The 56,043-nt window shown below is 64.0% G+C and carries 58 protein-coding genes (2 of these 58 running past the window's edge); 33 read left to right on the forward strand and 25 right to left on the reverse strand.

The genetic code is table 11. The annotated features are described in order from the left end of the window. From nuoN to ACM9ME_RS01220, 7 genes are all read left to right on the forward strand, one after another. On the forward strand, positions 1-1,137 hold the 3' portion of the coding sequence (gene nuoN, locus ACM9ME_RS01190) for an NADH-quinone oxidoreductase subunit NuoN (protein WP_415641576.1). 312 nt of this gene lie to the left of the window's left edge; only the last 1,137 of its 1,449 coding nucleotides appear in the window; its start codon lies beyond the left edge, outside the window; it ends in the stop codon at positions 1,135-1,137. After that, positions 1,092-1,835, forward strand: coding sequence for a biotin--[acetyl-CoA-carboxylase] ligase (locus ACM9ME_RS01195; protein WP_415641577.1), 744 nt, complete (start codon positions 1,092-1,094; stop codon positions 1,833-1,835). The genes nuoN and ACM9ME_RS01195 overlap by 46 nt, the downstream gene beginning before the upstream one ends. 3 nt (positions 1,836-1,838) lie before the next feature. Continuing rightward, the gene (locus ACM9ME_RS01200) at positions 1,839-2,624 is read left to right on the forward strand and encodes a type III pantothenate kinase (protein WP_415641578.1); all 786 of its coding nucleotides are present in this window, start codon (positions 1,839-1,841) and stop codon (positions 2,622-2,624) included. A 105-nt stretch (positions 2,625-2,729) separates the two neighbouring features. Continuing rightward, positions 2,730-4,364: a ribonuclease J gene (locus tag ACM9ME_RS01205; RefSeq protein WP_415641579.1), complete on the forward strand. Its 1,635-nt coding sequence runs from the start codon at positions 2,730-2,732 to the stop codon at positions 4,362-4,364. Positions 4,365-4,374: 10 nt separating this feature from the next. Then, a complete protein-coding gene (locus ACM9ME_RS01210) occupies positions 4,375-4,638 on the forward strand; it encodes a DUF1467 family protein (RefSeq protein WP_415641580.1) in 264 nt (87 codons plus the stop codon). Beyond that, complete coding sequence (locus tag ACM9ME_RS01215) at positions 4,635-5,837, forward strand: acetyl-CoA C-acetyltransferase (RefSeq protein WP_415641581.1); 1,203 nt, start codon at positions 4,635-4,637, stop codon at positions 5,835-5,837. The genes ACM9ME_RS01210 and ACM9ME_RS01215 overlap by 4 nt, the downstream gene beginning before the upstream one ends. 90 nt (positions 5,838-5,927) lie before the next feature. Then, a complete protein-coding gene (locus ACM9ME_RS01220) occupies positions 5,928-6,095 on the forward strand; it encodes a hypothetical protein (RefSeq protein WP_415641582.1) in 168 nt (55 codons plus the stop codon). Here ACM9ME_RS01220 and ACM9ME_RS01225 read toward each other — a convergent pair. After that, positions 6,077-7,369 carry an MFS transporter gene (locus ACM9ME_RS01225; protein WP_415641754.1) on the reverse strand — a complete coding sequence of 431 codons (1,293 nt, stop codon included), beginning with the start codon at positions 7,367-7,369 and terminating at the stop codon, positions 6,077-6,079. The two genes, ACM9ME_RS01220 and ACM9ME_RS01225, sit on opposite strands and share 19 nt — an antisense overlap. 79 nt (positions 7,370-7,448) lie before the next feature. Here ACM9ME_RS01225 and pgsA point away from each other — a divergent pair, with 79 nt between their 5' ends. Beyond that, a complete protein-coding gene (pgsA, locus tag ACM9ME_RS01230) occupies positions 7,449-8,009 on the forward strand; it encodes a CDP-diacylglycerol--glycerol-3-phosphate 3-phosphatidyltransferase (RefSeq protein ID WP_415641583.1) in 561 nt (186 codons plus the stop codon). Here pgsA and ACM9ME_RS01235 read toward each other — a convergent pair. Next, a complete protein-coding gene (locus tag ACM9ME_RS01235; protein ID WP_415641584.1) occupies positions 8,006-8,788 on the reverse strand; it encodes a sulfite exporter TauE/SafE family protein in 783 nt (260 codons plus the stop codon). The genes pgsA and ACM9ME_RS01235 overlap by 4 nt on opposite strands. Before the next feature lie 44 nt (positions 8,789-8,832). On the opposite strand from ACM9ME_RS01235, the gene epsC reads away from it, so the two are divergent. Then, the gene (gene epsC / locus ACM9ME_RS01240) at positions 8,833-9,498 is read left to right on the forward strand and encodes a serine O-acetyltransferase EpsC (protein ID WP_415641585.1); all 666 of its coding nucleotides are present in this window, start codon (positions 8,833-8,835) and stop codon (positions 9,496-9,498) included. Continuing rightward, positions 9,498-9,833 (forward strand): DUF2794 domain-containing protein, encoded by a 336-nt coding sequence (locus tag ACM9ME_RS01245; protein WP_415641586.1) that lies wholly within the window; start codon positions 9,498-9,500, stop codon positions 9,831-9,833. Before epsC ends, ACM9ME_RS01245 begins: the two co-directional genes overlap by 1 nt. Here the strand turns inward: ACM9ME_RS01245 and ACM9ME_RS01250 are convergent. Continuing rightward, a complete protein-coding gene (locus ACM9ME_RS01250; RefSeq protein ID WP_415641587.1) occupies positions 9,830-10,912 on the reverse strand; it encodes a hypothetical protein in 1,083 nt (360 codons plus the stop codon). The two genes, ACM9ME_RS01245 and ACM9ME_RS01250, sit on opposite strands and share 4 nt — an antisense overlap. A gap of 155 nt (positions 10,913-11,067) precedes the next feature. Between ACM9ME_RS01250 and ACM9ME_RS01255 the strand changes: the two genes are divergently transcribed. Together ACM9ME_RS01255 and ACM9ME_RS01260 are read left to right on the forward strand one after the other, a co-directional pair. After that, the gene (locus ACM9ME_RS01255) at positions 11,068-12,738 is read left to right on the forward strand and encodes a sensor histidine kinase (RefSeq protein WP_415641588.1); all 1,671 of its coding nucleotides are present in this window, start codon (positions 11,068-11,070) and stop codon (positions 12,736-12,738) included. Continuing rightward, a complete protein-coding gene (locus tag ACM9ME_RS01260; protein ID WP_415641589.1) occupies positions 12,735-13,367 on the forward strand; it encodes a response regulator in 633 nt (210 codons plus the stop codon). The genes ACM9ME_RS01255 and ACM9ME_RS01260 overlap by 4 nt, the downstream gene beginning before the upstream one ends. Here ACM9ME_RS01260 and ACM9ME_RS01265 read toward each other — a convergent pair whose 3' ends face one another. From ACM9ME_RS01265 to ACM9ME_RS01290, 6 genes are all read right to left on the reverse strand, one after another. Beyond that, positions 13,368-14,297, reverse strand: a complete 930-nt coding sequence (locus ACM9ME_RS01265; protein WP_415641590.1) for an SDR family NAD(P)-dependent oxidoreductase — start codon at positions 14,295-14,297, stop codon at positions 13,368-13,370. Positions 14,298-14,370: 73 nt separating this feature from the next. Further along, complete coding sequence (locus tag ACM9ME_RS01270; RefSeq protein WP_415641591.1) at positions 14,371-14,745, reverse strand: hypothetical protein; 375 nt, start codon at positions 14,743-14,745, stop codon at positions 14,371-14,373. A 105-nt stretch (positions 14,746-14,850) separates the two neighbouring features. Then, the gene (gene phoB / locus ACM9ME_RS01275; protein WP_415641592.1) at positions 14,851-15,549 is read right to left on the reverse strand and encodes a phosphate regulon transcriptional regulator PhoB; all 699 of its coding nucleotides are present in this window, start codon (positions 15,547-15,549) and stop codon (positions 14,851-14,853) included. Continuing rightward, entirely contained in the window at positions 15,546-16,241 is a 696-nt protein-coding gene (phoU, locus tag ACM9ME_RS01280) for a phosphate signaling complex protein PhoU (RefSeq protein WP_415641593.1), read from the reverse strand. Before phoU ends, phoB begins: the two co-directional genes overlap by 4 nt. Positions 16,242-16,287: 46 nt before the next feature. Then, complete coding sequence (locus tag ACM9ME_RS01285) at positions 16,288-17,271, reverse strand: ATP-binding protein (RefSeq protein WP_415641594.1); 984 nt, start codon at positions 17,269-17,271, stop codon at positions 16,288-16,290. Then, a complete protein-coding gene (locus ACM9ME_RS01290) occupies positions 17,268-17,939 on the reverse strand; it encodes an HAD-IA family hydrolase (RefSeq protein ID WP_415641595.1) in 672 nt (223 codons plus the stop codon). The genes ACM9ME_RS01285 and ACM9ME_RS01290 overlap by 4 nt, the downstream gene beginning before the upstream one ends. 45 nt (positions 17,940-17,984) lie before the next feature. On the opposite strand from ACM9ME_RS01290, the gene glmU reads away from it, so the two are divergent. The 5 genes from glmU (at position 17,985) to ACM9ME_RS01315 (ending at position 22,981) form a co-directional block, all read left to right on the forward strand. Further along, positions 17,985-19,322, forward strand: coding sequence for a bifunctional UDP-N-acetylglucosamine diphosphorylase/glucosamine-1-phosphate N-acetyltransferase GlmU (gene glmU / locus ACM9ME_RS01295; RefSeq protein ID WP_415641596.1), 1,338 nt, complete (start codon positions 17,985-17,987; stop codon positions 19,320-19,322). 30 nt (positions 19,323-19,352) lie between these two features. Beyond that, positions 19,353-19,622 (forward strand): ribbon-helix-helix protein, CopG family, encoded by a 270-nt coding sequence (locus ACM9ME_RS01300; RefSeq protein WP_415641597.1) that lies wholly within the window; start codon positions 19,353-19,355, stop codon positions 19,620-19,622. Continuing rightward, entirely contained in the window at positions 19,589-19,954 is a 366-nt protein-coding gene (locus ACM9ME_RS01305; RefSeq protein WP_415641598.1) for a type II toxin-antitoxin system VapC family toxin, read from the forward strand. Before ACM9ME_RS01300 ends, ACM9ME_RS01305 begins: the two co-directional genes overlap by 34 nt. Before the next feature lie 15 nt (positions 19,955-19,969). Next, positions 19,970-21,793: a glutamine--fructose-6-phosphate transaminase (isomerizing) gene (gene glmS / locus ACM9ME_RS01310; protein WP_415641599.1), complete on the forward strand. Its 1,824-nt coding sequence runs from the start codon at positions 19,970-19,972 to the stop codon at positions 21,791-21,793. Positions 21,794-22,039: 246 nt separating this feature from the next. After that, positions 22,040-22,981, forward strand: coding sequence for a hypothetical protein (locus ACM9ME_RS01315; RefSeq protein ID WP_415641600.1), 942 nt, complete (start codon positions 22,040-22,042; stop codon positions 22,979-22,981). On the opposite strand, the gene ACM9ME_RS01320 is transcribed toward ACM9ME_RS01315, so the two are convergent. The 6 genes from ACM9ME_RS01320 to ACM9ME_RS01345 form a co-directional block, all read right to left on the reverse strand. Next, positions 22,914-24,266 carry a TnsD family Tn7-like transposition protein gene (locus tag ACM9ME_RS01320; RefSeq protein WP_415641755.1) on the reverse strand — a complete coding sequence of 451 codons (1,353 nt, stop codon included), beginning with the start codon at positions 24,264-24,266 and terminating at the stop codon, positions 22,914-22,916. The two genes, ACM9ME_RS01315 and ACM9ME_RS01320, sit on opposite strands and share 68 nt — an antisense overlap. Positions 24,267-24,274: 8 nt before the next feature. Beyond that, positions 24,275-26,119, reverse strand: a complete 1,845-nt coding sequence (locus ACM9ME_RS01325) for an ATP-binding protein (protein WP_415641601.1) — start codon at positions 26,117-26,119, stop codon at positions 24,275-24,277. Position 26,120: 1 nt separating this feature from the next. Further along, positions 26,121-28,349, reverse strand: coding sequence for a hypothetical protein (locus ACM9ME_RS01330; protein WP_415641602.1), 2,229 nt, complete (start codon positions 28,347-28,349; stop codon positions 26,121-26,123). A 3-nt stretch (positions 28,350-28,352) separates the two neighbouring features. Continuing rightward, positions 28,353-29,153, reverse strand: a complete 801-nt coding sequence (locus ACM9ME_RS01335) for a TnsA endonuclease N-terminal domain-containing protein (RefSeq protein WP_415641603.1) — start codon at positions 29,151-29,153, stop codon at positions 28,353-28,355. Position 29,154: 1 nt separating this feature from the next. Beyond that, the gene (locus ACM9ME_RS01340) at positions 29,155-29,478 is read right to left on the reverse strand and encodes a hypothetical protein (protein ID WP_415641604.1); all 324 of its coding nucleotides are present in this window, start codon (positions 29,476-29,478) and stop codon (positions 29,155-29,157) included. Positions 29,479-29,850: 372 nt separating this feature from the next. Continuing rightward, positions 29,851-30,207, reverse strand: a complete 357-nt coding sequence (locus ACM9ME_RS01345) for a hypothetical protein (protein WP_415641605.1) — start codon at positions 30,205-30,207, stop codon at positions 29,851-29,853. 331 nt (positions 30,208-30,538) lie between these two features. Here ACM9ME_RS01345 and ACM9ME_RS01350 point away from each other — a divergent pair, with 331 nt between their 5' ends. The 3 genes from ACM9ME_RS01350 (at position 30,539) to ACM9ME_RS01360 (ending at position 32,100) form a co-directional block, all read left to right on the forward strand. Beyond that, a complete protein-coding gene (locus ACM9ME_RS01350) occupies positions 30,539-30,841 on the forward strand; it encodes a DUF6471 domain-containing protein (protein ID WP_415641606.1) in 303 nt (100 codons plus the stop codon). A gap of 202 nt (positions 30,842-31,043) precedes the next feature. Continuing rightward, entirely contained in the window at positions 31,044-31,532 is a 489-nt protein-coding gene (locus ACM9ME_RS01355; protein ID WP_415641607.1) for a hypothetical protein, read from the forward strand. A gap of 4 nt (positions 31,533-31,536) precedes the next feature. Then, positions 31,537-32,100, forward strand: coding sequence for an RES family NAD+ phosphorylase (locus ACM9ME_RS01360; RefSeq protein WP_415641608.1), 564 nt, complete (start codon positions 31,537-31,539; stop codon positions 32,098-32,100). A 273-nt stretch (positions 32,101-32,373) separates the two neighbouring features. On the opposite strand, the gene ACM9ME_RS01365 is transcribed toward ACM9ME_RS01360, so the two are convergent. Together ACM9ME_RS01365 and ACM9ME_RS01370 are read right to left on the reverse strand one after the other, a co-directional pair. Next, positions 32,374-32,526: a hypothetical protein gene (locus tag ACM9ME_RS01365; protein ID WP_415641609.1), complete on the reverse strand. Its 153-nt coding sequence runs from the start codon at positions 32,524-32,526 to the stop codon at positions 32,374-32,376. A gap of 35 nt (positions 32,527-32,561) precedes the next feature. Beyond that, positions 32,562-33,458, reverse strand: a complete 897-nt coding sequence (locus ACM9ME_RS01370; protein WP_415641610.1) for an ROK family protein — start codon at positions 33,456-33,458, stop codon at positions 32,562-32,564. Between the two features lie 139 nt (positions 33,459-33,597). Here ACM9ME_RS01370 and ACM9ME_RS01375 point away from each other — a divergent pair, with 139 nt between their 5' ends. The 5 genes from ACM9ME_RS01375 to phaR all read left to right on the forward strand — a co-directional run bounded on the left by ACM9ME_RS01375 (position 33,598) and on the right by phaR (position 39,012). Further along, complete coding sequence (locus ACM9ME_RS01375) at positions 33,598-34,623, forward strand: TniQ family protein (protein ID WP_415641611.1); 1,026 nt, start codon at positions 33,598-33,600, stop codon at positions 34,621-34,623. 135 nt (positions 34,624-34,758) lie between these two features. After that, a complete protein-coding gene (locus ACM9ME_RS01380) occupies positions 34,759-35,613 on the forward strand; it encodes an oxygenase MpaB family protein (RefSeq protein WP_415641612.1) in 855 nt (284 codons plus the stop codon). A 51-nt stretch (positions 35,614-35,664) separates the two neighbouring features. Beyond that, entirely contained in the window at positions 35,665-37,248 is a 1,584-nt protein-coding gene (locus tag ACM9ME_RS01385) for an MFS transporter (protein ID WP_415641613.1), read from the forward strand. Positions 37,249-37,294: 46 nt separating this feature from the next. Next, positions 37,295-38,320: an alanine racemase gene (locus ACM9ME_RS01390; RefSeq protein WP_415641614.1), complete on the forward strand. Its 1,026-nt coding sequence runs from the start codon at positions 37,295-37,297 to the stop codon at positions 38,318-38,320. Positions 38,321-38,451: 131 nt separating this feature from the next. Next, entirely contained in the window at positions 38,452-39,012 is a 561-nt protein-coding gene (gene phaR / locus ACM9ME_RS01395) for a polyhydroxyalkanoate synthesis repressor PhaR (protein WP_415641615.1), read from the forward strand. On the opposite strand, the gene ACM9ME_RS01400 is transcribed toward phaR, so the two are convergent. Genes ACM9ME_RS01400 through ACM9ME_RS01415 form a run of 4 tightly spaced genes read right to left on the reverse strand, consistent with a single transcriptional unit; the run spans position 39,013 to position 43,243 of the window. Continuing rightward, positions 39,013-39,831 (reverse strand): class I SAM-dependent methyltransferase, encoded by an 819-nt coding sequence (locus ACM9ME_RS01400; RefSeq protein WP_415641616.1) that lies wholly within the window; start codon positions 39,829-39,831, stop codon positions 39,013-39,015. A gap of 46 nt (positions 39,832-39,877) precedes the next feature. After that, positions 39,878-41,374 (reverse strand): CpaF family protein, encoded by a 1,497-nt coding sequence (locus tag ACM9ME_RS01405; RefSeq protein WP_415641617.1) that lies wholly within the window; start codon positions 41,372-41,374, stop codon positions 39,878-39,880. Positions 41,375-41,431: 57 nt separating this feature from the next. Then, positions 41,432-42,457: a bifunctional DNA-binding transcriptional regulator/O6-methylguanine-DNA methyltransferase Ada gene (ada, locus tag ACM9ME_RS01410; protein ID WP_415641618.1), complete on the reverse strand. Its 1,026-nt coding sequence runs from the start codon at positions 42,455-42,457 to the stop codon at positions 41,432-41,434. A gap of 57 nt (positions 42,458-42,514) precedes the next feature. Next, positions 42,515-43,243 carry a dienelactone hydrolase family protein gene (locus ACM9ME_RS01415; RefSeq protein WP_415641619.1) on the reverse strand — a complete coding sequence of 243 codons (729 nt, stop codon included), beginning with the start codon at positions 43,241-43,243 and terminating at the stop codon, positions 42,515-42,517. A gap of 164 nt (positions 43,244-43,407) precedes the next feature. Between ACM9ME_RS01415 and ACM9ME_RS01420 the strand changes: the two genes are divergently transcribed. Genes ACM9ME_RS01420 through ACM9ME_RS01445 form a run of 6 tightly spaced genes read left to right on the forward strand, consistent with a single transcriptional unit; the run spans position 43,408 to position 49,218 of the window. After that, positions 43,408-43,962: a F0F1 ATP synthase subunit delta gene (locus tag ACM9ME_RS01420; protein ID WP_415641620.1), complete on the forward strand. Its 555-nt coding sequence runs from the start codon at positions 43,408-43,410 to the stop codon at positions 43,960-43,962. 11 nt (positions 43,963-43,973) lie between these two features. Next, positions 43,974-45,503 (forward strand): F0F1 ATP synthase subunit alpha, encoded by a 1,530-nt coding sequence (gene atpA, locus ACM9ME_RS01425; RefSeq protein WP_415641621.1) that lies wholly within the window; start codon positions 43,974-43,976, stop codon positions 45,501-45,503. A gap of 6 nt (positions 45,504-45,509) precedes the next feature. Further along, a complete protein-coding gene (locus ACM9ME_RS01430; protein WP_415641622.1) occupies positions 45,510-46,400 on the forward strand; it encodes a F0F1 ATP synthase subunit gamma in 891 nt (296 codons plus the stop codon). Positions 46,401-46,418: 18 nt separating this feature from the next. Then, positions 46,419-47,882: a F0F1 ATP synthase subunit beta gene (gene atpD / locus ACM9ME_RS01435; protein ID WP_415641623.1), complete on the forward strand. Its 1,464-nt coding sequence runs from the start codon at positions 46,419-46,421 to the stop codon at positions 47,880-47,882. A gap of 3 nt (positions 47,883-47,885) precedes the next feature. Continuing rightward, a complete protein-coding gene (locus ACM9ME_RS01440) occupies positions 47,886-48,143 on the forward strand; it encodes an ATP synthase F1 subunit epsilon (protein WP_415641624.1) in 258 nt (85 codons plus the stop codon). Between the two features lie 13 nt (positions 48,144-48,156). Continuing rightward, positions 48,157-49,218, forward strand: coding sequence for a glycosyltransferase (locus ACM9ME_RS01445; RefSeq protein ID WP_415641756.1), 1,062 nt, complete (start codon positions 48,157-48,159; stop codon positions 49,216-49,218). Between the two features lie 7 nt (positions 49,219-49,225). On the opposite strand, the gene ACM9ME_RS01450 is transcribed toward ACM9ME_RS01445, so the two are convergent. Continuing rightward, the gene (locus ACM9ME_RS01450; RefSeq protein WP_415641625.1) at positions 49,226-51,394 is read right to left on the reverse strand and encodes a primosomal protein N'; all 2,169 of its coding nucleotides are present in this window, start codon (positions 51,392-51,394) and stop codon (positions 49,226-49,228) included. A 47-nt stretch (positions 51,395-51,441) separates the two neighbouring features. Between ACM9ME_RS01450 and ACM9ME_RS01455 the strand changes: the two genes are divergently transcribed. Continuing rightward, positions 51,442-53,994 (forward strand): TonB-dependent receptor, encoded by a 2,553-nt coding sequence (locus ACM9ME_RS01455; RefSeq protein ID WP_415641626.1) that lies wholly within the window; start codon positions 51,442-51,444, stop codon positions 53,992-53,994. On the opposite strand, the gene ACM9ME_RS01460 is transcribed toward ACM9ME_RS01455, so the two are convergent. Beyond that, the gene (locus ACM9ME_RS01460) at positions 53,991-54,650 is read right to left on the reverse strand and encodes a DUF2490 domain-containing protein (protein WP_415641627.1); all 660 of its coding nucleotides are present in this window, start codon (positions 54,648-54,650) and stop codon (positions 53,991-53,993) included. The genes ACM9ME_RS01455 and ACM9ME_RS01460 overlap by 4 nt on opposite strands. Positions 54,651-54,731: 81 nt before the next feature. Here ACM9ME_RS01460 and ACM9ME_RS01465 point away from each other — a divergent pair, with 81 nt between their 5' ends. Further along, entirely contained in the window at positions 54,732-55,586 is an 855-nt protein-coding gene (locus tag ACM9ME_RS01465; protein WP_415641628.1) for a tyrosine-type recombinase/integrase, read from the forward strand. Here ACM9ME_RS01465 and ACM9ME_RS01470 read toward each other — a convergent pair. Together ACM9ME_RS01470 and gshB are read right to left on the reverse strand one after the other, a co-directional pair. Then, the gene (locus ACM9ME_RS01470; RefSeq protein ID WP_415641629.1) at positions 55,583-55,963 is read right to left on the reverse strand and encodes a hypothetical protein; all 381 of its coding nucleotides are present in this window, start codon (positions 55,961-55,963) and stop codon (positions 55,583-55,585) included. The two genes, ACM9ME_RS01465 and ACM9ME_RS01470, sit on opposite strands and share 4 nt — an antisense overlap. Positions 55,964-56,000: 37 nt before the next feature. Beyond that, positions 56,001-56,043 carry the 3' end of a glutathione synthase gene (gshB, locus tag ACM9ME_RS01475; RefSeq protein ID WP_415641630.1) on the reverse strand. It continues 908 nt past the right edge of the window, so 43 of the gene's 951 nt are visible here — the last part of the coding sequence; the start codon falls outside the window, past its right edge; the stop codon is at positions 56,001-56,003.

Here is a 56,043-nt window from a genome sequence, read left to right on the forward strand (position 1 = left end):
ACGCTGCGCCCCGAATATCCGGTGCTGATCCTGCTTTCGACGGCGGGCGCGGGAATGATGATTTCGGCGACCGACTTGCTCACGCTTTATGTCGGGCTGGAGTTGCAGTCGCTCGCGTCGTACGTCCTCGCAAGCTTTATGCGGCGGGATACGCGCTCGGCGGAAGCGGGGCTCAAATATTTCGTGCTGGGCGCGTTGGCGAGCGGCATTCTGCTTTATGGCATTTCGCTGACGTATGGCTTCACCGGCACCACGGCCTACACCGGCATCGCCAAGGTTTTTGCCGCGGGCCTGACGACCGGGCAGGTGTTCGGACTGGTATTCGTTTTCGCCGGCATCGCGTTCAAGATCGCCGCCGTCCCGTTCCACATGTGGACGCCCGACGTCTACGAAGGCGCACCCACGCCGGTGACGACTCTGTTCGCCACCGCGCAAAAGGTCGCGGCCGTCGCTATGCTGCTGCGCATCGCCATGGGCGCGATGGCCCCGGCGGTCCTCGAATGGCGCCAGATCGTGATCTTCGCCGGGCTGGCCTCGATCGTGCTCGGCGCGGCGGGCGCGATTGGGCAGGGCAACATCAAGCGCCTGCTGGCCTATTCGTCGATCAACAATATCGGTTTTGCCCTGCTCGGCCTCGGCGCGGGAACACGCGAAGGTGTCGCGGCGATGCTGACCTATATGGCGGTGTATGTGGTGATGACGCTGGGGAGCTTTCTCGTCATCCTCAACATGCGCGATGCGGACGGTCGCTCAGTCGAGAGCATCACCAGCCTTGGCGGCCTGTCGCAGAGTCGCAAGGGGCTTGCCGCAGCATTGGCGATCTTCATGTTCAGCCTCGCGGGCATTCCACCACTGTTCGGATTCTGGGCGAAGTTCGTGGTGTTCGATGCGCTGGTCGGGGCCGGCCTGTGGCCGCTCGCCGCGATCGGCATCGCCGCCAGCGTGATCGGCGCCTTCTATTATCTCAAGGTCATCAAGATCATGTATTTCGACGAGCCGTCGGACGTGCTGGCCGGGCGCACCGATCGCGCCGAAGGCATGCTGATCACGCTTTGCGCGGTTGTGATCGTCGCGGGCTATGTGATGATCCCGTGGCTGGGCGCGGTGACCGCAGCAGCTTCGACGAACCTGCTCTGACTATCCAGTTCGTCGCAGAGACGGGATCGACCAACGCCGACATGCTTGCGTTGGTCGCGAATGGCATGGCGCGCGATGCCGACTGGCTGGTGGCGGAAAGTCAAACCGGCGGACGCGGGCGGATGGGCCGCGCGTGGGAGTCCCCCGATGGCAATTTCTATGGCAGCACGCTGGTCGCGGTCAGAGCAGGCGATCCACCGCCCGCAACGCTGGCGCTGGCGGCCGGGATTGCAGTGCACAATGCGCTCAGCCGCCACACGCCGGGCCTGACGCTCAAATGGCCGAATGACGTGCTTGCCGGGCGCGCCAAGGTCGCTGGCGTTCTCCTCGAACGTAGCGGCGACTGGGTGGTGATTGGGGCGGGTGTGAATCTGGTCACGCATCCAGATCTGCCTGATCGTTCGACGAACGATCTGGCCGCGCTTGGAACTTTGGTATCACCACGCGATTTCACGGCGAGCCTAGCCGAGGACATGTCTGTCAGCATCAGCCGTTGGCGCCACCAACCGCTGGCCTCGACAATTGCCGCGTGGGAAGCGGTCGCGCATCCGATGGGCAGCCCGCTCGACGCCGCCTGGCCCGATGGCGAGCGGATGGCGGGGAAATTCGACGGCCTCACCGCCGAGGGTGCGTTGCGCCTGCGTTTGCCGTCGGGCGAGGCGCGCGTCATACACGCCGGCGACGTTTTTCAGGTTTAGCCAATGCTGCTCGCAATCGAAGCCGGGAATACCAACATCAAGTTCGCGCTGGTGAACTCGGATGGCACCCCCCGTGCGCGCTGGCGCATCGCGACCGATGCGCGCCGCACGGCGGACGAGTACGCCGTGTGGCTGATCGGCCTGATCGAACTCGAGGGGCTGGATCGCAACGTGGTGGACGCGGTCGCGATCTCTACCGTCGTGCCCAGAGCGTTGCATAACTTCCAGACTTTGGCCGAAAAATACTTCAACGTCACACCGCTGATCGCCGGTCGCGCGCCGCTCGAATACGGCATCGCGCTCGATGTCGACGAACCGCATGCGGTTGGCAGCGACCGGGCCTGCAACGCCATCGCCGCGCACGCCGCGCATGACGGTGACCTGATCGTCATTTCGTTCGGCACTGCGACGACGATCGACCATGTCGATTTCCGCGGCGCCTATAAGGGGGGCATTATCGCCCCCGGGCTCAACCTGTCGCTCGACGCGCTGGTCGCCGCTGCGGCGAAGCTGCCGCGCATTGCAATCGAGGCGCCCGACACCGATAATGTCATCGGGCGCACGACCGAATCCCAGATGCTGATCGGCATTTATTGGGGTTATGTCGCGATGGTCGAAGGGCTGATCGCGCGGATGAAATCGCAGATCGGCCGGCCGGTCAAAATCGTCGCGACGGGTGGTTTGGCAGCGTTGTTCCAGCAGCATGAAGCGCTGTTCGACGCGGTCGATCCCGACCTCGCGCTGAAAGGCCTGGCGCTGTTGTGGCGCCGCTCAGCGAAAGAAGGATAGCCGTCATCCCCGCGAAAGCGGGGATCCATCTACTGACTATTTAACATGCGCAAAGTTCGGGAGATAGATTCCCGCCTTCGCGGGAATGACGAAAAAGAAGAAAAAATGACAACTCCCAAAAACGAACTGCTATTTCTGGCCCTTGGCGGGTCGGACGAGATCGGCATGAACGTCAATCTTTATGGCTGCCAGGGCAAATGGCTGATGGTCGATTGCGGCCTGACCTTTGCCAATCCGGCCGAATATCCGGGGTGCGAACTCGTCCTCCCCGATTTGCAATTTATTGAAGATCGCGCCGACGATCTGCTCGGCATCGTGCTCACGCACGGGCACGAGGATCATATCGGCGCGCTGCCATATCTGGCGCAGGATCTGGGCGTGCCGCTTTATGCCAATGCCTTCACGGCGACGCTGATCCGCGGCAAGCTGGAGCGCGAGGGCATTACTGACGTCGAGCTGCATGTCATCCCCGAAGGCGGCAGCATCGAACTCGCGCCGTTCAAATGCACGATGGTGCGACTGGCGCACTCGATTCCAGACATGGACGCGGTGCTGATCGAAACGCCTTACGGGCGGATCTTCCACACCGGCGACTGGAAGCTGGACGCGGATCCCGTGCTTGGCGACCCGGCGAGTGCCGCGGCACTGACCGCGATCGGCGATCACGGTATCCTCGCCTTAGTCTGCGATTCCACCAACGCTTTTAACGACGGCGAGTCCGGCACCGAAGGCAGCGTCCGCGACGGGCTTATGGCGGCGGTGGCCGAAGCCAAGGGCCGCGTGGTCGTAACCAGCTTTGCCTCCAATCTCGCGCGCATGGCGACGTTGGGTCAGGTGGCTAAGGCCAACAACCGCAAGCTGTGCATTGCCGGGCGCTCGCTCGACCGGATGCTCCAGGCCGCGCGCGAAAATGGTTATCTCGGTGATTTGCCTCCGTTGGTCGATTTCGACACGGCGATGAAGCTGCCGGCGCGCGACCTATTGGTCATTGCGACGGGCGGGCAGGGGGAGGCGCGCGCCGCGCTGGGCCGCATCGCGTTCGACGACCACCAGATCAAGCTCGACAGCAACGACACGGTAATCTTCTCGTCAAAGCAGATTCCCGGCAACGAAACCGCGATCGGCCGCGTCCAGAACGCCTTGGCGCGCAAGGGCGTGACGATGGTCACCGAGAAGCAAGCGCATGTTCACGTCTCGGGTCATCCCGGGCGGCCCGAACTCGCCGCCATGTATCGCTGGCTGCGTCCGGAAATTCTCGTGCCGGTGCATGGTGAGCGACGTCACATGGCGGAGCAGGCACGGTTCGGCCTCGGCGAAGGCATCGGCAAGGCGATCGTCCAATCGAACGGCGACGTCGTGCGCCTCGCGCCGAATGGCCCCAAGATCGTCGGCCACGAACGCACTGGCCGCCTGATCCTCGACGGCGACGTGATCCTGCCGTCGGAAGGGCAGACGATCAACGAACGCCGCCGCATCGCGCAATATGGTCAAATCTCGGTCGCTATCGCGTTGCGCGGCAAGCAACTGCTGGGCTACCCGGTGATCAAGACGCAGGGTGTGCCGGTGGAAGAAGACCGCGACGCGTTCTTCGCCGAAGCATCCGATGATGCCGCCAAGGCCGTGCGTGACGCCAAATCTCTCGACAAGCTGCCGGAGGCTGTGCGCTTGGCCGTCAGGCGCTGCGCCGTGCGCTGGACAGGCAAGAAACCGGTGGTCGACGTGTTGGTAGTGAACGCCTAGGCACGCGCCCATGAAGTTCCAGTCGATGCTCGCGATCTACGCGCTGTTCTGGGTGATGAGCGGGTTTCTGGTGCTGCCCTTCGGTGTTCGGACTGCCGACGAAGCCGGCGTGACCAAGATCGCGGGGCAAGCCGACAGCGCGCCGCATAGCTTCAGCTTCGCGCGGGTCGCGATGCGCGCGACGATCCTCGCCAGCGCGATGTTTCTGCTGTTTCTCGCCAATTACCATTTCGGTTGGCTCACCACCGACACGCTCTTGAGGATCAGCCCATGACGCTTCGTCGTGCCGCCATCGTTGCGCCCTGTCGTGCGCCTGTTGGGAAATTCGGTGGCACGCTGTCGAGCCTGAGCGCGGGCGAATTGGGCAAGATCATCCTTGAGGCATTGGTCGCACGGTCGGGCGTCGATCCCGAACGGATCGAGGACGTCGTCTTCGCGCAGGGCTATGGCAATGGCGAGGCACCCGCGATCGGTCGCTGGGCCGCGCTCGCTGCGGGCTTTCCGTTGAGCGTCGCGGGTTACCAGCTCGACCGACGCTGCGGGTCCGGGCTGCAGGCGGTGATCGACGCGGCGATGATGGTGCAGACTGGCGCGGCGGATGTGGTCGTGGCGGGCGGCGTCGAGAGCATGTCCAATGTCGAGCATTACACGACCGATATTCGCGATGGGAAACGCATGGGCAATGTCACGCTGCACGACCGCCTGACGCGCGGGCGGTTGATGTCGCAGCCGGTTGAGCGTTTTGGAGTCATCTCCGGGATGATCGAGACCGCCGAAAACCTCGCCAGGGATTACGGTATTTCGCGTGAGGATGCCGATGCTTACGCCGTCCGCTCGCATCGACGCGCCGCCGCGGCATGGGATGCAGGCAAATTCGACGCGGAAACCGTCCCCGTCACGATCCCTCAGAAGCGGGGCGATCCAATGGTTATGACGCGGGACGAAGGTTTTCGCGCCGACGCCTCGATGGAAACGATGGGCAAATTAAAGCCGATCGAGGGCGGGGTTGTCACGGCGGGCAATGCAAGCCAGCAGAATGACGGCGCGGCGGCATGCCTAGTGGTGGCCGAGGACAAGCTCGACGAACTCGGTCTCGAGCCTGTGGCGTGGTTTCACAGCTGGGCTGCTGCGGGCTGTGACCCAAGCCGTATGGGCATCGGCCCGGTCCCCGCCGTCGACCGCCTGTTCGCCCGCAACAGCCTGAGCTGGAGCGACATCGACCTGATCGAGCTCAATGAAGCCTTCGCGCCGCAAGTCCTCGCGGTGCTGAAGGGCTGGGGCGTCGACCCTGACGATGACCGCCTCAATCCAAATGGCTCGGGGATCAGCCTAGGCCATCCGATCGGCGCGACCGGCGGCCGCATCCTCGCGACCATGCTCGGCGAAATGCACCGGCGTGGCAGCCGTTATGGCCTGGAAACGATGTGCATCGGCGGGGGGCAGGGGATCGCAGCGGTGTTCGAACGCGCCTGATCCGTCCCATTCAGGATCGTCCCGATGCGGGTCAGATTTTAACCCTTATTTGGGCGAACCAAGTGGCTAACAAAGTGTTAGCATCGCATAATGACTCGCCATCCGATCACGCCTTATAAATCCGCCGGGCACCCGCTGCGTCGCGGGTTTATGCCGGTTAAGGCCACTTTGCTGTCGCGCGAACCGCTGAACGACATGCAATTGTTCGTAATGACTTTTGCCGCCGGATTTCTGGCCTTTTACGGCTTTCTGTCCTGATCGCAGGCCCGATGCAGTTTCCATGCCAGTCCGGCGGAAACCACGCACATCGCGGCAATCAGGACCAGCTGACCGGTCGCCGCGATGCCCAGCGCTGTCAGCGCGTAAGCCAGCACCGCGCCGATCACCATCGCCCCTGAATTGACGATGTTGTTGGCCGCGACGACGCGCGCCGTTTCGGTTTTTTCGACGGTGGTCGTGAGAAACGCATAAAGCGGCACGACGAACATCCCGCCCGCTATGGCGACGCCAAGTAAGGCGAGGATCATCAGCGCGGCGAGAGGGTGATGGAGAAATCCGCCCAACGTGGTCAGCTCGGTCACACCATGCTTGTCCCAACTCAGCGCGACGTAGCGCAGCAGCAAGACGAACACCGCCATCGCCAGCACCGAAGCGGGAGCGAAGCGCGCCGAAACCTGGCTTTTCAACAGCCGGTTGATCGCCACCGATCCGACGGCGATGCCGATCGAGAAAATTGCGATGAACATGCTCGCCACCGCTTCGTTGGCGCCGAGGACGTTCTTCACCAGCGGCGGGAAGACGATGATGATCACCGCGCCGATGGTCCAGAAAAAGCTGATCGACAGGATCGCCAGGAACAGGCGGCGGACGTGCATCGTCGCCCGGACCAGCCGAGCAGACGCGCGCAACAAATGCCAGTCGAGCTTTTCGCGGCTTTCGCTTGCGGGCGGAGCCGGGGGCACTTGCCGTCCGCTGAACCAGCCGAGCGTGGCGAGCGCCAGGACCGCCACGCCAACGGCGCGCGGATCACCCGATATGAAGCCCGCGACGACGGTGCCGCCGAGGATCGCGAGATAGGTGCCCGCCTCGACCAATCCGGTGCCGCCGAGAACCTCATCGGGCTGCAGATGTTGCGGCAGCAATGCGTATTTAATCGGACCGAAAAAGGTCGAATGCACGCCCATGCCCAGCACTGCGGCGAGCATCAGCGTGACATTTTGCAGCATCAGCCCCGCAGCACCCACCGCCATTATGCCGATCTCGGCGGTCTTGACCCATCGGATCACGCGCGCCTTGTCGGTGATGTCGGCCAATTGCCCCGAAATCGCCGACAGGATGAAGAAGGGCAAGATGAACAAGGCCTGCGCGATTGCCGAGAACTGCGCCTCGCGTGCCGCGTCGGAATAAAGCTGGTAGGTTACGAACAGGACGACCGCCTGTTTGTACAAGCTGTCGTTGAACGCGCCCAGAAATTGCGTTGCGAACAACGGCAGGAACCGCCGCGAGCGCAGGAGGTGGATGCTATTCTGCATCATACGCGGCGCGACGCCTTCATCCGAAGCGCCCCTAGTCGCCTTTCGCCGCGACGCCAAACGGTCTAGCGTCTTCGTCGTGCTGACGCTTCCCAACCTGCTCACCCTGTCGCGCATCGTCACGGTGCCGGTACTCGTCGCTTTGCTGTGGTGGCCTTGGCCAACGGGCTATGCGCTCGGCTTCGTGCTTTACTGCCTGATGGGCGTGACCGATTATTTCGACGGCTATCTCGCGCGTGCTCAGGGGGCGGTGAGCAAACTCGGTCAATTCCTCGATCCGATTGCCGACAAGATTATGATCGCCGCGGTGATCCTGATGCTGGTCGGCACGCGGCACGAAGCGGCGGCGATCCAGGGCGTGAACATCATCGCCGCCCTGGTAATATTGCTGCGCGAAATCGCGGTGTCGGGGCTGCGCGAATTTCTGGCCGGGCTGCGGGTATCGGTGCCGGTCAGCTGGCTCGCTAAATGGAAGACGACCTTTCAGATGATATCGCTCGGCGGGCTGATCTTGGCGGGCGCGTTGCCCGAATGGCATTGGCTGCACCTCGCCAGCCTTGGCTGTTTGTGGATTGCCGCCGTCCTGACCGCGCTGACCGGATGGGACTACCTCCGAGTCGGCCTGAAGCATATGGACTAAGCCAGCGCTCGCCACAGGCTGAGCGCGCTGGTCAGCGTCAGGACCACGCCGACAATCAGCAACAGGGCCCGTGCAGGAACCCTCCGCGCCAGCATTGCCCCGAAAGGTGCGGCCAGCACGCCGCCGACGATCAACCCCGACGTCGCAAGGGTGAACGCCGTCCATCCGAGACTGAGGATGAATGCGGCGGAGACGACGACCGTCAGAAAGAACTCCGCAGTGTTGACCGTCCCCACGGTGCGGCGTGGATCGGTGCCTTGCAGCAGCAGGTTTGACGTCACCACCGGTCCCCAGCCGCCGCCGCCCACAGCATCGAGGAACCCGCCGACCAGGGCCAGCGGCGCAACCACTTTTGGACGGCGCGTCTCATGCGTGTAGCGCCAGCCGCGCCACAACAGATACAATCCGGTCAGCGCCAGATACGTCATAACGAACGGCCGGGAGATGCTGGCGTCGAGCTGCGACAAGGCATAGGCGCCGAACACACCGCCGATAATGCCGGGCACGACCAGGCGGCTGAACAACCGCCAATCGACATTGCCGTGCAACGCATGGCTGATCCCGGATGCCGCGGTGGTGAACACTTCGGCCAAATGCACCCGCGCCGACGCCTGCGCCGGGGGCATGCCGAGGATGCTGACCAGCAAGGTGTTGGAAATCAGCCCGAATGCCATGCCTAGCGCGCCGTCGATCAACTGGGCCCCGAAACCCACCGCGAGATAGGGCAGGGCGGCTTCCAGCGTAGCAGGATCGACGATCATCTGCCGGTCATAACGCATGCAGGGTTTGAATGTCGCGCCGTCGTCCCTTAAATGGTTTCACGATGAGCCTGATCAGCTATCTCGATTCCGTGAAGGCGCGCGATCCCGCGGCGCGGACGCGGTATGAAGTCTTGCTCTATCCCGGTGTGTGGGCGCTAGGGTTCCACCGTGCCGCGCATGCGCTGTACCGGATCGAGCTGTATTGGCTGGCGCGGCTGATCAATCACATAGGCCGCATGCTGACCGCGATCGACATCCATCCTGGCGCAAAGATCGGGCGCAATTTCTTCATCGATCACGGCTTTACGGTCATTGGCGAGACGGCCGAGATCGGTGACGACGTGACGATTTATCAGTGTGTCACTCTGGGTGGGACCGACCCGGCGGCGGGTATTCCCGGCAAGCGCCACCCGACGATCGGCCATGGCGTCATCATCGGTTCGGGCGCGCAGGTTCTGGGTCCGATCAAAGTGGGTCCCCGCGCGCGCATCGGTGCCAATTCGGTAGTGACGCGCGACGTGCCCGAAGGCGCGACGATGGTCGGCATTCCGGCGCGATCGACGCTGGTCGAAGCGACCGAATATGAAAAGGCGTTCGTGCCTTACGGCACACCGTGCGGCGAACGCTTCGACCCGGCGACGCAGCAGCTCGAAATCCTCAAATGCGAGGTCGAGCAATTGCGCGCGCGGCTGTCCGCGATGCTCGACGAAAAGACCAAGTCCGCCTGATGGGAGTGGTCATGCCGTTCCCCAAGCCGGGGGCGCAGATCGGGTTCGAGCGGCTGGAACTGGAACGCATCCTCGGCCTTTATGGGCGGATGGTCGCGGCAGGGCATTGGCGCGATTATGCCATCAGTTTCGACCGCGACGCAGCGGTGTTCAGCGCGTTTCGCCGTGCCGCCGAAAGGCCGGAAGTCCGGATCGAAAAACGCCCGTCGCTCCGCCAGAAGCAGGGGCAATGGGCGCTGATCGGCGAGGGTGGAGCGATCCTCAAGCGCGGGCACGACCTCGCGCCGGTGCTTGCCCCCATCGAACGGCGGCTGATGAAGCTTGTCGACGGTTAGGTCGAGGCCGGCCGCACGGTCAGCGGCAAACGCAGACGCACCGTTTCGGGCAATCGCTCGACGACCAAGCGCCGCGCCTGTCCCCAAAAGGCCGAGAGCAGCAGCAGTGCCGAGCCGATGACGAACGCCGTCAGCGCGACGTTGAGTTCGACCGCGCCAAACTGTCTGAACAATTCGGTCAAGGCGTAGAGTACGTAGGCCAGTGCTGAGACCAGCAACGCGCGGCGATCGACGGCCAGCGCGACTATACCGAAGCCGACATAGATTCCGATTACCAACAGTCCGGTGCCGAGAGAGATCGAATCACCGCGGGTGATCCCGAGCAACTGGAACACCGGGTGTGCGATCATCGGCGCGGCGAGCAGGTGGAGCCAGAAAGCGACGTCGCTGCGGCGCGTCTGGCGCGAACGGTCGCTGCCATCCCAGCGCATGGCGAAAGCGAAGACCGCCAGCCCTGCGGCCAGCACTAGTGCCATTACCAGATTTTCCGACGGGTGGGTGCCGCCAAAGCTGGCGAGGATCAGCCCGATCACACCGCCGACGACGGTTGCCGTGCCTGCAGCCACCGTGATCGGCACCATGAAGCGCCGCCAGTGCAGCCACGTCGCAACGCCCGCGACACCAGCCGAAAACGCGCCCAGCCAGGCAACCGGCGCGACGTTGTTGCCGAACTGCTGTTCACCGATGATCAGCCCGCCAATGACCATGCTGGTCATGAACACCCCGCCGGTGAAGGCAAGGAGCAGAATGATGCTGGGCAGCGCCATACGGCGTTGACGCGTGAAATATTCAGCGAGCAACCACGCCGTCGCGGCGACGAACGCGCCCATGAACGGCGTCGGGCCTTTCCCTTCGAGATGCGGTGGGATGGTGTAGCCTATCCACGCGACGGCAAAGAGCAGGATGCCGGCGGCAATTGTGACGAAAATATCGTTGAAGCCGGTGAGCAGGCGGAAGCTCTCTTCATCTGCCGCCGGTGCTGCGCGGGTTGTTTCGACATGTGCGCGGAGCGCCTGTGCTGCGGAGGGTGTCAGAACGCCTGCTGCTATTGCGCTTTCCAAGTCCTGTTCGCTGTACATCGCATCCTCCTGTTACCGACCGTATCGCACAGGTGTGTTAGTGTTGCAATACGCCATAACACGCGATTTCCGTCGAAAGCGGTGTCGATGTCCGCTACCCTGATCTTTCGATCAGATGCGCGCTATACGGGGACAGCATAAGGAGGCTTGAAATCGTGCCGGGGGCAGCAATGGAAATGGGCAGCCTGTTGTCGACGCGCAGTGCGCGGGTCATCGCGCTCGCCCGGGTGATGTTGGCGATCTTCCTGATGCTGACGACGGTTTCGGGCATGGCTGGTGCCTCGGTGCGCAACCTGGTGATAGGTTATCTGGCCTATGCGCTGATCATTCTGGCGCTGCTCTACCTGCGCGCCTTTGCCATTCGCGTACTCACCCTGCCAATCGTGTTCCAGGCGATCGATCTCGCGGTTGCTGTCGCGCTGCTGTATTCGACGAGCGGCGGTGCCGACACGCCGTTCTTCACGCCGATGATCTTTCTGATTGTGTCCGCCGCGGTGCAATGGGGCTCGCGCGGAACGGTGATCATGACGGGGATCGTGCTGCTGGCCTATTTGCCGACCGGCATTGCCGCCGCAGCGCTTCCGGATCCGCAGCGTTTGCCGTTGCTGCGGTTCACCCTTCGCAATGGCAATGTGCTGGTCGTTGCCACTTTGCTGTGGGCCTTTGGGCGGCACGTCGAACGCCTTCTCACGGAACTCAGCCGCTTGTCATACCCCGCCGTCGATTCGGCGAGCGACGATCCGCCGGTCGCCGTCGCCATTTCACACGCGTTGAGGGTGTTTGGCGCGGAACGCGGCGCGTTTCTGTGGGGTGAGGGCGACGAACCGCAATTATGGCTCGAAACCGAGACGGGCGAACGCCACGAATTCGGTAGCGGCATGGCAATCGACGATCTCGTGAGGTGGCAAGCCGAAGAAGCAGTGTTCCTGTGCGATCGCAGCGGGCGAACGCTGTATCGCCGAGAGGATCGCATGGTGACTGGCCCGCGGTCTCCGCTCGATCCATCGTTATGGAGCGCGCTGAATTTCGACCGGGCCTTGGTGATGCGCGTCTTGGTCGAGGATTTTGTGGGCTGGCTGTTTGTGCTGGACCACGAAGAACCCGCTTCGGAGGATCTTCAGGTCGGAGCGACGATCGCCGCGCAAGCATCCGTACTGATGGAACGCTGGCGTGCGCAGGAGCTACGGCGTGGTGCCGTGGCCGGCGAGGAACGAGTCCGCCTCGCGCGCGACCTGCATGACGGCGTGCTGCAATTTCTTGCCGGGTCCGCCTTGCAAATCGGGGCGCTGGAGCGGGAGGAAACCTTGTCGGAAACTGGACGCGGCCGTCTTGCGACCCTGCGCGCTGCCCTGACCGACGAACAGCGCGAGTTGCGCGGCCTGGTTGGTGCGCTGCGCCCGACGCGCGGTCCTGGTGTCGTCATAGCCGACGAACTGACCGCGCTGGCCGATCGGCTAGGCCGTCATTGGGGTATCGAGGTTGCAGCGAGCGTCGATCCTGTGGATTTGCGTGCCCCCGGCAGCTTGATGTTCGATCTGACCCGGTTGATGCGCGAAGGGGTGGCCAATGCCGTCCGCCACGGCGCGGCACGACGCGTCGATGCGGTCGTTAAGCGGCTCCACGGCGCCATCGAACTGCGCATCGCCGACGACGGCAAGGGGTTTAGCGAGACGGGCCGGTGGACCGACGAGCAATTGTCGCGCGACCGCTTCGGCCCACGCAGCCTGCGCGAACGCGCGCGGGCACTGGGTGGCTCGCTCGACCTGGAAACATCACCCGGCGACACCCGGGTCCGGATCATAATCCCTCGTAAGGAAGCCGCATGACGCGTATCACCGTACTCGTTGCCGACGATCACCCGCTGATGCGCGATGGCATTGCCGGCCTGTTCGTCGGGACTGAATTCGACGTCATTGCCCAGGTCAATGACGGCACTGCCGCTCTGGAGGCGATCAAGGCGCATCAGCCGACGGTGGCGGTGCTCGACATCAACATGCCCGGTCATAGCGGTGTCGACCTGTTGCGCATGGCGCGGGCCGAGGGCTGGGAGACGCTGATCGTCCTGCTCACTGCCGGGATCGATGCCGAATTGCTCGACGAAGCATTCCGGCTTGGCGCGGATGGATTGGTGCTAAAAGACTCGGCAGGCGACATGTTATTGCGCGCGGTGCGCGGCGCGATCGAGGGGGAGCCGTGGTTCGACAAATCGGCGATGCAACAAGTCATTGCGCATCTGGGATCGATGCCCCCCGCCGGTCCCGCACTGACGACGCGCGAAAACGACGTTGCGCGGCTGGTGTCGAATGGCCGCCGCAACAAGGAGATTGCTCACGAGCTGGGGATCAGTGAGGGCACCGTGAAGATGCACCTCCACAACCTTTATCAAAAACTCGAAATCGGTTCGCGCACCGAATTGGTCATCCTTGCGCGCGATCGGGGTTTCGACCGCGCCTGATCAGCCGCGCGTGCCCGAGGGCGTAACCAGGCCGCTCGCCTGAAGCGCCTTGAGCGCCATTGCGCCTTGTTCGGCACCGGAGTTTGGCACGATCTCGCCTTCACGCGATGTGATCTGGCTCCACGCCGCAGCAACGCCTTCGGGCGTGCGCTCGCCCTCCGGCAGCGCGACGCCGGGCGTCAGCGTGACATAAGCCGCCGCGACTACGCCCGCGCCCGCCGCGACGATTGCGTTCGACGGTGCGTCTTCGCTGACCAAGAACAGGGCCGCGGGAACGACATTTTCTGGCGCGAACAATTTGAAGGCTTCGGGCGGGAACAGGTCTTCGGTCATCCGGGTGCCCGCTGTCGGGGCAAGCGTGTTGACGCGGATGTTGTATTTGGCACCCTCGAGATAAAGCGACTTCGTAAAGCCCGCGAGCGCCAGCTTGGCCGCGCCATAATTGGTCTGGCCAAAATTGCCATACAGTCCGGTCGACGACGCGGTCATCAGAATGCGGCCATAGGCCTGTTCGCGCATCGTTTCCCACACCGCCTTGGTCGCGTTGGCGGCACCCATCAAATGCACTTGCACGACCAGTTCGAAATCGCTCGGCTCCATCTTGGCAAAGGTCTTGTCGCGCAAAATACCGGCATTGTTGATGAGGATATCGACCGATCCCCATTCGGATTTGGCACGCGCGACCATCGCTTGCATCTGGTCATATTCGGTGACGCTGCTGCCGTCGGCCATCGCCATGCCGCCCGCCGCCTTGATCTCATCGACGACCTGCTGCGCGGCGTCCGACGTGCCGGTGCCGTCGCGCGACGCGCCCAGATCGTTGACCACCACTTTCGCGCCGCGCCGTGCCAGTTCGAGCGCATAGGCACGACCCAGACCGCCGCCTGCACCGGTGACGATGGCAACGCGATCCTGAAAACTGATGGTCATGCGAATCTCCGTGAAATGAAAAGGGCGCCCGGCCTAATGACCGGACGCCCTTGTCATGCGGTTGACGCGAACGTCAACGGCGGCGGTGCTTGGCCGGACCGCCCTTCGTATCGGATTCACGTGCGCTCGACTGCTTGCAGTGATCGGTCACTGTGCGCGTGCATCGCGGATAGTCGCCCGTGGCAGCAGGGGCAGCCATGCCGCTGTCGGCCGGCGCGGTCATCGGCGCAGCCGTCGTTGGGGCGGCCATCGTGGAATCGGTCGTCGGCGCCGACATTGTACTGGTCGTCGTCGTGCTGCTGTCCGGCGGCGTCGTCTGATCGGTTGTCGTCGTCGGCATGGTGGTGCTGGTGGTTGTCGTCGTCTGGTCGGTCATCGTGCCGCTCGTCGTCTGGGCGACAGCGGCGGTGCCGAACATCAGTGCGGCAATCAGGGCCATTTTCTTCATCGTCAGTCTCCATTTGGACCGCGGGAGGGGCTGCGGTGCTGGAGGTCTAACCCGCAAGTGCCGCGACGGTTGCAACGGCTGGTTGCGGAAACGAAACGGTTCGGCTCAGGCGATACCCTCGGCGTCGAGCGCATAGCCCGCCGATCGGACGGTGCGGACGATGTCGGCGCGGCCGCCTTCGTTGATCGCCACGCGCAGGCGGCGGATGTGCACATCGACGGTGCGGGCCTCGATATCGCTGTCCCGGCCCCACACCGCGTCGAGCAGCCGTTCGCGCGAAAACACCATGCCGGGGTGTTCGAGCAGATGCCGCAACAAGCGGAATTCGGTCGGCCCCAGCGTCACCGACTGACCGCCGCGCCGCACCTTGTGCGCCGCCGTATCCATCTCGATATCCGCGTATCGCAGCAGCTCGCCCGCCAATGCCGGACGCACGCGTCGCAGCACCGCGCCGACGCGCGCGACCAGTTCGCGTGGCGAAAACGGCTTGGTGATATAATCGTCTGCGCCGGTTTCCAGCCCTCGTACGCGGTCGTCTTCCTCACCACGCGCGGTCAGCATGATGATCGGCACGTTGGCAGTCGTCTGGTTCCGGCGCAGTTGACGGCACACTTCGATCCCCGACAAATTGGGGATCATCCAATCGAGCAGCACCAGATCGGGCGTATGCTCGCGTGCCAGCAGCAAGGCTTCCTCACCATCGGCCGTATGTGTCACCTTATGGCCCGCGCGTTCGAGATGATACACCAGCAATTCCGCCAGTGACGCGTCGTCCTCGACCAGCAGGACGGCGGGAACGCTCACCCGATTTCACCTGCGCCGCGTTCACGCTCGGCCAGTTGTTCGCCGGTGGCGGCGAAATAGACCATCTCGGCGATGTTGGTCGCCTGGTCCCCGATGCGTTCGAGGTTTTTCGCGACGAACAGCAACTGCGCCGCCGCACCGATCGTTGGCGGGTTCTCCATCATGTGCGTGACCAGCGCGCGGAAAATGGAGTCGTAGAAATCGTCGACCTGTCGGTCGCGCCGCGTTACCGCCGCCGCCTTGACCGGATCGCGCGCGGCAAAAGAGTCCAGCGCGTCGCGGACCATGGCCATCGCCGCCTCCGCCATCGCCGGAAGGACGCTGACCGCCTCGATCTTACGGTCGTTGCGGATTTGCGGGACGCGCTTGGCGATGTTCTTGGCATAGTCGCCGATCCGTTCGACCACTCCGGCCATTTTTAGCGCGGCAACGACATCTCGCAGGTCGCGCTCAGCCAACACGCCTTGACCGATGATTGCCACTGCGAGCCGTTCGACCTTTGCCGCCATGCTGTCGATCGCCGCATCTTCGGCAACAATTGCCGCGGCACCAACCTCGTCACCGCGGGTCAGCGCGGCGACGGACCCGGCGATCGCGCGTTCGGCACGCCCGCCCATTTCGGCAATCAGCACGCGCAACTCGCCAATCTCTCCGCCGATGCTCGGGGGTTCATTGCGGATCTGGGTTGCCATCGTGTCGAGCCTTTGCGTCATATGCGTGACGGTTCGATGACAGCGGTCATTGGATGACCGGCAGCTCGACGATTACCGTGGTGCCCACGCCCGACTGGCTGCGTATGTCCAGCCGCCCGCGATGCCGGTCGACAATGTGCTTGACGATGGCGAGGCCCAATCCTGTCCCGCCCGATGCACGACCGCGCGCATCGTCGACGCGGTAGAACCGCTCGGTCAGGCGCGGCAAGTGCTGTGGCGTGATCCCCGGCCCCTGATCCGCGACGCTGAGCATCGCCATGTCCTGCGCGACCCACAGGCGCACCGTGACTGCGCTGCCGGGATCGCCATAGCGGCGGGCATTGTCGATCAGATTGTGCAGCAATTGGCTGAGTTGCGCGCGGTCGCCGCGCACTGTCGGCTCCGATTCGATTGCGAGATTGAGGGCCGCGAACGATCGGCCATCTTGGCTGACGGTTTCGGCGGCAACATCGGCAATCAAGTCGGCCAGCGCGATCTGCGCATCGGGCAGGATGAACCGATCCGCCTCGATCCGGCTGAGCGACAGCAGTTCTTCGATCAGGCGCTCCATGCGCTGCGCTTCGTCGCCCATGATTTTGAGGAAACGCGCGCGGATAGCGGGATCGCCGCCGGCATGATCGTCTTCCAGAGTCTCGATGAAGCCCCGGATCGCCGCCAAGGGCGTGCGCAGTTCGTGGCTGGCATTGGCCACGAAATCTGTACGTAGGCGATCGGCCAGATGCCGTGCGCTGCGATCGACGATCTGAACGACGCGACGACCGTCGATCGTCGCGCTGATCCGCATTTCCAGCCGCTGGTCCGCGCCGCCCGGCCCGGAAAATTCGACCAGCCCATCGGCGCTCGCCGCGATCAGTGCCGCTGCCTCGGGCTGACGCAAGGTCAATCGAATGTCGCTGTTGGCGATATGCGCCCCGAACATGGTCCGCGCGGCGGTATTGGCCAAAACAACGCGCGTGCCATCCAGCACGATTAGCGGATCGGCAACCGCGTCAAGCAGCGCGTCGCTCATCCCCCAAGCCGCTCCAGCGCCGAGACCAGTTCGTCGAACCCATCGATCACCGCATCGGCTCTCATTTCTTCCAGGCTGTGCAGCAAGAACCCGAAGCTGACCGCGACCGACGGCACGCCCGCATTGCGCGCCGCCTGCATATCGTAAATCGAATCGCCGACGAAGGCCGCGCTTCCGCCGCCCAGCCGCGACACCAATTCGTGGATCGGCGCGGCGGACGGCTTGGCATTGCCGCGCCCCAAAGTGTCGCCGCCGATCACCGTCTCAAATCGATCGAGTATATTGAGATCGCGCAATAGCTGGACCGCGAACGATTCGAATTTGTTGGTGACGACACCGACCCTGCACCCGTGTGCCTCGAGCGCATCCAGCGCTTCGAGCATCCCGGGAAAGGGCTGTGTGTGCACACTCAGATGCGTCTCATAATAGCCCAACATGAGTTTGTAGAGCCGTTTAGCCTCGTCGTCGTTGCAGCCGCCGGTCGCGTCGAGCGTCTGCATCAGCATGTGCTTTGCCCCGCCGCCGATCATAGGTTTGACCTGTTCGACGGTCAGGGGCTGGCGACCCGCCTCGGCCAGTGCGACATTCACCGCGGCAGTCAGGTCGCCCGAGGTGTCGAGCAGGGTACCATCAAGGTCGAAACCAACGATTTGGAACGGGAAGGCCATGCGCCGCCCTTGCCGCGTTCACCCCGCGAAGACTAGGGGCAGGGGATGAGCGAACTGGCCATTATCGTCCTTGCCGCCGGGCAGGGCACGCGCATGAAATCGGACCTGCATAAAGTGCTGCATCCAGTCGCCGGGCGGCCGATGCTGTTGCACCTGCTGGCCAGTGCCGCCGAACTGCGCCCGGCGCGTACCGTGATTGTCGCGGGCGCGCGGCGCGAACAGATTGCGGCAGCGCTGCCCGATGCGACGATCGCGGTGCAGGAGGAGCAATTAGGCACCGGTCACGCCGTTCTGCAAGCAAAGGATGCGCTTGCCGGTTTCGATGGCGATGTGCTGATCCTGTATGGTGACGTGCCGCTGGTCCGCGCGGAAACGATGCGCGCGATGATTGAGCGGCTGCATGCGCCAGACGCACCGGCGGTCGTCGTGCTCGGTTTCACGCCCGATGACGGGGGTGCCTATGGTCGGATCATCGCTGCGGACGGCGTCATCTTCAAAATGGTCGAATATAAGGACGCCAGCGACGCCGAGCGCGCCGTCCGCCTGTGCAACTCGGGCCTGATGGCGGCACACGGCGCCGACCTTTGGCCGCTGCTTGCGCGTGTCGGCAATGCCAACGCGGCGGGCGAATATTATCTTCCCGACATCGTCATGCTCGCCACACAGGATGGCCGCAAATCGGCAGTGATCGAGGCCGAGGCTTGGGAAGTCGCGGGCGTCAACAGCCGCGCCGAACTCGCTGCAGTCGATGCGTCTTGGCAACAGCGTCGCCGCACCGACGCCATGGCTGCCGGAGTATCGCTTCGCGCACCCGAAACCGTGTGGTTCAGTTGGGACACCGAACTCGGTCGCGACGTTACGGTCGAGCAGAATGTCGTCTTTGGCGCCGGCGTCAAAATTGCCAACGGCGCAAACATCCGTGCCTTTTCGCACCTCAAAGGCGCAACGGTCGGCGAGAGCTGCGAAGTCGGCCCCTACGCCCGCCTGCGTCCCGGCACCGTGCTCGGCAAAGATGCCAAGATCGGCAATTTCGTCGAAACCAAGAAGGCGGTGCTCGGCGAAGGTGCCAAGGCCAACCATCTGACCTATCTCGGCGACGCCGTAGTCGGTGCCAAGGCTAATATCGGCGCAGGCACGATCACCTGCAATTATGACGGTTTCTTCAAATACCAGACAGTAATCGGCGAAGGCGCATTCATCGGCTCGAACAGCGCCTTGGTTGCGCCGGTCAATATCGGCGCGGGCGCGATCGTTGGCGCTGGCGGGGTCGTGACCAAGGATGTCGATGCCGACGCATTGGCCCTGATCCGGCCCAAACAGCGCAACCTCGCCGGATGGGCAAAGCGCTTCCGAGAACGGATGCTCGCGCATCGAAAGGGTTGACGCGATATCACGATATGATATCGCGATATCATGCGAACGCTGGTTGATATTCCCGATGATGACGTTCGGCGGCTCGACGATCTTGCGGTCAAGGGTAATCGGTCGCGCGCCGCAGAGATACGCGAGGCGGTAAAGCGTCATTTGCAAGATAAGGGCGATCTTGATTGGATCGCGCGCGGTGCCGGATATTGGGCTAATCGTGACGACATTCCTGATGGTGTCGAATACCAACGCGCCATGCGTGAGGATCAAGATTTGGGATTTGAATGGCCGCCCCGGTCTTCGACACCAACATCCTGATCGATTGGCTGTGCGACCGGTCGGGAGCTAGCGCCGAACTCGCGCGCTACACCCGGCATCGCATCAGCCGCTTGAGTTGGGCAGAAGTGCTGGCAGGTGAGCCTTCGGATCGCCGCACGCACGTAGCTGGTCTGCTCAGTTTCTTCGAAATCATCGAAGTCGATTCGCGGATCGCTTTGGCAGGTGCAGCTATCCGGCACCGCAACCGAATGAAGCTGATCGACGCAATCATTCTGGCTACCGCGCAAGTAAACGATTCGATCCTCGTCACACGCAACACCAAGGACTTTCCGGCCAACATGCCGGGCATCCGCGTCCCTTACACTCTCTAGCGAAAGCCAAGTTTCATGTGCGGCATTATCGGCATCGTCGGCAGCGCGCCGGTTCAGGACCGGCTGGTCGATGGGCTCAAGCGGATGGAATATCGCGGCTATGATTCGGCGGGCGTCTGCACCGTCGATCACGGCCAGCTGATCCGCCGCCGCGCCGAAGGAAAGCTGGCGAACCTTGTCCGCGTCCTCGCCGAAGATCCCGCGCCCGGCACTACCGGCATCGCCCACACGCGCTGGGCGACGCATGGCAAGCCCAACACCAAGAACGCGCATCCGCATGCCACCGGCGAAGTCGCCCTCGTTCACAACGGCATCATCGAGAATTTCAAATCGCTGCGCGAGGAGCTTGAAGCGCGTGGCCGCGTGTTCGAAAGCGAAACCGACACCGAAGTCGTCGCCCATCTGATCAGCGAGCAGGTCGAAAACGGCGCGTCGCCCGAGGATGCAGTAAAGGTCGTGCTACCACGCCTGCGCGGCGCCTTCGCACTCGCCGTTGCTTTCCGCCAGCATCCCGAACTGCTGATCGGCGCGCGCCTCGGCTCGCCGCTGGTTGTGGGCTATGGCGAGGGCGAAACCTATCTCGGCTCGGACGCCATCGCGCTCGCGCCGCTGACTCAGCGCATCAGCTATCTCGACGAAGGCGATTGGGTCGTCATCACCAGCACCGGTGCGCGGATCTTTGACAAGGACAACAACCCTGTCGAACGCGAGATCGTCGCCTCGGGCGTGACCAGCCTGTCGATCGACAAGGGCAATCACCGGCATTTCATGATGAAAGAGATTTACGAGCAGCCGATCGTCGTAGCTCAGACGTTACGCTCGTACCTTCGACCGCTCGAACAACAAGTCGCGCTGCCGCAGATGGAGTTCGACCTGTCGACCATCGAGCGCGTCGTCATCGTCGCGTGCGGTACCGCATCCTATGTCGGTATGATCGGCAAATACTGGATCGAACAGATGGCGCGGCTGCCCGTCGACGTCGATGTCGCAAGCGAGTTCCGTTACCGCGATCCGGTGCTCGGGCCGGGCGTGCTCGGCGTGGTCGTCAGCCAGTCGGGCGAGACTGCCGACACGCTCGCGGCACTGCGCCACATGAAGGCGGCAGGAGTCACGACGGCGGGCATTATCAACGTCCCGACCAGCAGCATGGCGCGCGAAGTCGACCTGCTCCTGCCGACCCATGCCGGCCCCGAAATCGGCGTCGCCTCGACTAAGGCGTTCACCTGCCAGCTCGCAGTGATGGCCGCACTCAGCGTCAATCTCGCGCGCGCCAAGGGCAAGCTCGACGCGGCGGCAGAGGGCGAAATCGTCCGCCACCTCGAAGAATCTCCCGCCGCGATCAACGCCGCGCTGGCGCACGATGGCAATATCGAGGCCATGGCGCACATCATCGCGGCAGCACGTGACGTCCTTTATCTCGGCCGCGGCGTCGACTTCCCGCTGGCGCTCGAAGGCGCGTTGAAGTTGAAGGAAATCAGCTACATCCACGCCGAAGGCTATGCCTCGGGCGAAATGAAGCACGGCCCGATCGCGCTGATCGACGAAGCCGTCCCGCTGATCGTCATCGCGCCGGGCGGGCCGTTGTTCGAAAAGACCGTCAGCAACATGCACGAAGCGATGGCGCGCGGTGCGAAGGTGGTGCTGATCTCGGACGCTGCCGGTCTTGCCGAAGCGGGCGGCGACGCGATGGCGACGATCGAGATGCCGACCGTGCACCCGCTCATCGCGCCTTTGGTTTACGCGGTGCCGATCCAGCTGCTCGCTTATCATGTCGCCGTGACCAAGGGCACCGACGTCGATCAGCCGCGCAATCTCGCCAAGTCGGTCACGGTCGAGTGACGCGATGCAGCCCGCTAATCCGCTAATGTGAAGATCGAACATAGTTCTGCCAATTCGAACATAGTCTTGCAGGCTGACTGACTTCTGAAAATAGCGCCGAACAGATATCTCGAACATAGTTCTGCGTGACAACACCTGCGAATCCGCAGGATGAGCGGAAAAACAGCGACCCATCCGCGTCGGCCACTGCCGGGGCGGATGGTCGCGATCACCTAAATCAAAACACCAATCCAAGAGGAGCAGCTTATGGACGACATCGTCCTCGAGCCGACGACGCGTGCGCGCGTCAAGGACATTCCCGCCAAGCGCAAGGCGACCACCGATCCGCTGGGCACCACGGTGCAGATCGAGGCGGATCTGCCCGATGAGCCAACCAGTCCGGACGGGTTCACATCACGCCAGATCCTCCAGCTCACTCGCGATCGACTTCGCGAGCGGGCCAATGCCGACCCGACCTGTGCCGGCAGCTGGTGGACCGCGCTGCCGTCGGGCCACTTCCACGTCTTCGCATTCGAGAACGGACAAGTGCTCGACGACTTCGTCGTGGAGAACGATCCGATCGGCATCAAGCACGGAATGCTCAAGACGGCGCTCATGCGCACGCTGGGCGTGCGCGACGAGGGCGAGGGGCCATTCAACGCCCGCATGAAGACGTTCCTGCAGCTGGGGCTGTTCGGCCCAATCGGGATCCAGCGCGAGCGCCGCAACTACGGCTACTCGCTCACGTCGGCGCTGAAGTGGGCGGTCGCCATGACCCTCCAGCGGGCATACATCCCGCCCAGCGCCGTCGTGGATTTCCTCGACAGGCACGACCGCGACCTGCAACGGATGTTTCGCAGTCTGCGTAACGGGAACGGGCCGCCCCTGGTGCTCAGGATCAACATCGAGGCGTTGCACCCGCTGGGGGACGAGCAGCGCTCGAAAGGCAGAGGCTCGCGAGGTGGCGACGCCGGGACGCTCAGTCTCGGCGAGGCGACAAGGTCGCCGTTCGACATGGAAGCAGCCGCCCCGGCACTCAACATCGACCTGCGCGAACTCGGCAACAAGCTGATGGTCAACCTCGCCGACGCCGGTGTGAGCGTAGCCAAGATACTGCACGCGCAGCGCATCCTGCCGGATCTCAGCGCGCGGCCGACGCCGCCGCCTGCGCCATCACCTCGCGAATCATCGGAAGCTGATCAGACCTGAGGCCGGCAGGACGCATCACCTGCCACGGCCTGCAGCCCGGCCCTAGCGTCGCCGCCCAGTGCGCTGCGCGGCGGCGCCTGAAAGCATCGAGAGGTTCCTCGATGGCAGCGAGCGCAGTCGTGGCCAAGGGCCGCTTCGAGCGACGCTTGCCGAACCAGCCGCTCCTCCGCACACGCCGCTCGATTTCGGCCGGCGTCGCTCGCACGGGCGGAATGAGCGCCCCCACGATCGTCGCCTCGCGCTCCACCTCCCGCGCAAGCGCTGCATCCAACGCTGGCCAGTCGGCGCGAGGCGTGCGTCCGGTGCGCGGGTTCACGGCCGACGTGGAATGCGGCAAGCTCATGCCGCCGACGGACACAAATTCCGAACCGGCCACGACGGTGCCACCCCGTTCGAGATGGGAAAGGAAACCGTCCATCAACAAATGCAGCAACGGATGCATGGCCTTGCGGTGGCTTCGAACCATGGCCGCCGCCCAGCCCCGCTCCCCGAAGAAGGCGCAAGCGGCCGGCAGGTGCGGAAACACCGGAGCCCAGTATGCCGCCAGACTCTCGTTCAAGCCCGACTGATCGACCTTTCGCGCCGACCGCATCAGCGCCACTCCCGCCAACCGCGTCACGTAGTGGTCGCGCCAATGCGACAGCGGTCGCGCGGGCATCGCGCCGGTCGTAATCGCGTTCGCCGCGCGCGCCAGATCGAGCAGGAGGTCGGGAACCTCGACGTCAAGGCTCGATGCACCATCGACCGGACAGTTACGCTCATCGGGAGCGACGTAACCATGCCGGCCCGCCGATGACCTTGTGACCATGCTGTCCCGCAGCCAGCATCCGTGCTCCGGGCACACCGGGAAGCCCGGAAGCTGATGAGCGACCATCCAGGTCGCGAAGCCGTGCGTCGCGCGCTGTGCGACAACGCACTCCGGGCAAAAGCGCAACGCGACGCCAGCGCGGATGCGAAAGGCGGCGACGCCGAGCCTATGATGTGCGCTGGACGCGTCGCTGGCCCGCATGTCGAACTCCGCTGCGCTCCGCGCCTCCTCGTCCTGGAATGCAGCGTAGAACGGGAATAGCGTGTGCCTCAGCAAGCCCGCGCCATCCAAGCCGGACAGCGCCGGCAGGTTCGACGCAAGCGCGTCCAGTCCCGAAGGCAGGTCAAAGGTCGCTACCGCCGAGCGACGTCCAAACAGCTCGGTCGCGTGCTCGGCGGCGTTGGGCGATCCCGCTAGGAAACCGTGGCGGGCGAGCACCCCGTAGAGGAGCTCGCCCGCGATCGGAGCCGGGAACACGGCCAACGTCACGACGCCAGGATCTCGTCCGGCGTCGCGAGCATACCGGCAGCCGCCAGCGCCGCAGCCGGATCCTCGGACGACGCGGCGATTGCGCGCATGTCGTCAGCCAGCACCTCCTTCTTCTTCGAGGGCGGACGCTTGACCTTCTCCGGTCGGGGCGCAGGCTCTGCGGTGAGGAGGTCGGTGACCGCCTCCATCATACCGAGCAGATCGTCGGCGGCCACGGTCAGCGAGGCGTTCGCAACCACGCGCTCGACCACCTCCGGCGCGTGGCCACGCTGCACGAGGCCGGCCTTCAACGCGGTCCAGGGCACATCCTTGGCCTTCGTCTCGGCATCCGTGATGCGCTGGCGCAAGTCGCGCAGGTAACGCAACTCGCGCTGGGTCCGGCCGGTCTCCTGACACAGCAGGCGCTCGACGTGCTGGTGGAGCGGCTCCAGATCCTCCCACCGTTCGAACATCTCCGGCCGATTCTCGCGCAACGCCTGCATCATCGGCTGGATGAGGCCGAGCTCGTCCTTGGCGATAGAGCGGAACAGGGCCGCGTCCATGGTCTCCGGAGTGCCATATACCTCGCCCCTGCTGATGGTGCGGAGCTGGCCGAGCAGCACGAGCTTCACAGCGATGTCGATGATTCCTTGGCTCTCGTCGTAGATCGCCTCGCTGATGTCGGGCGTCAGCGCCGTCGGCACCGCCGTCCACTGGTAAGGCCACAGCCGCTCGAGCCAGTCGTCCCACTCCTGGCCACGCGACATGCGCGACCAGTTCGGCTGCCCAAGGCCGCACGCGCGCCGCGCCTCGCGGAACGCGCCGTCAATGATCGGGCGCGCCTCGTTGGTGCCGATGAGCATGATGGGAACGCCCAGCATGTTCACCAGCGTCACCAGGAAGTTCACCAGCGGCTTGACGCCCTCCTTCGACTGGCGCGCGTGCTGGATCTCGTCGATGACGATGATGCCAACCGCGTGCAGCGTGACGAGGTGCTGCACGAAAAGCATCATCTCGTCGCCGGCGACGCGCTTGCCTTCCGCCCCGAAGCGCTCAGCGTAGCGCGTGCCCAGCACCTTGTCGAACGCGGCGAGAAGCGCGATGCAGAGCTGCTTGCGACCGCCCGTCGAGGGGCACTCGATCTTCAGCCACACCACCTGCTTGATTACACCGTAAGGCAACACCTGCTCCACCACCTGCGGGATCTTCGAAAGCGTGCGCATGATGGTTGTCGTCTTGCCGGTGCCTGGGTCGCCGATCAAAGTGGAGCAGGGCGCGTTGCTGTGGGTCAGGGCCGGCATGGACGCCTGAACCTCGTCGGGAGACGCGCCCGTGGCGAGCCTCTGGATCGCCGCCGCGCTAGCCAGCAGCGCCGGCCGATGCATGCCGCGCGCGGGGTCGCGCGCCTTGTAGCCCTGCCTGATCATCATACCAACGCGCTCGGCGAGGTCCACGTGGTTCCCGTTTGGAAAGACCGCGTCCAGCACGCGCAGGCCGCCGTAGCGACGTTGCGTGTGCGGCAGACCGCGCTCCGACTCGGCGTGCTCCGGTTTCACGATCAGCATGTCGTAAAGCTCCAGCCACGACGGGGGCGGCCCCAAAACACGGGTGAACGGGTTGCGCCACAGCTCCGGCAGCCAGCCTGCGGGCACCTCGTCGGTCGCCATGGGGGCGCCCGCCGTCGCGACTGCGACCGTCGAGGCCTCGGTCGATGCTGCCGCGACCGACATCACGTTGGAAACGTCGGCGGCGACCTGGTCGTCGGCGGCATTGGAAACACCGCCGACGGAAATAGCCGGTGCCAGCGGGTCTGCGATCAGATCACAGCCGTTGAAGCCGTCGTGGAGGTTGATGTCGAGCATGTCAGTTCCTTCCCTTCAATCGATCCGCCAGGGACGGCGTCGCGTGGTTGTCGTTCGACTGCCGCCCCTGGGCGGCTTCCGCCGCCGGACACGCCGACGGGAGAACGGTAGGTGCCGGGGTTGCGTGCGGCGACATGTCAGCATGATATTCAGAGACCTGCTCGACCATATCGAACTCGCGTTCCTCCCGGGTCGCCTCGCGGATGCCTGACGTCTCGGCCGCGGCGGACGGCGCGGGCGGAGTCCGGGCCATGGCGGCCTGGGCACGTCGACGGTCGTCATCCAGTTCCTTGTCGGCGACGATACCCTCCGCGGTTTCCCGGAGGTCGGCCCAGGCGGCCGTCGCATTGGCCTCTTTCTGCTCGTCGGCGAGCTCCCAGAAGGATGCTCCGCCGAAGCGGCTATCGGTCAGCTCCGCCACGCGGAAGCCGAACGGCGCCCTCGCGTCGTGGACGTAGATGACGTCGGTGAAGCGACGGTCGAAGCTGATCGGGACCGAGCCGCGGCCCGTCATGGAAACCTTGTCGAACCAGCCGTCGTCGACCGCGTCGGCAAACGAGTAGCTGGCGCCCTTGAAGAAGAGCCCGGTTCGACGGCAAACCGCCGTGCCCTGCTCCAGCAGCGCGAACTTCACCGCTTCCGGGTGCGCCCGCTGCGGCAGGCCAAGAGCGGCCACGCCCCAACGCCACATCTCGGCGGGGACCGCGGGCACCTTGTCCGCGATCATCTCGGGCAGGAGCGGGTAGTCCTCGATGCGATGGCGGTTGTTGTAGTGGAGGACGCAGATGATGATCGCGCGCGTCAGCTCGTCCAAATCATAGGCCGTTTCCAGGCGGTAGTCCTCTGCCCCACGCTCACGGAAGTCAGCGTGAACGAAGCCGGGCACGTGCGGCTTCAGCATCGCGTGGATCAACCCGAACCGGCGCTCGACGATGCCCTTCCAATCGGGCCGATAGGCGGTAACATTGCCCACGGTCACCCCGAACTGCGAGATAAGGCCGAGGACGCCGGACGATTTCATCTCGCCATTGTCGCCCTCAAGGATCGCGCAAAGGTGCTGGGTCGGCCAGTCCTCCTCGTCGATCTCGACGCCGTATTTCGCACAGAACTCGACCTTGCTGGTCATCGCGTTGGCCAGCGCGGTCATCGCGCCGATCCACGACGGGGGATCGAGCGACAAGGCGAAGCCGACGATCATGCGAGTCCAGACGTCGACGACCACATAGAGGGTCGGCCGCCACACAAGCCTGCGGCGGTTACGCCGCGAACGGGCGTAGACGTCGATCTGCGTCGCGTCGATCTGGTAGCGGGCGCCAGGGCCCCACGCCTCGTCGGTCGAATTGCCGAGCAGCGGCCGATGGCGCCGCGCGTATACGGACTTGCCGAGGCGCTTGATTTCAGCCTTCCAGCGTTTCCGCTCGCGATGGTAGTGGTAGACGAACTGCTCGTAGCGCGGCAGTCCGAGCCTCTCATAGGCTGCGTCGGGGATCTTCTTGCCGAATTCCTGGCGGAGCTTCTGCACCGCGTCCCAGAACCCGACGCGTAGGCAGTGGTGAAAGGCATCGACCAGCTTCACCTTGCCGACGGCGTCGTGCAGATCGAAGCCAACGCGGAAAACCTTCTTCATGGCCTCGGTGACCGGCGTGCCCCTCGGGTTGCCGTCCTTCGGCGCCGGCCCCGACTTCTTGCCGCCCTCGCAGACCGGCCGCGGGTCGCCGGGATTGCCGCACTCCTCGTAACTCGGGCGCAAAGCGTCCTTCGCCATGCCGCCGTGGAAGACCTTCATCAGGTTGTTGTTGATCGTCGCGGCGCTGGCACCGCGCTTTCCGGCCGCGATGGCAGCCGTTGACGCGCTAGCGACAAGCTCTGCGCGGTGCTTGCGGTCAAACACGTCGGTCGTGGCGAGCAGCGGTTCGACGATCGCCCACGCCTCGTCGCGCAGCTTGAGGTGCTTCGTCCGCGCCTCGGCGCGCTTCCTCGCCCGCTTGTTCCCCTCGGCGCTGCCGATGTAAACGTGGTCAGGAATGAAGGCGGGTGCCTGGCCCGCCTCCACCTTCCAGCCGTTGACCACAACCTCGCGCTCCAACTCCTCGCCGATATGCGTCTCGGGCGTGGACGTGGGGTCGTCCACGTCCACGGTGAACACCGCATCTTTCGACCAATCGGTCCACACCACCTTCAGGCGACCGTAGGCGCCCAAGGTGTCGATGACGGAGTGCTGCGCGAGCATGGCTTAGACCGCCCCGCCGGCCAGCCGCAGCTGGGTGACCGCACCAAACGGCGTCAGCCGGGAGACCCCGTCCAGCACCACGAGCCCACGGGCCAGCAGCCGGCGCACGGCGGACATGCCGGTGCCCGGAGCCCATCCATGCAGGCGCTCGGCGGCCTGGCAGGTCTCGACGAGCGTGCCCGACGCAGCGTCGGCCAGCTCGACCAGCATGGCGTCGGCGCACTCGTCCCAGTCCACCGCGTTAGGCGACTTCAGGCGCGCGACCTGCGCCCACTGGGCGCGCTCCTGCGCGCCGATGCGCTCGGCGCGCGACACCGAGCAGCCGGTGACGACCTTCCACGCGATCCCGCGGCGGCGCCAGTATTCGCGCTCGATCGCGAGCTTCTCGATGACGCGGCGCCTACGGAGCTCGCTCGCCGACTTGACCGCGAGCGCAACGCCGCGACCTCCGGCCAGATCGACGAGCAGGTCCGACGTCATGACGACATCCACGCCGTGGTCGGCGGGATGCGCGATTCCGAGCTGATCGGCGATCACCATCGTCTCCGCGCGGTGCAGCGGAAACTGCTCGCGGATGTCGAGCACGTCGGGACGACCGTCGAACTTCAGGAAGACATCCTCCTCCATGTCCGAGAACAGGTGCTGGACGCGACCCGTGGTCTGGCCGAGACGGCGGTGCACCCGGCCCGACGAGGAGAAGCTGGTGACGGTCAGCCACGGCTTGTAGTCCTTGCCATGGCCGCGACCGCGGCCCTGCTTCAGCATGCGCGCGATGCTCTTTTCCGTGGTGCGACGACGGGCCATGTCAAACCTCCCCCGACGTGCGGGGCGTGATCGCCACCAGCTTGGCACGTGCCCGGCGATCGGCGCTCTGCTCCCGACGGATGCGCCGGCGCATGTCCGCAATGCGGGCGCACCGCTCGATCGCCTCATCGAGATACCGCGTCGTGCTATCGCCCGCGCCGGCAAACTGGGCGGCAACGAGCGGACGCTCGCTGGCACGAACTGCCCTGACCATGCCGGTCAGCGGCTCGATCTCGAATTCGACGCGGTGGCGGCTACGCTCGAAGCTCCGCATGACGCGCTCGATGGCCGGCTTGGCGCCGGCGAAGTAGGTGTCGTTCTTCATTGGTCTCTTTCACGCATGAGGCCACACCCCGCAGCGCGCTTGACGCACCGGGCGAAGCCGATCTCGAAATACCCCACCACGCTGGCGGGGACGGTTCAGAGTGATGCGAGAAGGGGCGGACGGACCTTCGACAGACGCGCGTCCACGCACACCGCGACGTCGTCGCGGCGGTTACGCCCTTGACCTCGAGGGGAGGGGCGTGCGATTGGAATGGCGGCTGTAAAAGGTGTCCGGCGCTTCATCGCGTCGGATGTCAGGTCATCATCGGCTCTCCTTCCTCTGTTCGCCCTGGTAGGCACGGTTGAAGCGCGATCCTGGGACCACGCCGCTCGCGGGGGTCGTCCGTTGGCGCGGACGATCCCCGTATTCGTTCTAGCTCGCCTCCGGATGCCCGGCCTGGCCCAGCTGCCACTTGTCGCCGACATGCTCGACCTCACCGCGACCCAGCATCTTGCGCAGGATCGGCGATATGCTGGTCCGGGCGACGGTCGCGCCGAAGCGCGCCTGCATCGCGTCGATCATCTGCCGGATGCCAATCGGGGACCCCGCTTCGGCCAGAACCTCCTTCAACATCGCGCGAATGGTGCGCGTGCGCGGCGTTCCATCTGCGTCGCCGCCAGGGAAATACCGCAGCAGTGCCGTCTCGACCTCGATCGCCCGCGCAATCTCGTCGACACGGGCGACAAGCGTCGCACGCTCCCCCGACAACGTCGCGATCCTCGCCAGCACGTCACTTCTCCTCAGCGTTACGCTCTCGTCGGGGCCGGGGTGCGAATCATCATTGCTCATACTTTGCGTTGATTGCCGCAACCCGGCCCAGAGTCAACGGTGAAACTACGCGGACACCGTAGTCCATGTCCGCGCGGACTACATAAGCCGAGTTGATTGGATGATCAACCGTCTAAACGCTTGAGCAGAATATTTAGGTGTTTTAAGTGGACATCGCCCAACCGCGTCCGGCTCTCCAAGAGCCACCGCGTATGTATTCCGTCGCGTAGGCGGTCACTATTACCAATCAGGGGCGATGAACTGGTTCTCGTTTGGAGAGAGGAAAATGGTAATGGACACCACCGTCAGCGCCCAAGTGGCACCACGTCGCGGGCGCAAGACCCTCAAGGGCTATGGTTTTGACCTTCAGGCGAAGCAGATAATTCGAAACGAACTCATTCGGAGCGGCGTCAGCCACGAGGAACTGGTCAAGCGGCTGGCACGAATGGGCGTGATCGAGAACGTGCCAAACCTACGCAACAAGCTCACCCGAGGGCGCTTCAGCGCTCCGTTTCTCCTGCAGGTGATGGCTGCTCTTGGCGCGAAGTCGATCGATCTCGACGAGGCGCTGACCGACCTAGCGACCGCGAATTAGCCTGCTAAAAAGCTCGCAAGCAGACCGATCTTGTCTACTTGGTCCGTTTGGCCCATATAAAGGACAGAAAGGACAAGCAATGGTTGCATCTCTAGCCTCACACGCTCGCACTCGCGATGAGAATAGCGGACTGCGTGGCCGCGCCCTCGCGGCCCTTCAGGCGGCGATCGCGGTCGCGGTCGCAAGCGCCAGCGACGATACGTTGGAGGCGATCGTCAGCGCGCGCAACGATCCCGGCCAGGCGCTCGCCGTGGCACCCCGCGACCTCGCGCCTGCGCCTCCAGAGCGCCTCGCGGCCGAGCGCGCGGCCAAGGCCCGAACCGCCCACTTCCGCGCCGAGGTCGCCGAAAAGGGCGGCGGCATGTTCGCGCGCGCCGACGTGGCGCAGCTACTCGGCGTCACGCCGGCGGCCGTCGACAAGCAGCGGCAGCGCGGACAAATCCTCGGCGTGCCGTATGGAAACGAGATCCGCTTCCCGGCGGCGCAGTTCAAGGACGGCACGGTCGTCGCCGGCATCAAGCCCATCCTCGCGGCCTTCGGCGATATGAACCCCTGGGGGCAGCTCCAGCTCCTGGTCGCGCCCCTCGACGGATTCGGGGAGAGACCGGCCTCCATCCTCGACCTGCTGTCCCGCGGCGTGGGCGAGGACGTCCGCCTCCAGCTGACCGGGCTCGCGCGCGGCTGGGCATAAGCCAGTGACGCTTCCCCTGCGAACCCGCAGTCTGCGGGCCGGCACCGTGCTGCATCGGATCCACCGCCTCATCCACGATCCGATCTACTTCGGCCCGACCGGAGCGGCACCGGAGTTGCGCTACGACGATCCGGACGGCGTCTTCAAGGTGCTCTATCTCGCCCGCAAGCTGGAGACCGCCTTCGGCGAGACGCTCGTGCGCTTGCCGACCGTGACCGACGTGCTGTCGACCGACGTACTTGTCAGAGCCCGGAGCGAGATCGTCACCACCAGGGCCCTGCGGCTCTACCCCCTCGATGACGCCGGGGTGTCCGCCCACGGGTTGCGGATCCCCGACGTCCTGGGCGACAACTACGCCGCAACCTGGAAACTGAGCGCATACATCCATGCGAACACCGCCGCCGACGGGATCGCCTACATCTCGCGATTCAACGGCGGACAATGCATCGCGCTCTTCGACCACGCGGCCGGCGCGATCGCCAGGACCGGCGACCTCGCCGTGCCACTCACCCCAGAGCTCGGCGCCGAGCTAGCCGGCAGATTTGGTAAGAACTATGTCGAGCCATAGGAGCGGGATGACGACCGCCAGCCGATACGATCACCAGTGCGAGCTGCACGACTGGCGTGCGATCGAGGACGAAGGCCGCTGCCTCGTCGGGATCGCAGGGCTGGTCAGATCCGATTCCCGGCAACGATGGCCCGATGGACGAATGATCGTGCTCAACGGGCTTGAGCGAGGCCAGTGCGTCGCGACCGGCGCTACGGTGCGGACTCAGTCAGGAGTATTTCTTCTCGGCGCTGAACTGCTTGGCGGCTTTGGGCGATCTTGATCGAAACCTGTCTAATCGAGAAGGTAGTCGAGATTGCGTGCTTCCCGAGGAGCCACCGCTTCACGGAGCGCCGTCAGATCTGCAGGATCAAGTTCGTCGGGTGAAAGCGCAGCAGTGACTGCGCCCGCTACGACCGGAATCGCATCGTTCGAGCTGTCCATCATCTTCGCTCCATCGAACCATCAATCACCTCACGGCGTTATACCGGGATCAACGGGGCTTTGACCAGCAGCGCGGTTTCGGCGAGGACGAGGCCGCCAAGCAAGCCGGACCTTTCGCCCAGCTCAGGTGAGCGGATCAGAACGTCATAGCCAGCGCGATCCACACCAAAATACCCATTGGCCAGCATCGCCGCTGCCGAACGAATCCGTGGCAACAGCCTCTTGGCGCCGAGCACGCCACCTCCGATCACGATGCGATCCGGCGACAGCATGGCCTGCTGCATGACGACAAGCTGGCCGAGGTAGAACGCGACAATCTCATGCGCCTCATGGTCTTCGGGCAAGTCAGACAGCGTCGCTCCCCAGCGCGCCATGATCGCCGGGCCACTCGCCAACCCCTCGAGACAGGCACCATGAAAGGGGCAGACGCCCGCGAAGTCGTGGTCGCGCGGATGGCGCTCGGGACGGACGTGACCCATCTCAGGGTGCCGGGCGCCGTGTAACGGCTGACCCTCGATGACGACTCCGCCCCCGATCCCCGTGCCCACGGTCACATAGGTAGAGACCGACGTTCCCTGCGATGCCCCCCAGCGGGCCTCGGCGAGCGCCGCGCCGTTCACGTCGGTGTCAAAGCCGACGGGACAGCCAAGGGCCGCGCCGATCGCGCCCGCGACGTTGACCCCGTTCCATCCCGGCTTCGGCGTCGACGTGATGCAGCCCCACGTTGCGGAGCGAGGGTCAAGATCCACCGGGCCGAAGCAGCCGATGCCAGCGGCGTCGAACGCGCCGAACTCGGCGGCCGCATTCTGGAAGAACGCTATCGTCTGACTTAGCGTGGTGCTTGGCGACGTCGTTGGAATGCGCTCCACACGCAGGATCTCGTCGCGGGAACGAGCGACGGCGACGACGAACTTCGTGCCACCAGCCTCGATCAAGGCATACAGTCTGCTCACAATCTACTTCTCACCCCGTGTCGAATGCAGTGTACGGCCGTCGAAGGTTCACATGGCGCATCACGCCGTCGGCCCGTCGCGTTAGCCTGACGTAAAGCAAGATGGCCAATCATCATCACAGATGATCACCGATTCGCCAACCGCCGCACCGTTATCCAGGGTGCCCCATTTCCCGACAGTCTATGACGACGAACTGCTCTACAGCATTGTCGCTCGTTATGGCGTGATGACGGGATACATAGAATCCAGTTCGGCTAATCTCGACCTGTTCGGGACACCGTTCGGTCACGGCTCGGCCCGCGCACCATCGGCTCTGGACGCCATGGCTAGCCGACTTCCTCTAGGTCTCAACCTCGACGCGCGCGAACTGGTGACGCGGCACACCCTCCTTCCATACTACTATGCATTCTTCCCAGACGATCGGCAGGAGAAGGCAATCGGAGAGGCCTTGGCTCGTCACGGACGCGCGGACAAGGCGGCGGGGATGGAAGCCAAACCGCTCTCGCCGCCACGTCGGCTCAAGTTCTGTCCCGAATGTCTCGACGTGATGGAACTGCGTAAGCAGGAGCTCCATTGGAAGCGCGTCCATCAACTGGCCATCGTGATGCTATGTCCGGATCACGGTAGCGATCTGCGCTTCAGTTCAATCACGCCGCACCCGGCGGACAGGTTGATGGCCCCGGCCACCCGCGCGAACTGCGCTCCCGACGCCCCGATCGGAACTGCTTCGAATATGCAGATCGATCGCGAGGCGCTACTCGGTCTGGCTTGCGGTGCCCGGACTTTACTGAACGGCGGATATCCCGCCAATGCGACGCGCGAAAAGGCGTCCGGACTTGCACAGTTGTTCCGTGACCTTGGTTACAAGCGGAGCAGCCGGATCAACTGGGAAATGCTCCAGCCCGAAGTTCAAAAGGTTGTATCGGGCGTCACGGCCGTTATCCCGGGCATCGAACGTGCGGGTGCCAGGGACGACGGCTGGTTCGATCATGCAATGGATCCAAGACGGATAGGCCGCTCGGACAGGGTGCTGATCGCCGCCATGCTGATAGATCGGATCGAGGCGGTCGAGCCCCGCTTTTGGGCGGCAATCGACAAGATGACGGGGAAGCCGTTCATGGACCTGCCTGCGACCGCCCGTGCATAGCCCGATCCAAAACTATGTTCGAAGGCTTAGAACAATGTTCGAGGCTAGGCGCCTTCGACCACCAGCCTTTCCTGACATGAAGGTAAAACTATAACCTCGCGAAGCCGTTCTACGGAAGCTCGCGTAGAAGGGGAGGTGCCCGCTTTTTCGAAGAACTATGTTCGAAGTTTACAGCTAAAATCGTTCCTGATCGGCCGCGTCCGCGCGACTTTTCACGATCAGTCACGCGGCGAGGGGTCGTTAGAACGCTCGCAAGATGCGCTCTTCCCGCCCGACAGCGCAATTTGGCGCGTCCACGGCGATGTCATGTCGATGATGATCGGCGGCGTCGCGTCGCTGTTCATGCAGATGCTCCACCCTGCGGTGCTTGCGGGCGTGTGGGATCACAGCAATTTTCGCGAGGATACGCTCGGTCGGCTGCGCCGTACCGCGCGCTTCATCGCCGTCACGACATATGGCCAGCGCGACGCCGCGGAAGCGTCGATTGCACGTGTCCGCCGTATTCACGATAAAATCTCCGGCACGCTTCCCGACGGTACGGCGTATCGCGCCGTCGATCCGGCCGCGCTCGCCTGGGTTCACGCGACCGAGAGCCTGTGCTTCCTTGAAGCGTGGCTGCGCTATGGCGACCCCGCCATGCCCCTCGCCGAGCGTGACGCCTATTTCGTTCAGGCCGGGCGCGTCGGCCGCGCGCTCGGTGCCGATCCGGTTCCTGAAACCCATGCCGCGGCGCGGCTGTATGTCGAACAGCAACGCCCGCACCTTCGTGCCGACGATCGTAGCCGCGAAGTCGCCCGCTTCCTTATCGAACGACCAGCGTCGCGCCCCAGCCTGGCGCCGGTTCAGGCGATGGCATTTGCCGCTGCGATCGACCTGCTGCCACCTTGGGCACGCGACACGCACGGTTTTGCCAATCCGGCGATCACACGTCCGCTGGTCCGCGCCAGCGCCACAGGATTTGCAAAGACGTTGCGCTGGGCCTTTGCCTGAGCCGCACTCGGCGTTACCACCCGGACGAAGAAGGGCGGGGAGGCCCGACGCGTGGCAACGACAGCAATTCAGGCCAAACCGGCACCGCCCAGCACGCGGCTGGTAATCACCGCATCGGCACTGGGCACGGTGTTCGAATGGTATGATTTTTTCGTCTACGGCATCCTCGCCGCGTTATTGGGCAGGCTGTTCTTTCCCGCCGGCGATGCCACCGCCGCGACCCTCGCCAGTCTCGCCGCATTCGGGGCGGGCTTTGGGGTGCGACCTTTGGGAGCGTTGCTGTTCGGTTGGTTCGGCGACCGGTTGGGGCGCAAGGTCACGTTCCTCGTCACAATCACCGTCATGGGCTTGGCCACTGCCGCGATCGGTTTCTTGCCGACATTCGCTGCGGCTGGCATCGCCGCGCCGGTTCTGCTCGTCGGTTTTCGCCTGCTCCAAGGGCTGGCGCTTGGCGGTGAATATGGTGGCGCGGCGATTTACGTCGCCGAACATGCGCCCGAAGGACAGCGCGGTCGCCATACCAGTTTCATCCAGATGTCGGTCGCGGGCGGCTTTCTGCTCGCAGTGATCGTCGTGCTGGCGGCCCGCCACGCGACGACGCCTGAACAGTTTGAGGCCTGGGGATGGCGCATCCCGTTCGTTGCCAGCCTCGTGATGCTCACCATCTCGCTCTACATCCGGCTGAAACTCAGCGAGAGCCCGGTGTTCCGCGCGATGAAGGAAGCAGGCACCACCTCGCGCAACCCGTTCAAGGACAGTCTGCAGGCACCGGGCAATGTTGGCCGGGTCTTTGTCGCCCTTTTTGGTGTCGCCGCCGGTTTGACGGTGATTTATTACACCTCGCAATTCGGAACGCTCTATTTCCTGCAAGGCACCGCACGGATTCCGGAGGAGGAAGCGCTCCTGTACATGGCGGTCGGGGCGGGGATCGCCGCGCCGCTCTATTGGGCGTTCGGTGCGCTCAGCGACAAGGTCGGGCGCAAGAAATTGCTGCTGGTTGGTTACGCGCTGTCGATGCTGCTGACTTTTCCGATCTTTCACCTGATGGCCAATGCGGCCAATCCGGCGCTCGAACGCGCCACCGCCGCCTCACCGGTGAAACTCGAATTGCCCAAATGCGATTTCTCGATCTTTGCGCCCAAGCAGATCGAACCGTGCGCGAAGGCGCTCGCCTGGCTCGCCAAGCGGGGGGTGCGCTATGACAAGGTCGATGCGGCGGCTGTGTCGCTGACCGTCGGACAAGCGCGCGTTCCCGGCTTTGACGACAAGGCTTATGCAGCGGCGCTGAAGGCGGCTGGCTATCCCGAAACCGCTAATCCCTCCGAAAAACGCCCCCTGCTGATCATCCTCGCCGTCGCACTCATGGTCGGGTTGTCGGCGATGACTTATGGTCAGGTCGCGGCGATCCTCGTCGAAATGTTTCCCGCGCGTATCCGGTACACATCGATGTCGGTTCCATACCATATCGGTTCGGGATATTTCGGCGGATTCCTGCCGTTCATTTCGCAATATATCGTCGTGAAGACCGGCGATCCCTATGCCGGGCTGTGGTATACCGTGGCGATTGTCGCAATGGCATTTGTGGTCAGCCTGATCTGGTTGCCCGAAACCGCGCACAAGCCGCTGCCGCAATAGTCATGCTTGCCTCGACTTCGTGCGGCACGAACGAATAGGGGGGGCCATGTCGCCTCCCCTTCGTCTGCGCCTTGATGGCGACGCGCTCGCCGCCAATTGGCGCTGGCTCGCGAAGCAGAGCGGTTCTGCGGCATGCGGCGCGGCAATCAAGGCGGACGGCTACGGCCTTGGCGCGCGGGCGGTGGTCGAACGATTGGCGCGCGAAGGGTGCCGCGATTTCTTCGTGGCGACCTATGCAGAGGTTGAAGATCTGGGTCTGCTGCCGGATGGGTGCACTCTCAGCGTCCTTCACGGTCCGCGCGCGGAGGACATGCGCTACGCTATAGAAAGCGCCGCGCGACCGGTGATCAATTCACTCGAGCAAGCAACCCGCTGGCGCGATACAGGGCATCCATGCGACGCGATGGTCGATACCGGGATGAACCGCCTCGGCCTGCGCCCCGAAGAACTCTCGGCGCTTGAGAGCCTGGCGGTCGACACGCTGATGAGCCACCTCGCCTGCGCCGACGAAGACAGCCCGATGAACGGGCAACAGCGTGGTGCTTTCATCGCATTGGACACGTCCGCGCGCCGCCGCAGCCTCGCCAATTCGGCGGGCATCTGCTTTGGCAGCGATTATGCCTTTGACCTGACCCGCCCAGGCCTCGCGCTTTACGGCGGAGTGCCGCGCGCAGAAGCCGTCGGTCACATCGCCCAAGTCGCTTTCCCCGAAGCACAGATCGTCCAGCGGCGCGTCGTCCCGGCGGGCGAGACCATCGGTTACGGCGCGAGCTGGACCGCCACTGCGCCGACCGAAGTCGCAATCCTCAATATTGGCTATGCCGACGGTTATCTGCGGAGCTTTGCAGGTGTCGGGGCTGCGGGGGAGGGCAGCCTGCCGCTGCTCGGCCGCGTGTCGATGGACTTGGTGGCCATCGACGTGACCGCCCGGGCGACCTTGCGCGAAGGCGATTGGGTCGGGCTAGATTATGATTTGCCGTCGGCCGCGCGAGCTTCGGGGCTGAGCCAATACGAACTGCTGACCGGCCTTGGCGACCGGTTCTTACGGGAATGGCGCTCCGCAGATCGATAACAATGACGCGCCGCAGCGGCCGAGTGACAATTGTGCAACGCACACAAGCCGCGACAACACGGTTGTTGCGCCGCATGACGCGCAGCATTAGCGATGCTGTTACGCAGCAATTCCGATTGGACATATCGCCGATGGCCGTAACGCCGAACCCGGGCCGTGCGCCTGTGATCATCAAGAAATACGCCAATCGGCGGCTCTACAACACCGAATCGTCGAGTTACATCACGCTAGATCATCTGGCGAAGCTCACGCGCGAGGGGCGCGACTTCAAGGTTCTCGACGCCAAATCCGACGAGGACATTACGCACGGCGTGCTGACGCAGATCATCATGGATGAAGAAAGCCGCGGCGAAACCTTGCTGCCGCCCGCATTCCTCCGCCAATTGATCGCGATGTACGGTGATTCGATGCAGGCGTTGGTCCCGCAATATCTCGAAGCCTCGATGACCGCATTCCGGCGCAATCAGGCGCAGTTTAATGACGCGATGAAGGGCGCTTTCGAAGGCGGTCCGTTTGCGGAAATTGCCAAGCGCAATTTGGCGATGTTCGAGGCCGCGACGACCGCATTTCAGCCCAAGGTGAAGGGCGAATCCGCTCCGGCACCGACGGCGGCACCCCAGACCGACGACGTTACCGCGCTGAAGGCACAGCTTGCCGAAATGCAGGCGCGTCTCGACAAACTGACCGGGTGATCAGCGTGCCGGTTTGACGAACTTCAACGTCATCCGGTCGCTCTCACCGATCGCTTCGTAGCGCGCACGGTTGTAATCGCCGTCAGCATAGGTCGGCGGCAGGGTCCAGACGCCCTTTGGCCAGTCGGCAGTGTCGCGCTTGTTGGCATTGATCTCGCTCGACCCGGCCAATTTGAAACCGGCTTGCTCGGCCAGGCGGCGCACCGTCGATACCTTGACATAACCGCTCGTCCGCTCGCGTTCGTCGCTGGCGCTTTCGGGCAGGCGATGGTCCTCGACGCCCAGCACGCCGCCGGGTTTCAGCATGCGGTACATTTCCTGGAACGCGGCCAGGCTGTAATCCTGCTTTTGCTCCTGGAGATAACCCATCCGCCAGTTGTGGACGTTGCGAAACGTCAGGACCTTATCCGCGCTGCCATCTGGCACCCGGTTCGCACCGCCCAGTATGCTGGGAAAAAACCCACGTTCGACACGCGCATAGACCACCGGGTTGGTCGCCATCTTGGCCACGATGGCTGCGGCCGGTTTGCCCGGCGCGGTGGCGACGATCAGCTTGCCCTTCTCATAGAGATATGGCGCCAGCATCTCGGTCCAATACCCACCGCCTGGCCAGATTTCGACGACCGTATCGTTGGGCCGGACGCCGAAGAACGTCAGCGTCTGAACCGGGTGGCGATATTTGTCGCGGGCGATATTTGGCGCGGTGCGTTGGCCGGCGACCGAGACCGCGTCGAGTTGTTCGACGACCATCTGCGGCAGGCCGGCAGCGGCAGGTATGGTGAAGGCGGCAGCGGCGGCCAAAAGCCAAGTCTTGCGCATCGATATCCTCCCGGAAATTGTGCGGGAGTTGTGGCGCGGCGCTGCCTTACAGGCAAGCCTCAAGGAATGGCTGGTCGAAGCCGTACTGCCTGGCCTTTTCCAACGTGTAGGGGCGCAGGCCCATGGCGCGATATTCGCCGATGATCTTGCCGTCGGCGTCATCGGAAAGATATTCGAATTTGAACAATTCCTGGGTAACGATCACAGGACCTTCCATGCCGATCACTTCGGTCACGTTGGTGACGCGGCGGCTGCCGTCGCGGAGGCGCTTGACCTGAATGATCAGGTCGACCGAGTCCGCAATCTGACGGCTGATCGCTTCCTTGGGCATCTTGATATCGCCCATCATCACCATGTTCTCCATGCGCCCCAGCGCCTCACGTGGGGAGTTGGAGTGAAGCGTACACATGGATCCATCATGGCCAGTGTTCATCGCCGCAAGCAGGTCGAAACACTCCTGTCCGCGAATTTCGCCGAGGATGATGCGGTCCGGGCGCATACGCAGTGCGTTCTTGACGAGGTCACGGATCGACACTTCGCCCTGACCCTCGAGGTTGGCGGGGCGCGTTTCGAGCGGCAACCAGTGCGGCTGTTGCAACCGCAACTCGGCGGCATCCTCGATCGTCAGCACGCGCTCGCCCGGGTCGATCATCTTCGACAGTGCATTCAGCATCGTGGTCTTGCCCGAACCGGTGCCGCCCGAAATGACGACATTGAAGCGGCAGGCACCGGCGATCTTCAGCGCGGTCGCCATCTTGACCGACATCGACCCGCCACTGGCCATCATGTCGAGCGTGATCGGTTTGTCGGAGAATTTACGAATGGAGATCGCCGTGCCGCGCAGCGACAGCGGCGGCACGATGACGTTGACGCGGCTGCCGTCCTTCAAGCGGGCATCGGCCAGCGGGGTGGTCTGGTCGACGCGACGACCGACCGAATTGACGATCCGCTGCGCAATCTGGAACAGATGCTCCTCGTCGCGAAACTGGATCGGGGCGATGATCAGCTTGCCCTTCTTTTCGATGTACGTCTGGTTGGGACCGTTGACCATGATGTCGGTGATGCCCGGGTCGTTGAGCAATTCCTCGAGCGGGCCAAGGCCGAGCAACTCGTCGACCAGCACCTTTTCGAGCGCGAACTGCTCGCGGCGGTTAAGCGTGATCTTCAGTTCGGCGAGCACTTCGCCGATGATCGGACGGAATTCTTCGGCCAGCTCGTCCTTGTTGAGCGTCGCCGCCGCTTCCGGGTCGATGCGTTCGAGCAGGCGGGGGAGAACCTGTTCCTTGATCTTGTGAACGCTGGCTTCGAACCCTTCGGCCTTCGGGCCAACATCCATTTCGGCATTCATGCGGCTGTCGAGGCGGGACATCGCATCTATGGGGGCCGATGCACCAAGGCTCTCGAGCGGTGGAAACTGGTCACCGCCTTCGGCTTCCGGCGTGGGTGCGGGACCACCGCCGCCTTGCATCGGGCGGGCACTGCCGAATGCGGCGCGCGCGCCGGTGGGGTTCACCGCGCCGCCGCGTTTACCGAATGCACTCATTCCATCACCCCGATCGCGGCCCACATATCAGGGTGAATAGCTTGGAAAGTTTGACGATTAGCTAAGTTTGCCCTCGCGCCGCAGCAATTCGGCCTTGCGCTCAAGACCATAGGCATAACCACCGAGCGTCCCGTCGGTGCGAATGACGCGGTGGCAAGGGATCAACACCGCGATATTGTTCGCGCCGTTGGCCGATCCTGCCGCGCGTACTGCACCCGGCTTGCCCACCGCCGCGGCGATGGCGGCATAACTGCGCGTTTCGCCCGGGGGGATGCGACGGAGTTCTTGCCACACCGCCTGCTGGAACGCGGTGCCCGCCACGTCGAGTGGCAGGTCGGGCATGGCGGACGGATTGGCGCAGGCTTCGACGGCCCCGGCGACGAGCGAGGTTAGCGCGTCGCCGCCTTCCTCGATCACGGCCTTGGGGAAACGTCGGCGCAATTCGCCTTCATCCTCATCGAACGACAAGCGGCAAATGCCCTTGTCGGTCGCCGCGAGCAACATCTTGCCCAGCACCGTGTCGACGATCGCATAACGGATCGTCACGCCTGCGCCGCCATTACGCCACGCAGAGGGGGTCATGCCCAGACGGTTCGTTGCATCGGCATAAAAGCGGCTGGGGCTTTCATAGCCCGCGTCATAGATCGCGTCGGTCACAGTGTTGGCCTCGGTCAGCATCGTTTCGGTCCTTTTGGCACGCAGCGCACGGGCATAAGCTGCCGGGGTGACCCCGGTGTCGCGCTTGAACAGGCGGTGAAAATGATGGGGGGCGTAGCCGACCTCAGCCGCCAATTCTTCGAGCTGAGGCACGGCCTCACTGCCCTCGATGATCCGCACCGCCGCCGCCACCGCCTCGCGGTCGCGACCGATCTCGTCCGGCTTGCAACGCAGGCATGCGCGATATCCAGCCGCCCGGGCGCCCTCCGCATCTGCAAAATACTCGACATTCTCGCGCAACGGATGCCGGGCAGGGCAGGACGGTTTGCAGTAAATGCCCGTCGTTCTGACTGCGCCAACGAACGTCCCGTCAAACGCGCGGTTGCGGGCTGTGAACGCGGCCCAAGCTTGGTCGTTGTCGATCATGAACCCCAGATAGTCGATCTTCTCGCGTTCCGCTTCCCGCAGCTTGCGTTCAAACTTTCAGACCAAAACCTCCGCCAGGAAATTCTCGATCGCCTGCCAGCTTCGCCGCGTGGCGGACTCGCTATATTGTAGGCCGCGTTCGGGCATGTTTGCACCCGGCGCTGTATAAGCATGCATCGCATGGCCGTAGGCATTGAGCTGCCAGTCGGCACCCGCCTCGGTCAGTTCCTTCGCGACCATCACCACATCGTCGGGCTTGGCCATCGGGTCTTCCCAGCCGTGAAGGATCAGGACCTTCGTGGTGATTTGCGCTTGTTCTCCAAAGCCGGGCGGTGCGAAGATTCCGTGGATCGACACCGCGCCCCTGACGTCGTCGGCGCCTGATCGCGCGACATCGAGCGCGCACAGCCCGCCGAAGCAATAGCCCATCACGGCGATGCGCGTGGCATCGACGCCGGGGATCGTTTTCGCGAACGCTACCGCTGCGAGCATTCGGTCGCGCAGCATTGCGCGGTCCTGGATGAACGGGGTCATCAGCGCCGTGTTGACCGCCATCGCCGTCGGGGTGCCGTGTTCGCCGCGCCGGCCCTTGCCGTAAACATCGATGGCAATGCCGACATAGCCAAGCGCCGCCAGCCTGTCGGCGGTTTCGCGCTCGTGATCCGATTGACCGCCCCAAGTGTGTCCGACCAGCACCGCCGGCCGGCGCTGTCCCGCAACCGCGCCCGCGACATAGGCTTCGCAAGTGACATCGCCGTGGTGGTAGTCCTGATAGTTGCCCGCCATCCGCTTGCTCCCTTTGGCCTCCCCTAAGCGCGGTTCGGCGAACAAGTCGAGCCGACTCACCTTGCACCGCAGCGAAGGTTTCGCTACACGCGCGGCATCCCGCTCGGCAGCACTTTCTGGCGCTGCAATCGTGCGGGCTTTTGATTTTGAGGGATTCGACGCGCGTGGAGATTTCCGGCGGCATTCAGGCTAGCCTCAGCGGGCGTTATGCGACCGCTTTGTTCGACCTCGCGCGCGAATCGAAAGCGATCGACAAGGTCGAAAAAAGTCTCGCTCTGCTCGAAGCCGCGATTGGCGGGTCGGACGATCTGAAGCGGCTGATCTCCAGCCCGCTCGTCAGACGCGAACAGGCCGTCGGCGCCGTCGCAGCCGTCGCCAAAACGCTGAAACTGGATGCGGTCACCGGCAACTTCCTCGGCGTGCTGGCGCAGAATGGCCGGTTGAGCCAGGCGACGAACGTCATCCGTGCGTTCCGCATGCTTGCCGCCGCGCATCGTGGTGAAACCACCGCTGAAGTGACCAGCGCGCATGCGCTGAGCGATGCTCAGCTCGCTGCGCTCAAGACGCAGCTCAAGGCTCGCACTGGCCGCGACGTCGCGGTTCAGACGCGTGTCGATCCGGAAATTCTCGGCGGTCTCACCGTCAAGCTCGGCAGCCAGCTGATCGACAGCTCGCTGCGCACCAAACTCAACACTCTCGCCCACGCGATGAAAGGCTAAGGCTGAACACGATGGATATCCGCGCCGCAGAAATTTCCCGCGTCCTCAAGGACCAGATCGCCAATTTCGGCACCGAAGCCGAAGTCAGCGAAACCGGCCAGGTGCTCTCGGTCGGCGACGGCATCGCGCGCATCCATGGCCTCGACAATGTCCAGGCGGGTGAAATGGTCGCGTTCGCCGACGGCGTTCAAGGCATGGCGCTCAACCTCGAGGCCGACAATGTCGGTGTCGTGATCTTCGGCTCGGACGCCAAGATCAAGGAAGGCGACACCGTCAAGCGCACCGGCACGATCGTCGATGTTCCCGTCGGCAAGGGTCTGCTCGGCCGCGTGGTCGATGGTCTCGGCAATCCGATCGACGGCAAGGGTCCGATCATTTCGGACCAGCGCAGCCGCGTCGAGGTTAAGGCCCCCGGCATCATCCCGCGCCAGTCGGTCAACGAGCCGGTTCAGACCGGCCTCAAGGCGCTCGACGCGCTCGTCCCCGTCGGTCGCGGCCAGCGCGAATTGATCATTGGCGATCGTCAGACCGGCAAGACCGCCGTCGCGCTCGACACCTTCATCAATCAGAAGAACGCCAACGCCGGCGACGATGAATCGAAGAAGCTGTACTGCATCTATGTCGCCATCGGGCAAAAGCGTTCGACTGTGGCTCAGATCGTTCGCGCGCTCGAGGAAAACGGCGCGATGGAATATACCATCGTCGTCGCCGCGACTGCTTCGGAGCCCGCGCCGCTGCAATTCCTCGCGCCTTACACCGGCTGCGCGATGGGCGAATATTTCCGCGACAACGGCATGCACGCGGTCATCGTCTATGACGATTTGTCGAAACAGGCCGTGGCCTATCGCCAGATGTCGCTGCTGCTGCGCCGTCCGCCGGGCCGCGAAGCCTATCCGGGCGACGTGTTCTATCTGCACAGCCGCCTGCTCGAGCGTGCGGCGAAGATGAATGACAGCATGGGTGGCGGGTCGCTGACCGCGTTGCCGATCATCGAAACCCAGGCCGGCGACGTGTCGGCCTATATTCCGACCAACGTGATTTCGATCACCGACGGCCAGATCTTCCTCGAAACCGACCTGTTCTATCAGGGCGTCCGTCCGGCGATCAACGTCGGCCTGTCGGTCAGCCGCGTCGGTTCCGCCGCGCAGACCAAGGCGATGAAAAAGGTCTCGGGCTCGATCAAGCTCGAACTCGCCCAGTACCGCGAAATGGCTGCGTTCGCGCAGTTCGGATCGGACCTGGACGCCTCGACGCAGAAGCTGCTCAACCGTGGTTCACGTCTGACCGAGTTGCTTAAGCAGAAACAGTTCGCGCCGATGCCGTTCGAAGAACAGACCGCGTCGATTTTCGCCGGCACCAATGGTTATCTCGACACGATCCCGGTGGGCGACGTGACGCGTTACGAAAGCGAGATGCTGTCGTTCCTGCGTTCGGATCACGCCAATGTGCTGACGACGATCCGCGATACCAAGGATCTGGGTGACGAAGCCAAGACCGGCCTCAAGGCCGCGCTCGACGCGTTCGCGAAGCAGTTCGCCTAACCTCAGATGGCGTCACTAAAAGCCCTCAAGATGCGGATCAACAGCGTCAAATCGACGCAGAAGATCACGCGCGCCATGAAGACCGTCGCTGCCGCAAAGTTGAAGCGGGCGCAGGACGCGGCGGTCGCCGGTCGTCCATATGCCGAACGGCTGCAGGCGGTGATGGCCAGCCTCGCGTCGAAGGTGACGGTTTCGGCGTCCTCGCCAAAGCTGCTCGGCGGCACGGGCAAGGATCAAGTGCATCTGCTGGTCGTCGCAACCTCGGAACGCGGCTTGGCGGGTGGTTTCAACACCAACATCGTACGTCTTGCGCGCAAGCAGGCCGAAGAGCTGGAGCGGCAGGGCAAGACCGTCCGCTTCTATCTCGCCGGTCGCAAGGCGCGTGTGCTCAACCGGTTTTATACTGCGAGTTCGTTTCTGCACGACCGCGACATGTCGGCGATCAAGTCGCCCACATTTGCGGATGCGCAGGCGATGGCCGAAGATTTGATCGCGCGTTACGAAGCGGGCGAATTCGATGTGGCAACGTTGCTGTACTCGAACTTCCGCTCGGTCCTCGCGCAGGAGCCAGAAGCGCGTCAGATTATCCCGGTGCCCCTCAACACATCGAACGGTGTGTCACCTTTGTCACCTTTGACCACCGCGGCGGTCGAATATGAGCCCGATGAAGAGGAAATTCTCAAGGCACTGCTGCCGCGCAATGTCGCGATCCAGCTGTATCGTGCGATGCTCGAAAACAATGCCGGCTTCTATGCGTCGCAAATGACCGCGATGGACAATGCCACACGCAATGCGGGCGATGTCATCAACCGTCTCAACATCCTCTACAACCGCACGCGCCAGGCGGCGATCACGACCGAATTGATCGAGATCATCGCTGGTGCGGAAGCGCTTTAAGCTCACGAAGGAAGAATAATGGCTACCGTCATCGACCGTCCCGCCACCTCCAACAATGTCGGCCGCATCTCGCAGGTTATCGGCGCCGTCGTCGACGTGACGTTCGAAGACGAGCTGCCGGCGATCCTGTCGGCGCTGGAAACCGACAATAACGGCAACCGGCTGGTGCTCGAAGTTGCACAGCATCTCGGCGAAAACACCGTCCGCTGCATCGCGATGGATGCGACCGACGGCATGACCCGCGGCACGCGCGTGACCGACACCGGTCAGCAGATCCGCGTGCCTGTCGGTCCGAAGACGCTCGGCCGCATCATGAACGTCATCGGTGAGCCGATCGACGAGCGCGGTCCGATCGGCAGCGATATGTCCGCCTCGATCCACGCCGATGCGCCGCTGTTCGTCGATCAGTCGACCGAAGCGGCCATTCTGGTCACCGGCATCAAGGTCATCGATCTGCTCGCGCCTTATGCCAAGGGCGGCAAGATCGGTCTGTTCGGCGGCGCGGGCGTCGGCAAGACCGTGCTGATCCAGGAACTGATCAACAACATCGCCAAGGGGCACGGTGGCGTGTCGGTGTTCGCAGGCGTCGGTGAACGCACCCGCGAAGGCAACGACCTCTATCACGAATTCCTCGATGCGGGCGTTATCGCCAAGGACGCCGAGGGCAACGCGACCTCGGAAGGCTCGAAGGTCGCCCTCGTATTCGGTCAGATGAACGAGCCGCCGGGCGCGCGCGCACGCGTCGCTTTGTCGGGCCTGACGATGGCCGAATATTTCCGCGACCAGGAGGGGCAGGACGTTCTGTTCTTCGTCGACAACATCTTCCGCTTTACGCAAGCCGGTTCGGAAGTGTCGGCGCTGCTCGGTCGTATTCCGTCGGCGGTGGGCTATCAGCCCACTTTGTCGACCGACATGGGCGCGCTGCAGGAACGCATCACCTCGACCAACAAGGGGTCGATCACTTCGGTTCAGGCGATTTACGTTCCCGCGGACGATCTCACCGATCCGGCGCCAGCCGCGTCGTTCGCCCACTTGGACGCGACGACCACGCTCAACCGCGCGATTTCGGAACTGGGTATTTATCCGGCAGTCGACCCGCTCGATTCCACGTCACGCGTGCTGACGCCCGCCGTCGTCGGCCAGGTCCACTACGACACCGCCCGCCGCGTCCAGGAAACGTTGCAAAAGTACAAGTCGCTGCAGGACATCATCGCCATTCTCGGCATGGATGAATTGTCCGAAGAGGATAAGGTCACCGTCGCCCGCGCGCGCAAGATCCAGCGCTTCCTCAGCCAGCCGTTTCACGTCGCCGAAGTCTTCACGGGCATCAGCGGCAAGTTCGTGCAGGTCGAAGACACCGTCAAATCGTTCAAGGCCGTTGTCGATGGCGAATATGATCACCTGCCCGAAGCCGCCTTCTACATGGTCGGCGGCATCGAGGAAGCGGTCGAAAAGGCCAAGAAGCTGGCCGGCGAAGCCTAAGCCATGCTGACTTACGAACTCGTCACGCCGGAACGGCTGGTCCGACAGGGCGCGGCTTATATGGTCACCGTGCCCGGCGTGGAGGGCGATTTCGGCGTGCTCGAACACCATGCGCCGTTCATGACGGTGCTGCGCGACGGCCCGCTCAAAATCTACGCGACCGACGGCGCGACACCCGAGCTGGTCCAGGTCTCGGGCGGTTTCGCCGAGGTCAATGAACGCGGCCTGACGGTTTTGGCGGAAGCGGCTGCTGCGGCCTGACATCGCCGTTCACCTGTTCGAGCCTTCCGACGGGGGGCTCGACCGGGTCGCTATCCTCCTCGCCAACGGATTTCGCGCGCGGGGCTATTCGACCGAGTTATGGCTCGCCCGCGCGGACGGTCCCAACGCCCGGATGATCGCGCCCGATCTGCCGGTGCGGATGGTTCCGGCATCACGGGGCAAACGCGGCCTCGCGCTGGCGGCGCAGGTGCCCGCCCTGCGCAATGCGGTCCGCACCCATCGACCAAAAGTACTGCTATCGGCAGGCAACCAAAGCAACCTCCCCGTAGCGCTCGCCTGTTTGCGCAGCGATACCGCCTCGATTGCCAAGATTACCAACCCAGTCGCCCGCCCCGGCACTCATGGCGCAGGCCAGGCTTTTCGGAGTTGGCGCTTCGGGAAACAGGCGCAACTCGTCGACCTGACGCTGGCGTTGAGCGATGCCGATGCCCGCGCCTATGCTGCGGACTATTCCAACGCGCGCTTCACCTTCGTACACAATCCTTATGTCGAATCCGCGCATCTTGCTTTGGCCGAGACGCGTGGGCCGCTCCCCGCCGAACCGATGCTGCTCACAGTCGGACGGCTTGCCGTGCAAAAGGATCACGCGACGCTGCTCGACGCGTTGGCACTCCTCAAGGATCGTCGCTGGCGACTGACGCTGGTCGGTGAAGGCCCGTTGCGCGCCGATCTGGAGCGACAGGCGGCGAGGCTCGGCTTGGCCAGCCGCATCACCTTTGCCGGCTTCGTCGATCCATTACCACACTACGCCGCAGCCGACCTGTTCGTGCTGCCGTCCCGGTGGGAAGGGTTTCCAGCCGTAGCGCTCGAAGCCTTGGCGGCGGGCCTGCCCGTCATCGCAACCAATTGCGCGCCGGGGCTCACCCAATTGCTCGCCGGACTGCCCCTCCCGGCGACGACGCCAGTGGGTGATGCCGCGGCGCTGACTGCGGCGATCGCGTCCGCACTCGATCACCCTGCCGATCCGCAAACCTTGTCCTCATCGGCAGCCCCGTGGAGCATGGGCGCCGCGATCGACGATCACATACGGCTGATGCAGCCATGGCTCACTTAAGCCTTCCTCACACGAAGCTGTAAGGGTCGACATCCACCGCGACACGCGCACCGCGCGGCACATCGACCCCGCGCAACCAGTCGCGGATCACATCCTGCACGTCGAGCGCCCGGCGGGCATGAACCAGCAAACGTTGACGGTGCCGTCCACGCAGCATCGCCAGCGGAGCGGGGGCAGGGCCGAACACCTCCATCCCCTCGACACGCGGGGCGGCATTGCCGATCGCTTTGGCCACCGCCTGCGCCTCACGCTGATCCTCCGACGAAACGATGATCGCGGCCAGCCGACCGAACGGCGGCGCGTTCGCATCGGCCCGCGCTTCAGTTTCGGCGGCGTAAAACGCTTCGGCATCGCCCGAAACCAATGCCTCGATCACCGGAGCGTCGGGTTTGTGGGTCTGGACGAACACCCGGCCAGGTTTTTCGCCGCGGCCCGCGCGCCCCGCGACCTGCGCGATCTGCTGGAAACTGCGTTCCGCCGCGCGCAAATCGCCACCCTGCAGCCCCAGATCGGCATCGATCACTCCGACCAGCGTCAGGTTGGGGAAGTGATAGCCCTTGGTCACCAATTGCGTGCCGATGACGATGTCGATCTCACTCGCCTCCATCCGCGCGACGAATTCGGCGGCCTTGGCGGGGGACCACAACGTGTCCGAGGTGACGATAGCGACCTTGGCCTCTGGAAACAGTTCGCGCGCTTCATCCGCGATACGTTCGACGCCCGGGCCGACCGCAACCAGCGAGTCCACCTCGCCACATTCGGGGCAGGCCTGGGGGGGCGGCATGTTATGCCCGCAGTGGTGGCATTGGAGCCGCCCGGCGAGGCGGTGCTCGACCATCCAAGCGGTGCAGTTCGGGCATTGAAAGCGATGCCCGCAATGCCGGCAGAGCGTGAGGGGGGCATAGCCCCGCCGGTTGAGAAACAGCAGCACTTGTTCCTTGCGCTCCAGCGTCTCGGCCATCGCCTGCACCAACGTCGGCGCCAGCCAGCGCCCGCGCGGCGGCGGATCGGTCAGGAGGTTGATAGCGATGATTTCGGGCAGTTCCGCCGCCCCATATCGTCCGGGTAGCTTCAGCTCGGCATAGTTGCCCAACGCGACCTGCTGGCGCGTCTCGATCGCCGGCGTCGCACTGGCGAGGATCACCGGGCAGTCCTCGAACCGCCCGCGCATTACAGCGACATCGCGCGCATGATAATGAACGCCGTCTTCCTGCTTGAAGCTGGTTTCGTGCGCCTCATCGACGACGATCAGGCCCAATTTGGCGTAGGGCAGGAACAAGGCCGACCGCGCGCCGACAGTTACCATCGCCTCGCCACTCGAAATCGCCCGCCATGCCCGCCGCCGCTGCGACTGGCGCAGTCCCGAATGCCACGCGACGGGCAGGCAGCCAAAGCGTGCTTCGAACCGCCGCAAGAACGGTTCGGTCAGGGCAATTTCGGGGAGCAACACGAGCGTCTGCCGCCCTGCGTTAAGCGCGGCAGCGATGGCTTCGAAATAAACTTCGGTCTTTCCCGAGCCAGTCACCCCGTCGAGCAGTGTCGGCGCGAAGGCGTGGGCATCGACATCCCCGACCAATTTCGCCGACGCTTCCTGTTGGCTCGGCGTCAGTTCGGGCGGGTCGAACGCCGCATCGGGAACCGGAAACGGATCGTCGACATGCACCAGCACGGCTTCGATCGCGCCGATCTTGATCAGGCCGCGGATCACCCCGTCGGACACGCCGGCGATCGTAGCCAGCTCGCGCACCAGCCCCTGGCGCTCGCCGATCCGCTCCAGCCCTTGTTGACGCAGCGCCGTCAGCCGCTCGGGCGTCTCGCCGCTCAATCGGTATTCGACGATAGTCCGTTCGTCGTCGAGCGCGGAGGCGCTGGCCAGGGCCATGCGCAGGACGGCGGCGGGCGGCGCAAGATAATAGTTCCCGGTCCACTCGATCAGTCGGCGGAGCGCCGTGCCCAGCGGCGGCAGCTTGTACACCGACACAATGTTGCGCAGCCGGTTGTCACCAACCTCCGCGTCCGACGGCATCCGCTCGGGCTCCCACACCACGCCTGGTAGAAGGCGGGGGCCCAAAGGCACTTCGACGATGCTGCCCGGCTCGACCGTCATGCCGTGGGGCACGCGGTAATCGAGCGGACCGAGCGCCGCGTTGAGCAGGAGGATACGCGCGCGGGACATCATCCTGTCATTGTGCGTTCATCGCCTCACCGCAATGGGGCGTTCAAATGAAAAACCTTCTCCTCGCCGCAACGGCACTCACCATGATCCCGGCGGCTGCCTGGACGCAGACGACGCCCACGCCCGCACCGACGGGCGCGGGCAACGTTCCCGCGGCGGAGGATGAGGGTGAGGAAATCGTCGTCACCGGCCAGCGGGAGCGCGGCGCGGTCGTGGGCGATATCAAGCCCGAGTTGCAATTGAACGCGGGCGACGTCCGCGCGCTTGGCGTTTCGAGCATCGGCGACCTCCTCACCGAATTGGGGCCGCAACTGCAAAGCGGGCGGGGCGGCACCCCGGTCGTGCTACTCGAGGGGCGGCGCATCGCCAGTTTCCGTGAAATCGCAACGATTCCGGCCGAGGCGATCCAGCGCGTCGACATCCTGCCCGAGGAGGTCGCGCTGAAATACGGCTACACCGCCGATCAGAAAGTGATGAACATCGTCCTGCGCCAGCGTTTCCGCGCCATCACTGCGGAGGTCGGCACCCGGCTCGTCACCGATGGCGGCGGCGCGCGTGGCGAGGGCGAGGCCGACCTGCTGACGATCAATCGCGGCGGGCGCTTCAATATCCATGCCGAGGTGCAGAACACCAATGCGATCACCGAGGCGCAGCGCGGCATCGGGCTGACGGACGGCAGCGGCTTCTACCGCACGCTCGCGCCCGATCAGCAGACCTTCACGATGAAGGCCTTGATGGCCAAGAATCTGCCCGACAACGTCCAACTGACTCTGAGCGGACAAATCGACACCACGGACGCTACGCGAACTTTTGGCTTGCAATCGAGTACGCTGACGCTGCCCGCGAACAGCGCGTATAATATGACCGCGTCGCCGGTAACGTTGACCCGCGGCTTCGACCAATTCGCGCCGCTGGGCGCCGACGCCTCGACGATTTCCGCTGCGGCGGGTCTGACCCTGTCGGGTTCGATCGACAAGTGGCAATGGAATTTCACCGGCACCTACGATCACGATGAGGCCGAAACGCTGACCGGGCGCGGTTTCGATGCCACTGCATTCCAGGCGGCGGTGGCGGCCGGGACGCCGGGGCTGGACCCGCGTGCGGCGATCCCGCTTTCCTATTACAATGGCAATCCGGCCGATCGCGCCAACAGCCGGTCGGATGTCGGCAAGCTCGATTACACGATGAGCGGCTCGCCGCTGCGCCTGCCCGCGGGCGAGGCCAATATCACCGCCCGCATCGGTGCCCAATTGAGTGGTTTTACCAGCAATTCGGTGCGCAGCGGCGTGACCGCGGGCAGCAACGTGTCGCGCCAGATCGGCGACGCGCAGATCAATGTCGATCTGCCGATCACCAGCCGGCGCAACGACGTGTTGTCCGCGATCGGCGACCTCTCCATCAACGGCAATGCGACCGTCCGGCGGCTGTCCGATTTCGGCTGGCAGCGGACTTATGGCTATGGCCTGACCTGGTCGCCGGTGCCGCGCCTGTCGATCAACGCATCGCATATCGATGATGACGCCGCGCCGTCGCCGCAACAACTGGGCAATCCGGTCATCACTTTGTCCAACGTCCGCGCGTTCGATTTCGTGACCGGCAATCAGGTGACGGTGACGCAGATCACCGGCGGCAATCCGAATCTGCGCGCCAGCAACCGTTTGTCCGACCGAATCGGCGCGAACTGGACCCCGTTCGAAAAGACCCAGCTGAACCTGTCGGTCGATTTCACCCGTGAAAGCGTGACCAACCCGATCACCGGCCTGCCACCGGCGACGCTGGCGAGCCAATTGGCCTTTCCGGGCCGATACCAGCGCGATGGTGCGGGCAATCTGTTCCGCATCGACACCCGTACGGTCAATCTGGCCGAAACCAACCGGTCGCAAATCCGCTGGGGGTTCAACTTCTCCAAACCGCTCAAGGCATCGCAGGCGTCGCAGGATGCGATCCGCGCGGCATTCCAGCGCGCACGCGAAAGCGGGCAGCGACCGACCAGTATCTTCGGCAGCCAGGGCGGTCCCGGCGGGCCCGACGGCGGACGCCCACCCGGCGACGGTCCACCGCGGGCAGGCGGCGGCGGAGGGCGCGGCGGCGGTGGCTTTGGCGGTCCGGGCGGCCCGGGGGCGGGCCGGTTGAGCCTGTCGGTCTATCACACGATCCACTTGACCGACCGCGCTACGCTCGCGGCGGGGCAGGCGCCGATCGACTTGTTGCGCGGTGGCACGCTGGGCAGTGGTGGACAGCCGCGCCATGAAGTCGAGGTACAGGCGGGTTACAGCAAGGCGGCATTGGGCTTTCGGGCCACCGCCAATTGGCAGAGTGCAACGCGGGTCTATGGGTCGAGCGGGCTAACCGCCGACGATCTGAACTTTGGCAGCTTGGCTACGGTCGGCTTCCGCGTGTTTGCGAGCGCACCGCCGACATTGGCGCTCAAACACCCATGGCTGCGCGGTACGCGGATTCAGCTGATCGTCGATAACGTTTTCAATGAGCGTCAGCGTGTTACCGACGGGACGGGGATCACCCCGATCGCCTATCAGCCAGGCTATATAGATCCACTGGGCCGCACGGTGCGCATTACGCTCCGCAAATTGCTGTTTTAAAAAGTCAGGACCAGCGACGTCAGCGCCGCATGGATTTCGCGATCCGCGCGGCGCGGGCGGAAATCATAATCGTTGAGATAACCGATCTCGCCCCGCAAACGCCTGGCGATTGTGAAGCTCAGCCCGGCGCTCGACCGCAGACGATTGAGCCCGGCGCGCTGGCCCCAGACGGTCGAATTGAGGTTCCAGATCGGCTCAGCCGTAACGAATAGGCCGGTGTGCTTGCCGATGAGCGGGTGCGTCACGCGAACTTGCTCGCGCAAGCGCACAGCCGTGCCGCCAAGACCGAGCCAGCGGCGTTCCTCGATCATCGTGCGAGCACCGACCGTCGTACCGCCGATCTTGCCGAGCGCGAGAGTTAGTTGCTGGCGCCCGCGATGCAGCGTCGCCTCTCCGCGCGATGTGTGCAGGCGCGACAGGCCGAAGCCCGCGAACAGCGTGGCGTGGGACGAAAAGCGCCAGCCGAGCATCGTGGTCCCCTCGGCGCTGGCGACGCCATGCTGGTCATGGCTGGCGCGGACGACGCCGTCAAAACTGCCGACCAGCTGTTTGTGCAGGCTGCCGCTGGCGCTGAACACGGTCCAGAGCTGCGCATCTTGGTCCGCGGCGCAGGCAGGCGCGGCGCAAAACAACAACATGATCGGAAAACAACGCATGCAGCCCCCCGGCTTCTTGCGGAGGCTTACGGCAGTGCCGCACGATTGTCATCGCCCGCATCCGCATGGCATCAGACGGCCGTGGACCCGTTGATCCAGGCCTTTGCCCAGCATCTCGACTGCGACCGGCGGCGTTCGCTGCATACCGTGCGCGCCTATCGCGCGGCGGCGGAGCGGTTGGCTGCACATCTCGGCAGCGCGCGGGTGCCCGACAAGGCGGAATTGCGTGCCTTTCTCGGCGCGCGGCGTGCGGAGGGGCTCAGCAACGCCAGCGCGGCGCGCGAATTGTCGGCGGTGCGGGCGTTTTGCGAATTCATCGGCGGGGAGGGCGCGGCACCCAATGTGAAGGGCGCGCGGGTCAAACGCGGTGTACCGCGACCGATTGCGCCGGGCGATGCGCTGGCGCTGGCGGAGGATGTGGCGGGACAACGCGCCGAGCCATGGATCGCGGCGCGCGACTGGGCGCTATTGTTGTTGCTCTATGGCGCGGGGTTGCGCATCGGCGAGGCGTTGGCACTCGACGGCGATGTGCTGCCTCTGAGCGACCGGCTGGCGGTGCGGGGGAAGCGCGACAAAATGCGGATCGTGCCATTGCTGCCTGATGTGCGGGCGGCGGTGGAGACCTATGTCGCCGCGTGCCCGTGGCCGATGGAGAACGGCAAGCCACTGTTCTACGGCATGCGCGGCAGACGGCTGGAGCCTTCGACCGTCCGCGTGGCGGTGCGGTCGGCGCGAGCGGCACTCGGCTTGGGCGATCGCACCACGCCGCACGCCCTGCGCCACAGTTTCGCATCGCATTTGCTGGCGCGCGGTGCCGATTTGCGCGCGCTGCAAGAACTGTTGGGCCATGCTAGCCTCAGCTCGACTCAAGTCTACACGGCGGTCGATGCGGCGCATTTGCTCGACGTCTATCGCCACGCGCATCCACGGGCCTAGCTTATCACTCTGTCAAAACGGTGCTGGAATTCCGTGCGAGCTGTAATGTCCGACACATTGAAATGACCCGGTCCGTATCCAAAGATCAAAGCGCCATCGGTCGAATTCGTTTGATCGACCACCCGGCTTCCCGAAACAAGAAGTTGCTTTGGCAGCTTTACAACCAATTCACCGGTTTTCAGCCGCTCAACCGAATAGGCGATGAGCCGATGTTCGATTAAAGCCTGGCCGTCGCGGAGAACGATGGCCCGGCAACAATCGCTACGATAAGCGCCATTAACCGAATTTAGCAGCGGGGGTGATGGGCGGGTCAACCAAATCCCAACGATGATACCAGCGATAAAAGCGAGCCCCGTAGCGTTGGCCAATTGATCCAAGTGGGTATTTCTTCGTGCGATGTTTCGGCTGAACTGCTCATGATCTGCAGCGCGCCTCACAGGCGTCCCAAATCCGCGCC

Origin of the sequence: Sphingomonas antarctica, from assembly GCF_965137005.1 — a bacterium.
In the GTDB taxonomy this organism is placed as follows: domain Bacteria; phylum Pseudomonadota; class Alphaproteobacteria; order Sphingomonadales; family Sphingomonadaceae; genus Sphingomonas_O; species Sphingomonas_O antarctica.

Bases quoted from the DNA above. Each gene is read 5' to 3' on its own strand.
- ACM9ME_RS01200 (WP_415641578.1), top strand. From the start codon at position 1,839: ATGCTGCTCGCAATCGAAGCCGGGAATACCAACATCAAGTTCGCGCTG.
- ACM9ME_RS01205 (WP_415641579.1), top strand. From the start codon at position 2,730: ATGACAACTCCCAAAAACGAACTGCTATTTCTGGCCCTTGGCGGGTCG.
- ACM9ME_RS01210 (WP_415641580.1), top strand. From the start codon at position 4,375: ATGAAGTTCCAGTCGATGCTCGCGATCTACGCGCTGTTCTGGGTGATG.
- ACM9ME_RS01215 (WP_415641581.1), top strand. From the start codon at position 4,635: ATGACGCTTCGTCGTGCCGCCATCGTTGCGCCCTGTCGTGCGCCTGTT.
- ACM9ME_RS01220 (WP_415641582.1), top strand. From the start codon at position 5,928: ATGACTCGCCATCCGATCACGCCTTATAAATCCGCCGGGCACCCGCTG.
- ACM9ME_RS01225 (WP_415641754.1), bottom strand. From the start codon at position 7,369: ATGCAGAATAGCATCCACCTCCTGCGCTCGCGGCGGTTCCTGCCGTTG.
- ACM9ME_RS01235 (WP_415641584.1), bottom strand. From the start codon at position 8,788: ATGCGTTATGACCGGCAGATGATCGTCGATCCTGCTACGCTGGAAGCC.
- epsC (WP_415641585.1), top strand. From the start codon at position 8,833: ATGAGCCTGATCAGCTATCTCGATTCCGTGAAGGCGCGCGATCCCGCG.
- ACM9ME_RS01245 (WP_415641586.1), top strand. From the start codon at position 9,498: ATGGGAGTGGTCATGCCGTTCCCCAAGCCGGGGGCGCAGATCGGGTTC.
- ACM9ME_RS01250 (WP_415641587.1), bottom strand. From the start codon at position 10,912: ATGTACAGCGAACAGGACTTGGAAAGCGCAATAGCAGCAGGCGTTCTG.
- ACM9ME_RS01260 (WP_415641589.1), top strand. From the start codon at position 12,735: ATGACGCGTATCACCGTACTCGTTGCCGACGATCACCCGCTGATGCGC.
- ACM9ME_RS01265 (WP_415641590.1), bottom strand. From the start codon at position 14,297: ATGACCATCAGTTTTCAGGATCGCGTTGCCATCGTCACCGGTGCAGGC.
- ACM9ME_RS01270 (WP_415641591.1), bottom strand. From the start codon at position 14,745: ATGAAGAAAATGGCCCTGATTGCCGCACTGATGTTCGGCACCGCCGCT.
- phoU (WP_415641593.1), bottom strand. From the start codon at position 16,241: ATGGCAACCCAGATCCGCAATGAACCCCCGAGCATCGGCGGAGAGATT.
- ACM9ME_RS01285 (WP_415641594.1), bottom strand. From the start codon at position 17,271: ATGAGCGACGCGCTGCTTGACGCGGTTGCCGATCCGCTAATCGTGCTG.
- ACM9ME_RS01290 (WP_415641595.1), bottom strand. From the start codon at position 17,939: ATGGCCTTCCCGTTCCAAATCGTTGGTTTCGACCTTGATGGTACCCTG.
- glmU (WP_415641596.1), top strand. From the start codon at position 17,985: ATGAGCGAACTGGCCATTATCGTCCTTGCCGCCGGGCAGGGCACGCGC.
- ACM9ME_RS01300 (WP_415641597.1), top strand. From the start codon at position 19,353: ATGCGAACGCTGGTTGATATTCCCGATGATGACGTTCGGCGGCTCGAC.
- ACM9ME_RS01305 (WP_415641598.1), top strand. From the start codon at position 19,589: ATGGCCGCCCCGGTCTTCGACACCAACATCCTGATCGATTGGCTGTGC.
- glmS (WP_415641599.1), top strand. From the start codon at position 19,970: ATGTGCGGCATTATCGGCATCGTCGGCAGCGCGCCGGTTCAGGACCGG.
- ACM9ME_RS01315 (WP_415641600.1), top strand. From the start codon at position 22,040: ATGGACGACATCGTCCTCGAGCCGACGACGCGTGCGCGCGTCAAGGAC.
- ACM9ME_RS01325 (WP_415641601.1), bottom strand. From the start codon at position 26,119: ATGCTCGACATCAACCTCCACGACGGCTTCAACGGCTGTGATCTGATC.
- ACM9ME_RS01330 (WP_415641602.1), bottom strand. From the start codon at position 28,349: ATGCTCGCGCAGCACTCCGTCATCGACACCTTGGGCGCCTACGGTCGC.
- ACM9ME_RS01335 (WP_415641603.1), bottom strand. From the start codon at position 29,153: ATGGCCCGTCGTCGCACCACGGAAAAGAGCATCGCGCGCATGCTGAAG.
- ACM9ME_RS01340 (WP_415641604.1), bottom strand. From the start codon at position 29,478: ATGAAGAACGACACCTACTTCGCCGGCGCCAAGCCGGCCATCGAGCGC.
- ACM9ME_RS01350 (WP_415641606.1), top strand. From the start codon at position 30,539: ATGGACACCACCGTCAGCGCCCAAGTGGCACCACGTCGCGGGCGCAAG.
- ACM9ME_RS01365 (WP_415641609.1), bottom strand. From the start codon at position 32,526: ATGATGGACAGCTCGAACGATGCGATTCCGGTCGTAGCGGGCGCAGTC.
- ACM9ME_RS01375 (WP_415641611.1), top strand. From the start codon at position 33,598: ATGATCACCGATTCGCCAACCGCCGCACCGTTATCCAGGGTGCCCCAT.
- ACM9ME_RS01390 (WP_415641614.1), top strand. From the start codon at position 37,295: ATGTCGCCTCCCCTTCGTCTGCGCCTTGATGGCGACGCGCTCGCCGCC.
- phaR (WP_415641615.1), top strand. From the start codon at position 38,452: ATGGCCGTAACGCCGAACCCGGGCCGTGCGCCTGTGATCATCAAGAAA.
- ACM9ME_RS01400 (WP_415641616.1), bottom strand. From the start codon at position 39,831: ATGCGCAAGACTTGGCTTTTGGCCGCCGCTGCCGCCTTCACCATACCT.
- ACM9ME_RS01405 (WP_415641617.1), bottom strand. From the start codon at position 41,374: ATGAGTGCATTCGGTAAACGCGGCGGCGCGGTGAACCCCACCGGCGCG.
- ada (WP_415641618.1), bottom strand. From the start codon at position 42,457: ATGATCGACAACGACCAAGCTTGGGCCGCGTTCACAGCCCGCAACCGC.
- ACM9ME_RS01415 (WP_415641619.1), bottom strand. From the start codon at position 43,243: ATGGCGGGCAACTATCAGGACTACCACCACGGCGATGTCACTTGCGAA.
- atpA (WP_415641621.1), top strand. From the start codon at position 43,974: ATGGATATCCGCGCCGCAGAAATTTCCCGCGTCCTCAAGGACCAGATC.
- ACM9ME_RS01430 (WP_415641622.1), top strand. From the start codon at position 45,510: ATGGCGTCACTAAAAGCCCTCAAGATGCGGATCAACAGCGTCAAATCG.
- atpD (WP_415641623.1), top strand. From the start codon at position 46,419: ATGGCTACCGTCATCGACCGTCCCGCCACCTCCAACAATGTCGGCCGC.
- ACM9ME_RS01440 (WP_415641624.1), top strand. From the start codon at position 47,886: ATGCTGACTTACGAACTCGTCACGCCGGAACGGCTGGTCCGACAGGGC.
- ACM9ME_RS01450 (WP_415641625.1), bottom strand. From the start codon at position 51,394: ATGTCCCGCGCGCGTATCCTCCTGCTCAACGCGGCGCTCGGTCCGCTC.
- ACM9ME_RS01455 (WP_415641626.1), top strand. From the start codon at position 51,442: ATGAAAAACCTTCTCCTCGCCGCAACGGCACTCACCATGATCCCGGCG.
- ACM9ME_RS01460 (WP_415641627.1), bottom strand. From the start codon at position 54,650: ATGCGTTGTTTTCCGATCATGTTGTTGTTTTGCGCCGCGCCTGCCTGC.